This window comes from Streptomyces sp. NPDC048560, from assembly GCF_040650955.1.
Taxonomy (GTDB): domain Bacteria; phylum Actinomycetota; class Actinomycetes; order Streptomycetales; family Streptomycetaceae; genus Streptomyces.
The window spans coordinates 282493-340163 of record NZ_JBEZIJ010000007.1 but is presented as its reverse complement, the minus strand read 5'-3'; the positions used below and the strand labels follow the sequence as shown (position 1 = coordinate 340163).

Annotated in this window: 45 protein-coding genes and 2 pseudogenes (2 of these 47 only partly in view); 21 read left to right on the top strand and 26 right to left on the bottom strand. The window is 71.0% G+C overall.

The window, feature by feature from the left end:
* From AB0C82_RS20755 to AB0C82_RS20745, 3 genes are all read right to left on the bottom strand, one after another.
* Positions 1–1122 carry the 5' portion of a protein kinase gene (locus AB0C82_RS20755; RefSeq protein WP_362843959.1) on the bottom strand. Its footprint begins 423 nt before the window's first position, so the window shows 1122 of its 1545 coding nt (coding positions 1–1122); it begins with the start codon at positions 1120–1122; its stop codon lies off the left edge, out of view.
* Positions 1119–1802, bottom strand: a complete 684-nt coding sequence (locus AB0C82_RS20750) for a hypothetical protein (RefSeq protein WP_362843956.1) — start codon at positions 1800–1802, stop codon at positions 1119–1121. Before AB0C82_RS20750 ends, AB0C82_RS20755 begins: the two co-directional genes overlap by 4 nt.
* Before the next feature lie 98 nt (positions 1803–1900).
* Positions 1901–4210: an N-6 DNA methylase gene (locus AB0C82_RS20745; RefSeq protein ID WP_362843954.1), complete on the bottom strand. Its 2310-nt coding sequence runs from the start codon at positions 4208–4210 to the stop codon at positions 1901–1903.
* 298 nt (positions 4211–4508) lie between these two features.
* On the opposite strand from AB0C82_RS20745, the gene AB0C82_RS20740 reads away from it, so the two are divergent.
* The gene (locus AB0C82_RS20740) at positions 4509–5336 is read left to right on the top strand and encodes a DUF4352 domain-containing protein (RefSeq protein ID WP_362843951.1); all 828 of its coding nucleotides are present in this window, start codon (positions 4509–4511) and stop codon (positions 5334–5336) included.
* A 70-nt stretch (positions 5337–5406) separates the two neighbouring features.
* Positions 5407–6132: a hypothetical protein gene (locus tag AB0C82_RS20735; protein WP_362843949.1), complete on the top strand. Its 726-nt coding sequence runs from the start codon at positions 5407–5409 to the stop codon at positions 6130–6132.
* Positions 6133–6197: 65 nt separating this feature from the next.
* On the opposite strand, the gene AB0C82_RS20730 is transcribed toward AB0C82_RS20735, so the two are convergent.
* Both AB0C82_RS20730 and AB0C82_RS20725 read right to left on the bottom strand, forming a co-directional pair.
* Positions 6198–6944, bottom strand: a complete 747-nt coding sequence (locus AB0C82_RS20730) for an N-acetyltransferase (protein ID WP_362843947.1) — start codon at positions 6942–6944, stop codon at positions 6198–6200.
* Between the two features lie 110 nt (positions 6945–7054).
* A pseudogene (locus AB0C82_RS20725) lies at positions 7055–7477 on the bottom strand (HNH endonuclease family protein); the annotation flags it as partial.
* 122 nt (positions 7478–7599) lie between these two features.
* On the opposite strand from AB0C82_RS20725, the gene AB0C82_RS20720 reads away from it, so the two are divergent.
* From AB0C82_RS20720 to AB0C82_RS20710, 3 genes are all read left to right on the top strand, one after another.
* Positions 7600–8730 carry a tyrosine-type recombinase/integrase gene (locus tag AB0C82_RS20720; protein ID WP_362843944.1) on the top strand — a complete coding sequence of 377 codons (1131 nt, stop codon included), beginning with the start codon at positions 7600–7602 and terminating at the stop codon, positions 8728–8730.
* Positions 8731–9089: 359 nt separating this feature from the next.
* On the top strand, positions 9090–10931 hold the full coding sequence (locus AB0C82_RS20715; RefSeq protein WP_362843941.1) for a site-specific integrase: 1842 nt from the start codon (positions 9090–9092) through the stop codon (positions 10929–10931).
* Entirely contained in the window at positions 10928–11527 is a 600-nt protein-coding gene (locus AB0C82_RS20710) for a DUF6262 family protein (RefSeq protein ID WP_362843938.1), read from the top strand. Before AB0C82_RS20715 ends, AB0C82_RS20710 begins: the two co-directional genes overlap by 4 nt.
* Before the next feature lie 58 nt (positions 11528–11585).
* On the opposite strand, the gene AB0C82_RS20705 is transcribed toward AB0C82_RS20710, so the two are convergent.
* The 4 genes and pseudogenes from AB0C82_RS20705 to AB0C82_RS20690 all read right to left on the bottom strand — a co-directional run bounded on the left by AB0C82_RS20705 (position 11586) and on the right by AB0C82_RS20690 (position 15278).
* A complete protein-coding gene (locus tag AB0C82_RS20705; RefSeq protein WP_362843935.1) occupies positions 11586–12935 on the bottom strand; it encodes a hypothetical protein in 1350 nt (449 codons plus the stop codon).
* A gap of 73 nt (positions 12936–13008) precedes the next feature.
* Positions 13009–13692, bottom strand: coding sequence for an HNH endonuclease family protein (locus AB0C82_RS20700; RefSeq protein ID WP_362844229.1), 684 nt, complete (start codon positions 13690–13692; stop codon positions 13009–13011).
* Between the two features lie 169 nt (positions 13693–13861).
* Positions 13862–14227 (bottom strand): annotated as a pseudogene (locus AB0C82_RS20695) (HNH endonuclease); the annotation flags it as partial.
* A 184-nt stretch (positions 14228–14411) separates the two neighbouring features.
* A complete protein-coding gene (locus AB0C82_RS20690; RefSeq protein ID WP_362843932.1) occupies positions 14412–15278 on the bottom strand; it encodes a hypothetical protein in 867 nt (288 codons plus the stop codon).
* Between the two features lie 123 nt (positions 15279–15401).
* Between AB0C82_RS20690 and AB0C82_RS20685 the strand changes: the two genes are divergently transcribed.
* The gene (locus tag AB0C82_RS20685) at positions 15402–15977 is read left to right on the top strand and encodes a TetR/AcrR family transcriptional regulator (protein ID WP_362843930.1); all 576 of its coding nucleotides are present in this window, start codon (positions 15402–15404) and stop codon (positions 15975–15977) included.
* On the opposite strand, the gene mfd is transcribed toward AB0C82_RS20685, so the two are convergent.
* From mfd to AB0C82_RS20670, 3 genes are all read right to left on the bottom strand, one after another.
* Positions 15955–19485 carry a transcription-repair coupling factor gene (mfd, locus tag AB0C82_RS20680; RefSeq protein WP_362843927.1) on the bottom strand — a complete coding sequence of 1177 codons (3531 nt, stop codon included), beginning with the start codon at positions 19483–19485 and terminating at the stop codon, positions 15955–15957. The two genes, AB0C82_RS20685 and mfd, sit on opposite strands and share 23 nt — an antisense overlap.
* Positions 19486–19809: 324 nt before the next feature.
* Entirely contained in the window at positions 19810–22395 is a 2586-nt protein-coding gene (locus tag AB0C82_RS20675; protein ID WP_362843924.1) for an FtsX-like permease family protein, read from the bottom strand.
* A complete protein-coding gene (locus tag AB0C82_RS20670) occupies positions 22392–23180 on the bottom strand; it encodes an ABC transporter ATP-binding protein (RefSeq protein ID WP_362843921.1) in 789 nt (262 codons plus the stop codon). The genes AB0C82_RS20675 and AB0C82_RS20670 overlap by 4 nt, the downstream gene beginning before the upstream one ends.
* A gap of 515 nt (positions 23181–23695) precedes the next feature.
* Here AB0C82_RS20670 and AB0C82_RS20665 point away from each other — a divergent pair.
* The 3 genes from AB0C82_RS20665 to AB0C82_RS20655 all read left to right on the top strand — a co-directional run bounded on the left by AB0C82_RS20665 (position 23696) and on the right by AB0C82_RS20655 (position 27489).
* Positions 23696–25177, top strand: coding sequence for an MFS transporter (locus AB0C82_RS20665; protein WP_362844226.1), 1482 nt, complete (start codon positions 23696–23698; stop codon positions 25175–25177).
* Between the two features lie 147 nt (positions 25178–25324).
* Positions 25325–25837, top strand: a complete 513-nt coding sequence (locus tag AB0C82_RS20660) for a DUF485 domain-containing protein (protein WP_362843919.1) — start codon at positions 25325–25327, stop codon at positions 25835–25837.
* Complete coding sequence (locus AB0C82_RS20655; protein ID WP_362843917.1) at positions 25834–27489, top strand: cation acetate symporter; 1656 nt, start codon at positions 25834–25836, stop codon at positions 27487–27489. Before AB0C82_RS20660 ends, AB0C82_RS20655 begins: the two co-directional genes overlap by 4 nt.
* Positions 27490–27574: 85 nt before the next feature.
* Here AB0C82_RS20655 and AB0C82_RS20650 read toward each other — a convergent pair whose 3' ends face one another.
* From AB0C82_RS20650 to AB0C82_RS20640, 3 genes are all read right to left on the bottom strand, one after another.
* Positions 27575–28477 carry a cellulose-binding protein gene (locus AB0C82_RS20650; protein WP_362843914.1) on the bottom strand — a complete coding sequence of 301 codons (903 nt, stop codon included), beginning with the start codon at positions 28475–28477 and terminating at the stop codon, positions 27575–27577.
* Between the two features lie 201 nt (positions 28478–28678).
* Positions 28679–31210: an SUKH-4 family immunity protein gene (locus AB0C82_RS20645; RefSeq protein ID WP_362843911.1), complete on the bottom strand. Its 2532-nt coding sequence runs from the start codon at positions 31208–31210 to the stop codon at positions 28679–28681.
* A complete protein-coding gene (locus AB0C82_RS20640) occupies positions 31207–32184 on the bottom strand; it encodes an SMI1/KNR4 family protein (RefSeq protein WP_362843908.1) in 978 nt (325 codons plus the stop codon). The genes AB0C82_RS20645 and AB0C82_RS20640 overlap by 4 nt, the downstream gene beginning before the upstream one ends.
* Positions 32185–32445: 261 nt before the next feature.
* Between AB0C82_RS20640 and AB0C82_RS20635 the strand changes: the two genes are divergently transcribed.
* Positions 32446–32970 carry a YwqJ-related putative deaminase gene (locus AB0C82_RS20635; protein WP_362843905.1) on the top strand — a complete coding sequence of 175 codons (525 nt, stop codon included), beginning with the start codon at positions 32446–32448 and terminating at the stop codon, positions 32968–32970.
* A gap of 10 nt (positions 32971–32980) precedes the next feature.
* Positions 32981–33523 carry an SUKH-3 domain-containing protein gene (locus tag AB0C82_RS20630; protein ID WP_362843902.1) on the top strand — a complete coding sequence of 181 codons (543 nt, stop codon included), beginning with the start codon at positions 32981–32983 and terminating at the stop codon, positions 33521–33523.
* A 39-nt stretch (positions 33524–33562) separates the two neighbouring features.
* Here the strand turns inward: AB0C82_RS20630 and AB0C82_RS20625 are convergent, their stop codons facing one another.
* Positions 33563–34885: a histidine kinase gene (locus AB0C82_RS20625; protein WP_362843901.1), complete on the bottom strand. Its 1323-nt coding sequence runs from the start codon at positions 34883–34885 to the stop codon at positions 33563–33565.
* A 155-nt stretch (positions 34886–35040) separates the two neighbouring features.
* Here AB0C82_RS20625 and AB0C82_RS20620 point away from each other — a divergent pair, with 155 nt between their 5' ends.
* The 6 genes from AB0C82_RS20620 to AB0C82_RS20595 all read left to right on the top strand — a co-directional run bounded on the left by AB0C82_RS20620 (position 35041) and on the right by AB0C82_RS20595 (position 40714).
* Positions 35041–35898 carry a hypothetical protein gene (locus tag AB0C82_RS20620; RefSeq protein ID WP_362843899.1) on the top strand — a complete coding sequence of 286 codons (858 nt, stop codon included), beginning with the start codon at positions 35041–35043 and terminating at the stop codon, positions 35896–35898.
* A 209-nt stretch (positions 35899–36107) separates the two neighbouring features.
* The gene (gene glmU, locus AB0C82_RS20615; protein WP_362843896.1) at positions 36108–37556 is read left to right on the top strand and encodes a bifunctional UDP-N-acetylglucosamine diphosphorylase/glucosamine-1-phosphate N-acetyltransferase GlmU; all 1449 of its coding nucleotides are present in this window, start codon (positions 36108–36110) and stop codon (positions 37554–37556) included.
* Between the two features lie 119 nt (positions 37557–37675).
* Complete coding sequence (locus tag AB0C82_RS20610; protein WP_362843893.1) at positions 37676–38659, top strand: ribose-phosphate diphosphokinase; 984 nt, start codon at positions 37676–37678, stop codon at positions 38657–38659.
* Positions 38660–38858: 199 nt separating this feature from the next.
* The gene (locus AB0C82_RS20605; RefSeq protein WP_362843890.1) at positions 38859–39443 is read left to right on the top strand and encodes a 50S ribosomal protein L25/general stress protein Ctc; all 585 of its coding nucleotides are present in this window, start codon (positions 38859–38861) and stop codon (positions 39441–39443) included.
* Between the two features lie 131 nt (positions 39444–39574).
* Entirely contained in the window at positions 39575–40168 is a 594-nt protein-coding gene (gene pth, locus AB0C82_RS20600; RefSeq protein ID WP_362843887.1) for an aminoacyl-tRNA hydrolase, read from the top strand.
* Positions 40169–40243: 75 nt separating this feature from the next.
* A complete protein-coding gene (locus AB0C82_RS20595; protein WP_362843885.1) occupies positions 40244–40714 on the top strand; it encodes a hypothetical protein in 471 nt (156 codons plus the stop codon).
* A gap of 42 nt (positions 40715–40756) precedes the next feature.
* On the opposite strand, the gene ppc is transcribed toward AB0C82_RS20595, so the two are convergent.
* The gene (ppc, locus tag AB0C82_RS20590) at positions 40757–43486 is read right to left on the bottom strand and encodes a phosphoenolpyruvate carboxylase (RefSeq protein ID WP_362843882.1); all 2730 of its coding nucleotides are present in this window, start codon (positions 43484–43486) and stop codon (positions 40757–40759) included.
* 322 nt (positions 43487–43808) lie between these two features.
* Between ppc and AB0C82_RS20585 the strand changes: the two genes are divergently transcribed.
* Positions 43809–44771: a fatty acid desaturase gene (locus tag AB0C82_RS20585; RefSeq protein ID WP_362843878.1), complete on the top strand. Its 963-nt coding sequence runs from the start codon at positions 43809–43811 to the stop codon at positions 44769–44771.
* A complete protein-coding gene (locus AB0C82_RS20580; RefSeq protein ID WP_362843875.1) occupies positions 44768–45454 on the top strand; it encodes a TetR/AcrR family transcriptional regulator in 687 nt (228 codons plus the stop codon). The genes AB0C82_RS20585 and AB0C82_RS20580 overlap by 4 nt, the downstream gene beginning before the upstream one ends.
* Positions 45455–45523: 69 nt before the next feature.
* Here the strand turns inward: AB0C82_RS20580 and AB0C82_RS20575 are convergent, their stop codons facing one another.
* Positions 45524–46312, bottom strand: a complete 789-nt coding sequence (locus AB0C82_RS20575) for a trans-aconitate 2-methyltransferase (RefSeq protein ID WP_362843872.1) — start codon at positions 46310–46312, stop codon at positions 45524–45526.
* Positions 46313–46401: 89 nt separating this feature from the next.
* Here AB0C82_RS20575 and AB0C82_RS20570 point away from each other — a divergent pair, with 89 nt between their 5' ends.
* Positions 46402–46899: a MarR family transcriptional regulator gene (locus tag AB0C82_RS20570; RefSeq protein ID WP_362843869.1), complete on the top strand. Its 498-nt coding sequence runs from the start codon at positions 46402–46404 to the stop codon at positions 46897–46899.
* Here AB0C82_RS20570 and AB0C82_RS20565 read toward each other — a convergent pair.
* Positions 46858–47667, bottom strand: a complete 810-nt coding sequence (locus tag AB0C82_RS20565; protein ID WP_362843866.1) for a response regulator transcription factor — start codon at positions 47665–47667, stop codon at positions 46858–46860. The genes AB0C82_RS20570 and AB0C82_RS20565 overlap by 42 nt on opposite strands.
* A 229-nt stretch (positions 47668–47896) precedes the next feature.
* Here AB0C82_RS20565 and AB0C82_RS20560 point away from each other — a divergent pair, with 229 nt between their 5' ends.
* Entirely contained in the window at positions 47897–48340 is a 444-nt protein-coding gene (locus tag AB0C82_RS20560) for a GNAT family N-acetyltransferase (protein ID WP_362843863.1), read from the top strand.
* On the opposite strand, the gene galK is transcribed toward AB0C82_RS20560, so the two are convergent.
* The 7 genes from galK to AB0C82_RS20525 all read right to left on the bottom strand — a co-directional run.
* Entirely contained in the window at positions 48337–49521 is a 1185-nt protein-coding gene (galK, locus tag AB0C82_RS20555) for a galactokinase (protein WP_362843860.1), read from the bottom strand. The genes AB0C82_RS20560 and galK overlap by 4 nt on opposite strands.
* Positions 49518–50498, bottom strand: a complete 981-nt coding sequence (gene galE / locus AB0C82_RS20550; protein WP_362843858.1) for a UDP-glucose 4-epimerase GalE — start codon at positions 50496–50498, stop codon at positions 49518–49520. Before galE ends, galK begins: the two co-directional genes overlap by 4 nt.
* Positions 50495–51538, bottom strand: a complete 1044-nt coding sequence (galT, locus tag AB0C82_RS20545; protein WP_362843855.1) for a galactose-1-phosphate uridylyltransferase — start codon at positions 51536–51538, stop codon at positions 50495–50497. Before galT ends, galE begins: the two co-directional genes overlap by 4 nt.
* Before the next feature lie 233 nt (positions 51539–51771).
* Positions 51772–52467 carry a LuxR C-terminal-related transcriptional regulator gene (locus tag AB0C82_RS20540; RefSeq protein WP_362843852.1) on the bottom strand — a complete coding sequence of 232 codons (696 nt, stop codon included), beginning with the start codon at positions 52465–52467 and terminating at the stop codon, positions 51772–51774.
* 231 nt (positions 52468–52698) lie between these two features.
* On the bottom strand, positions 52699–54531 hold the full coding sequence (locus AB0C82_RS20535; protein ID WP_362843849.1) for a PQQ-binding-like beta-propeller repeat protein: 1833 nt from the start codon (positions 54529–54531) through the stop codon (positions 52699–52701).
* Between the two features lie 55 nt (positions 54532–54586).
* Positions 54587–56386 (bottom strand): PQQ-binding-like beta-propeller repeat protein, encoded by a 1800-nt coding sequence (locus AB0C82_RS20530; RefSeq protein ID WP_362843846.1) that lies wholly within the window; start codon positions 56384–56386, stop codon positions 54587–54589.
* A gap of 243 nt (positions 56387–56629) precedes the next feature.
* Positions 56630–57671: the 3' portion of a PQQ-binding-like beta-propeller repeat protein gene (locus AB0C82_RS20525; protein WP_362843842.1), read on the bottom strand. 665 nt of this gene lie beyond the right edge of the window; only the last 1042 of its 1707 coding nucleotides appear in the window; the start codon falls outside the window, past its right edge; its stop codon occupies positions 56630–56632.

Below are 57671 nucleotides of genomic sequence, written 5' to 3'. Positions count from 1 at the left end.
CTTGCGCAGGATGCGGACGACGGATGAGTGCTCCCCGTGTTCCGCCGCGGCGGCCGGGAGGATGCCTCCGAGGATGTCCACTGCCCGGGTGATCCGGCCCTCCACGAGGAGCTGCTTCACCTCGTCGACGGCGCGTGCGATGTCCGGGCGGGCGGGCGCGCCGGGCGCCGGCGCCGGGGGTACGGGCCCGGGGCCCTGCGCGGCGGCCCGGTCCGGCCACGGGGCGTGCGGCCGCAGGAACGGCCGGGTCGGGTCGAGCGGTCCCGCCGGCGCGCCCCGGGCGGGCAGCAGGGGCGCGAGCGTCTCGTACACCTCCTGGGCGGAGGCCGGCCTGGCCTGCGGGTCCTTGGCGAGCAGCCGCAGGACGAGCGCTTCGAGCTGCGCCGGGACCTCGGCCCTGAGGTGGCGGACCGGCAGCGGAGGTTCGTAGAGGTGGCGGTGCAGGACGCCGAGTGCGGTGGAACCCGCGAACGGGACGTCCCCGCTGAGGAGTTCGTGAAGGAGGACGCCGAGGGCGTAGAGGTCGGTGTACGGGCCGACGGCGCCGCCCATCGCCTGCTCGGGGGCCATGTAGGCAGGGGAGCCGATCGGTGAACCGGTGTGCGTGAGCCGGGTCGTGTCGGTGTCCAGGACGGAGGCGACCCCCAGGTCGAGGACGGTGACGGTGCCGTCGGGCCGCACCATGACGTTGCGGGGCTTCAGGTCCCGGTGCACGATCGGCACCGCGTGCACGGCGGACAGCACGGCGCAGAGCTGCGCGGCGACCGCGACGGCCCAGGGCCACGGATACGGGTCGTGTTCGGCGAGGTGGTCGGCGAGGTCGGCGCCCTCGACGTACTGCATGACCAGGTAGAGGTCCTCGCCGTCGTTGCCTGCGTCGTGGACGGTGACCAGGCCGGGGTGGTCGACCTGCGCGGTGACCCTGCACTCGCGTACGAAGCGGCGGCGCAGCTCGCCGGCCGCGTCGCTGCCGGTGGGCCCGGCCACCCGGTCCGGACGCACCAGTTTGACGGCGACGCGGCGGTCGAGCCGCCGGTCGTACGCCGTCCACACCTGGCCCATACCGCCCTGGCCCAGGATGGTCGCCAGCTCGTACCGCGCGGCGATGACGCGTCCGGTCACCGGCCTTCGCCCTCCTTACGGAGGTAGTCGCTCAGCTCGTCGAGCTCGGCCCTGACCTGGTCGAGCCGCTGGGGTGCGGCGGGGGGCGGGGTGTGGGGCGTCGGCTCGGGTACGGCGGGCGCAGGGGTGTGGGCCGTCTGCTGGGGTACGCCGGGCGGGTAGCCGTAGCCGGGGTGCGGGGGCTGCCGGTCGGGCGGCGGGGTGTGCTGCTGAGGGGCGTGCTGCGGCGGCGGGGTGTGCTGCGGCGGTGCGTATCCGCCGTACTGCGCTTGCCCGTAGCCCTGGGGTTGCGGAAGCGGCAGAGGGAGGCGGGGGCCATGGGGTCCCGTCGGGCCGTAGTGGCGGATCTCCGCGTACAGGTAGTAGGCCACCACGCCGATCATCACGCCGAACAGCCAGGAGATGCCGATGAACGCCTCGGCGTCGGTGGTCTTCTCGGGATCGTCCGGCATGGCGATCATGAACGCGAAAAGCCCCGTGTTGAGCCCGAACACGAGGACGAGCAGGCCCCAGTCACGCCCCTTACGGGTCACGATCGCGAGCCGCAGCATCGCTGCCCAGCCCAGGAGTCCGCAGCTCAGCACGGTCAGCGCCACGAAAAGCACGCGCAGGGCCGTCAGCGCTGCCGAGGACGGTCGCCGCTTCGGTGGCTGCTCCGGCGGATAGCCGTAGCCGTGCATGTGACGCTCCAGGAATGCATATGGCGGACGTGTGCAGTGAGCGTATACACCGACACGGACAGCCGGTCCCTGGTTGTGCACAACCGTTGTGCATCACGTCACTTCGGCGCGACCGTACCGTCCGCCAGCCCGTCGTACATCCCCTGCACCAGGAGCCCGCCGAGCCGCCCGGCCGTACGCAGCGCCTCCTCGAACGCGGCGAGCTGCCGGAACTGCTCCCCGTACCGCTGCTGTTCGGCCAGCGGCAGCCGGGGCAGCTGGAGCCGCCGGGCATCGAGCCGGGTGGCGGTGGAGGCGTAACTGCTGGCCTGCCGGTTGTTGGCGGTGCCGCGCAGGAAGCCGGCGAGGAACCACGGGTCGAGGGCGGCCGGGTCGGGCCGCAGCAGCTGGAGGTTGCGGCCGAGGGCGGCGCCCGCGGTGGCCTCGTCGACGACCCTGGCGACCGAGCCGCCTCCGAGCACGGGGACCACGACGTCGCCGGGCTGCAGGAGGAGCGGTTCGTCGGTGGCTGAATCGGGCGCGGCTCCTTCGGCGTGAGCGGCGGCGGGGGCGGTCGGCGGGCCGCTGGGGGGCGTACCGCCGAGGACGTCGTGTTCCGTGAGGACGGGGGCGCCCGCGGTGCCGGAGCCGGCCGTGCCGGAGGCTCCGGTACGCAGCTGGAGGGCGCCCGCGCGGGCCAGTTCACCGACGGTGGTGAGGGGCCAGCGGGCCGGGTCCGAGAGGTCGGCGGGAGGCGGCGTGAGGCGTGCGGTGACGCGCAGGGTGTCGGCCAGCCGCTCCCGTACGCGGCTCAGCTCGGCCGCTCCGCCGCCGGGGGCGGGGCGCGGGAGGTAGCGGGCCGGGGCCAGGTCCACGTCGTCGTCCAGGAGCTCGATGACGGGGACGGCTCGGCTGAGCCCCGGGCGGGCGGTGGGGGCCGTCGCCCCGGCGGGGACGCCGCGGTCCGTGGCGCGGTCCGCGGTGCCGGCCCGGTCCGTGCGGCTGAAGGTCTGCCAGGCGTCGAGTACGGCGTTCCGCACGGCCGGCCAGTCGAGCCGGTCCCGGCCGCCGCCCGCCGGGGCACCCGGACCGGTGGCCGTCTCGGCCGGCTCGGCGGTGTCGACGAGCAGGAGTTCGGGCGCGGGGCGGAGGCCGCCGCCCGGCTTGCGCAGCACCCAGAGGTGGAGCGGGATGCCGTACGGGGGTGCGGCCCCGGCGGGGAGCGCGATGACGGCGCGGAGTGCGCCACGGCGGAGCAGATCGGCGCGGATGCGGCGGCCGGAGCGGCGGGACGCGGCGGCCGGGGGCATCAGCAGGACCGCGGTGCCGCCCTCGCGCAGATGGGCCAGCGCGTGCTGGACCCAGGCGAGTTCGGACTCGGTGCGGGCAGGGAAGCCGTACTCCCAGCGCGGGTCGTAGGCCAGCTCGTCGTGCCCCCAGTTGCGTTCGTTGAACGGCGGGTGGCACAGCACGGCGTCCACGGCCAGCTGCGGGAAGGCATCGGCGCGCAGGGTGTCGCCGGTGAGCACGGTCAGCGCCGGGCGCTCGGCTCCCGAGCCCTCGGCCTGGAGGGCGAGGCGGAGCGCCGTGAGCGCGGCGAGGTCGGGGTCCGCCTCCTGGGCGTACAGGGCTGTGGGCCGGCTGACTGCGCGCAGCAGGGCGCCCGTTCCGGCGGCCGGGTCGAGGACGGTGCGGGCGGGCCCGCCCGGCTGGGTGCCGGTCTCCTTGGAAGGCTCCGCGAGGTCCGCCATGAGTTCGGCGAGGCCGGGTGGAGTGAGCGTGTACTGGCGCGGGTTGGCGTCCAGCTGGCGGCCGGACAGGAACTCGAAGCACTGCCGGGCGCCGGCCTCGGCGGCCAGCTCGACGGCGGCGCGCAGCAGCGGGACGGAGGGGAGGAGGGCAGCGGCGGCGGGCGTGGGAACCGCTCGTCCACCGGGAGCCGGGTGCGCCGGCGCGCGGCCCGCCGGCCACCCCGCGGCAGCGTCCTGCCCGCCGCCCGGTCCGGTGTCCGCGCCGGTGTCGGCTCCCGTGTCCAGTCCGAAGCGCGCGGTGAGGACCTCCTCGATCGCCACCGGCAGCACACCGGCCATCCGCTCGTCCGACACGGCGCTGATCTCCAGCCACGCGGTGGGCCTGTCCCGTACGAGCAGCAGGGCGCAGCCGGTGTGGATCAGCGCGGTCACGGCTCCGGCCGGGTGCCCGGCCAACTGCTGCCAGACACGCTCACGCAGGGGGACCTCGGCGAGCTTGCCCTGGTCGCGCAGCCACCCCTCGACCTCGGCCAGCGCGAAGGAGGGGCTCGTCTCCGTGCCGCCGACCGGCTTGGGGAAGTCGGCGTGGCGGCGGCGCCAGTTGCTGACGGCCGCGCGGCCCACTCCCGCGAGCCGGGCGATCCCGGCCGCGGTCACCTCTGTCGTGTTCTCCGGCACTGACCGACTCCCTGCTCCGCTGCTCTGCCGCTGCCTGTTGCTGTCTGTTGCTGCCCGGTGCTGTCGCCCTGAAGCTGTCCCGCTGTCGCCCCGCTGCCACCCCGCTGCCCCTGGAGCTGTGTCGGCGAGCATACCGACAGACCATTCCCCCAGCACTTCACAGTGTGGATGAAGCCATTCCCCGTGAACCGTGTTGACTCGGTTCACAGGCTCTGGTCTTATTGACACGTCACCGCAGAACAGTGGTGCGCAGAACCGCTCACTCTTCATACCTGCTTCTTCGCCGGAGGGCACACCCATGTCCCAGTTCACACAGCCCCAGCAGCCGTTCACGCCCGCCCAGATGCCCGGCGTCCCGTCCGCCCGCAACGGGGTGGGCACCGCGGCCCTCGTCCTCGGCATCATCGGCTGCGTCTCCGGCCTGATCCCCTTCTTCTTCTGGATGGCGGGCATCCTCGGCCTCATCGCCCTGATCCTGGGCCTCGTCGGACGCGGCCGGGCGAAGCGCGGCGAGGCGACCAACAAGGGCGTCACCACCTTCGGGGCCGTCCTCGGCCTCCTCGCGCTGATCCTGTCGGTGGTCGGTGCGGTCATCACCTTCAAGGCGGTGGACGACGCGGTGGACAAGATCAACGAGTCGGCCCCGGCCGGTTCGGCGCCGAAGGAGCCGGGCGCCGCGAAGGACACCCCGGCACCGGAGAAGACCGAGGAAGCACCCGCGGAAGAGCCCACGGGGGAAGCTCTGGAAGAGCGTGACACCGCCGTGTACGACGACGGCCTGGAGATCACCGTCGGCAACGCCGCCGCGTACACCCCGGACGCGTACGCCGCGGGCCACACCAAGGGCAACCGCGCCTACAAGGTCTCGGTGATCGTCGAGAACAAGACCGAGGAGAAGTTCGACGCGGTCCTCGTCAGCGTCGACGCCCGGGCCGGCGAGGACGGCGTGAGCGCCGAGCAGATCTTCGACGGCAAGGTCGGCGAGGGCTTCACCGGCACGGTCCTGCCGGGCAAGAAGGTCACGGTGCAGTTCGCCTTCGACACCCCGGCCGACGCCAGGAACCTGACCGTCGAGGTCAGCCCGGGCCTCGAATGGGACGCGAGCCAGTGGGAGCTGAAGCTCTGACCGGGCACCCCTCCCCCGCCTCCCCGGCGCCCGAGCCCCGCTTCACCCCTGACACCCCGGAGCCCGCACCATGCATCCCGTAGCCCGCACCGCCGCAGCCGCTCTCTGCACCGTCGCGGCGCTGGGCCTCACCGCCTGCGGCTCGCTCCTCGAAGACTCCGCCTCCAAGGAACCGTTCGCCGGCCTGACGGCTCCGGAGGTCACGAACAAGGCGCTGGCCGCGACCCGGGCCGCCACCTCCGTACGTCTGGCCGTGACGACGGAATCGGCGGACGGCCCGGTCCAGGTGTTCGTCGCGACCGGGGCGCGGGGCGCGTGCACGGGGACGTTCTCCATGGGGTCGGCGGGGACCATGGAGCTGATCCGGGCCGACGGTGTGGTCTACACGAAGTCCGACGAGGCGATGCTGCGGGCCGCCTCGGCGGACAGCTCCGGCGGCGACGCGGAAGCCGACGTCAAGAAGCTCAACAGCCGGTGGGTGAAGGCACGTCCCGACGACCGGCGGACGGCCGAGAGCCTGCGCTACTGCGATCCGCGGAGTGTGCTCGACCGCTTGGCGGCGAAAAGCGGCACCGCGCGCAAGGGCGGACAGTCGTCGGTCGGCGGCCGGCCGACGCTCACCCTGACGGGCGCTCCGGCAGGAACGGCCGGCGGCTCATGGACGGCGAGCGTCGCCACCGAGGGCCTGCCCCATCTCCTGAGGATGCGCGTGACCGAGCGGGGACGCCCACCGCTGACCGTGGAGTTCTCCGAGTTCGGCAAGCCCGTCACGGCGAAGAAGCCCGCCACCTCCTGACCTCGCCCGTCCCCCGCACACACCCGTGTACGGGGGACGGGCCGTCGGCGTCACGAAGGCCCGGTTCACACCCGGTGGCGCACCCACACGTTCGGCTCCGCGTAGACCCCGTACCCGTGCGCGAGGGAACAGTGCACCGGTACCAGCGCACCCGGCACCTCCACCGGTCCCTCCACGTCGAACGGCAGCCCGGTCCAGCTCCGCCACTGCGCGAGCGAACCGCTCACCGTCATCGACACCGGCGCCACCGCCTCGATCACCCCGCCCGCCCGTACGTGGACGCGCAGCCACGGGTCGTACGGCAGACCGTCCTCGTCCCGCGTCCGGCGCGCGTACTCCTCCATCGGCGTGGACGCCTCCAGGTGTTTGGCGTTGGGCCGCACCGGGGCGACGAGTTCCCCGAAGCCGAGCCGTGCGGTGTTCTCCCGCAGCGCCGCCACCATCCGCCCCGATATCCCCCGGCCCAGCTTCCCCTCGGCGACCGTGATCTCGATCGCGCTGACCGTGTCCGGCGTACGCGCGCGGCGCAGGTCCGAGAACGCCCACAGCAGCACCTGGTCCCAGCCGCCCGGAGGCAGCTCCCGGCGCCCGGCCACGTCCAGGGCGAACGGCACGCTGTAGGCGCGGGCCACGACGGTGCCTTCGTCGTCCGTCGCCACGAGCACGTACTCGGGGAACTCGACAGCGATCCGGGGGAAGTTGGCCCAGCCGACCAGGTCCTCAAGGACGAACTGCGGCCACGTGTCGGGCATCTCACCCATGGGACCGGCCAGTTCAGGGCGTTCGGCGAGCGTGGTGATGATCATCTTCATGGGGAACACGCTAGTGAGCGAGCGCCGGACGTCCACCGAATTATCCCGGACCGGGGCGCCGGCCCTCGGCGATACTCGTCCGACACGTCACGGGGGGGGTGGACTGCCCGTCAGCCGCCGCACTGAGCGAGCATCATGTCCTTGTCCGGGGCCGTCACCGGCATCTCGTACTTCCGCGCCACCTGCGCGAACCGCACCGCGTACGCGCAGCGGACTCGCTTGTTCGGCGGGAGCCAGGAGGCGGGGCCGGAGTCGCCCTTGGAGGAGTTGGCGCGACCCTCGACGGGAAGCAGGTTGAGCACGTCGTTGGCGAGCCGCTCGCGCTTGCTCTCCGACCAGCGCGCGGCGCCCATCTGCCAGCTGTAGGAGAGCGGCACGACGTGGTCGATCTGGACCTCGGCGGCCCGCTCCTTGCGCCAGTCGAGCGTCTGGCCTGTGTACGGGTCGTACAGCTTCATCGCGACGACGACGCAGTCCGACCCGCCACGGAACCGGAGCCCCCGGCCGTCACGGTGCAGGAGGTCGTTACGGGTTATCTGCAGCTCCTTCATCGATGCGATGCACGTGAGGCACAGTCGTAACCCATTCCTGTCCCTCGCCGTTATCGGTCATGCCATGAGGCACATGAGCGACATCGGAGACAGGAAGCAGATCCATGATGTTATGCACAGAGAAGGCCGTCTCGCCCACCACCGGCGAGACCACCTGGCTCCTGGTCGACGAGGAGACGTACGCACCTCACCCCGAAGCCCGTGAGTTCTCCCTGTATCTGCGCGGAGCCGGGCGGTCACCGCAGACACAGCGCGCGTACATCCCCAGAATCGGCCGCTTCCTCAATTGGTGCGCAGAGCGGGGCACCGACTGGAGGACCGTCCGGCTCGGGGACATGAGTCTGTTCAAGTTCTACGTCGAGCGGACACCGACCCAGTACGGGCGGCCCCCGTCCGGCAAGACGGTCAACGCTACGCTCACAGCGGTGTGTGAGTTCCTCCGCTTCTGCGCGATTCAGGGACATGTGGCTCACGAAGTCGCCGAGCGTCTCAGCGAGCCGCGCTTCCTCACCCACCCACCGGCCGGCTTCGATCCCGGCGAGGGCGGCCAGCACCTGATGGTCAAAGCCCGCGTCCTTAAGGCGCCGGAGATCGAGCGAGCACCGCAGACGCTCACCGGTGTCCAGACGGAGCAGGTCATCGGCGCCGCTCGCACCGCGCGCGACCGGCTGCTGTTGACAGTCCTGGTGGAAGCGGGCCTCCGCATCGGCGAAGCTCTCGGACTGCGGCGTGAGGACATGCATCTGCTCCCCGACTCCACACACCTGGGCTGCCGAACCGGTGGCGCACACCTGCACGTCAGGCCCCGTCACGACAACGTGAACGGGGCGCGGGCCAAAGCCGGGCGCCCTCGCATGGTCCCACTCACGCCAGAAGTGGTGCACCGCTACCGCGATCATCTCGCCGAGCGTGAACAGGTAATCGGCTCCGCCGACTGTGACTACGTCTTCCTCAACCTCGTCGGCGTCCACGCGGGGCACCCACTCTCCTACTCCAACACCAAGCAAGTGGTCGAACGTATCGGGAAGCGCTGCGGATTCACCGCCCGACCGCACATGATGCGGCACACAGCCGCCACTCGCTGGATCCGTAACGGGGTCGCCCCGGACGTCGTACAGACCTTGCTGGGGCACGCCTCCTCAGCGAGCACCGCCGTCTACGTGCACGCCCAGGACGAGGATCTCCGCGCGGCCGTTGAGGCCGTCGAAAGTCTCGCGCCGGAGCTGCTGCGATGACCGTTGCGCTCCTCCGCTCCCCTGCCCTTCCTGCCGTCCCCGGTTCCCCGGAGTGGCCGTCGTGGCTCGCGGCACGCCTGCCGTCGGGTTGGCGCACGGGTGAGTGGGACCCCGTTCAGGCACTCTTCACTGCCGATCCCGACAACCCTACGACCAGCGTCTTCGTATGCTCCGTCGGCGCCTGTGGCACCCATGTAGCGAGTAACGGATCCCGCTGCGACGCCTGCCGTAAAGCCCGCTATCTTCTGGGCAATCCCGCGGCCTTCGACGCCACGCACATCCCCGACCCGTCCCGCCGCAGGCCCAACGCCTCCGCGAACGGGGCGATGCCGGGCGTCTCTCAGTTCTCACTCGCAGATGTGAGCCCCGCGGTCCGCCAGGAGCTCTTGTACGGGCTCCAGCAGCGCGACGACGCCGGAATCAGCCTGGTCCCCCAGCGGGTACGCCGCATCGTGGCCGGTCTCCCTGCCGGACTCGGCTCGCTCCTCGACCTGGACGCCTCCTTCTCCTCCGGGCTTCCAGCCGCGACGTCCGGCGTCCTGAACGGTGTTCTCCAGCACGTCCGCCGCGCACGCATCGAGTTCGAGGGCACCGATCCGACCTCGGGCGACGTATGGGAATGCGCTCTCATCGGGCTGACGGCAGGGCGCGGTCGCAAGTACACCGCTGTCCACGGCGACATCGACTTCCGTCCGGTACGGCAGCGTTGGCTGCGGGAACTGGTCAAGGAGTACGGCCGCACGGCACGCCCCAACGTCATGGACCTACGGCAGACCGTCTACGCGGCGACCATCGCGTCCTCCGCGCTGGCAGGCCGCCCTCACGGGGATGAGCCGGGGCTCCTCGCCATGGCTGATATGAACGCCGTAGTGGATCTGTTCCGGATCACCAAGCGTCCCGAGGACGGTCACGACTACTCCACCAGTCACCGTAGAGCCCTGCTCCGGCACTGGCGCACATTCCTGGACTACTCCCGTCAGGCCGGAATGATGGATCACGTGCCCGGCGGGTTCGCGCTCAACCCCCGCTTCCACAGCATCGCCGCCGTGGAAGTGACCGAGGACGATCTCGGGCGTGCGATCCCCGAGCACGTCATCGCCCAGCTCGACGTGCACCTCGGTCTGCTGGGCACCTCGACGGGGTACGCGAGCGGCGGCTGGACGTCCGCCGACTTCGCGCGGATGTACCAGGTGGTCTACGCGGTCCTCCGGGACACCGGCCGGCGTCCGGGCGAGGTCACCAGCCTGCGCCGCGACTGCCTGGAGCGGGTCGACGGCAAACCGACGCTGATCTACGACAACCACAAACGGCGACGCCACGGCCGTCGGCTGCCGATCTCGGAGAGCACCGCCCAGCTGATCGAAACCTGGCAGACGGAGCTCGATGCGCTACCGGCCGTACCGGCCTGCGCCCAGTGGCTGTTTCCCTCGCCCGGACAGCGCAACCGTCCGCGCCGTGGGCACCTGAACACTTCGCACTTCTGCAACCGGATCTTCCGGAACTGGATCGACGAACTGATCCCAGACCTTGTGGACGACCGGCTCGACGAGGACGGCGCCCCGCTCGCTTACGACCGGACCCAGATCGTCCCGTACGGCTTCCGCCATGCATACGCCCAGCGCCATGCAGACGCGGGCACTCGCCCCGACGTCCTGCGGGAACTCATGGACCACCGTTCACTGGACGTGACCATGGGCTACTACAAGGTCTCCCTCAGCCGAAAGCAGGAGGCCGTGCGCACGGTCGCGGCACTCGCCGTCGACCGGCACGGAGCAGCCCACGGATTCGGCGATCCCCTCGCCTACGAGGTGGAAAGCGTCGGGGTTCCCTACGGCGGCTGCACCGAGCCGAGCAACGTCAAGGCCGGCGGCGGGCACTGCCGTATCCGCTTCCAGTGTGCCGGATGCGACTTCTACCGCCCCGATCCCTCCTACCTCCCCGCCCTGGAACAGCAGGTCGCGGACCTGCGGGCCGACAAGGAAGCCGCCCTCGCGATGGAAGCCGCCGACTGGGTCGTACGCAATCTCGATGACCAGATTCGCGCCTACTCGAAGTCGGCCGACGAGATGCGGCGGAAACTCGACGCGCTGCCCGCCGAGGAGCGGGCCGCCGTCGAATCCGCCTCACGCGAGCTGCGCAAGGCACGTTCGGCAGCGGCATTCATCCCTCTGCAGGCGCTGACGACACGGAGCTCCGAATGAGAATCCCTGCTGCTTCCGGCGGCAACGACCGGAACGCCCGGGTCGAGCGCCTGCGCGTCAGCCGCGCCAAGGACAGCGAAGACAAGACGAGGCGTGCACTCGACGCTGTGGATGCCCTTCTCCGCTCGGGGCGACGGATCACCGTTGCCCAAGTGGCCCGGGATGCCTCGGTGTCCACGTGGTTCGTCTACAACCGGCCTCAGGTGCACCAGGCCGTTCAGGACGGCATCTCTGCCCAGCGAACGCAAGGTCGTCAGAACTCCCACACTCCAGAAGCGTCCCAGGTATCTCCGGCCGGGTTGCGGACGGACCTCGCACTGGCCCGCGAAGAGATCAAGGACCTCAAGAAGGAGCGCGATCGGCTCCGTAGCCGGGTCAGGCTCTCTCTCGGCGCCGAGTTGGAGGGCGTGAACCAGCACGAGCTGATCGAGCGGGTACAGCAGATCGAGCAACGGAATACCGCGCTGGAGCAAGCGCTGTCAGAGGCCAGGGATCGGATCGCCGCCCTGGAGGGCCAACTGCGTGAGGCGGAGGACGATCTCACTGCCGCGCGGGCCAGTCTGCGCCGTGCCATGCGGGCTGTTCCGTCCCCGTAGCTCGCGTTCCACCACCTGTGGCTGTCCGGCTTGAGTGCCGTCTGCCGGAGAGCCGGAATCAGAATGGGGGATCGTTGAAGAGCGAGCCGGTCCAGGCAGGTGAGACCGGCTCGGAATCGCGCTGCTGAAGGAGTACGACGGCGTCGTTGACGCGTCCCAGGTCAATGAGGTGGCCGGCAAGTTCGTTACTGTTCGCGGAGGCGTGCTGTTCGAGAACGGCAACAGCCTCCTCGGTGCGTCCGGCACCGGCGAGCAGCTCAGCAATGTGCGGCGCCGCGTACGAGGTGGCGCCCTCGGGATGGGAGCGGGCCTGAGCGACCGCTACGTCGACGCCGTCACGGGCGGCGATCAGCGGCAACCGCATCCAGTACAGATCCCAGTCCTCCTCGCACCCCCGGGCGGCGGCGAGGGCATCGAGGTGCGCCAGGCCGTCTTCCGGGCGGCCCTGTTCGAGGCACAGGTTGGACCACATATGCAGAATCCAGTCGTCCCCGTTGTGGGCCTCGGCCAGGACTCGCATCACATCGACCGCTTCGCCCCCTCGGCCATGCCGCGCCAGGAGCTCCGCCAGTCGCACCGTGCCGTGGCACCGGAAATCCTGCGAGTCGCCCGGCCGGCGGTACACGGCGATCGCGCCTTCCACGTCGCCGCGCTGCTCCAGTGCCTCAGCCAGACGCTGCGCGGCGTGACCGAGGTGATCGGTCACCGCGTACGCGCGCAGTTCCTCGATCCGATCATGTCTCGCCAGTAGGTCGGCCAGCTGATCCCGGTTGTTGACCGAGGTGACGTGCCGGGTGCGCAGCAGGGCGATCGCTTCGTCGACGCGGCCCTGGCGTTCGCGGATCGCGGCAAGAAGCCCGATGGCGTTGTCGGGGTCGAGACCGTCGCAGCATGGACTGTCACAGCGGTGTTGGTCCGGGATGCGGGCAGCCAGCAGCGCGGCGACGTCTTCGTCCTTGCCTGCTCCTTCGGCGATGTCGACCAGAGCCGCAGCGAGAAGGCGGTCTTCAATTCCGGCGCTCAGCCGAGTAACCGCCTCGTCCGTACGCCCATGCCGCGCCAGCAGGCGCGCGAAGTACTCCAACGGAGGCCCTCCGGTGCTCGCGTAGGGCACGGCCAGCGCGATCGCTTCCTCCGCCTGACCCCAGCTGTCCAACAGCTCCGCCTGGGCCCGGGCTGCCGGCCACCAGCCAGTGGCAACGTACGGAGAAAGCACCTCCAGCGCCTCGACCTGCCGTTCCTGGTCGCCGAGCAGCTGCGCCCAGGCCCGCGCGCAGAACCATTCCCCGCGGCGGGCTTGGGCCTCTACCTCTTCACTGTGGCCGATCTCAAGAAGTCGGGAGACCAGGAGCGGAGGAATGCAGCCGGACAAGGTCCGGGTCTGACGGTCGAGAGCGGCAGCGTCCATGAGTGCGAACCTTAGCCACCACAGCCGAGAGTGAGCCCGCGCCTCGGGGGCCGGGACAGCCATGGGGGTCCTGTCAGCCCTGGCACTGTTCCAGCATCATGGCTTTGTCCGCCGTTGTCACCGGGAGTTCGTACTTGTCGGCGACCTGCGCGAACCGCACCACGTACGAGCACCGGATCTTCTTGTTCGGCGGCAGCCAGGACGCCGGCCCCGAGTCCCTCTTCGCCGAATTGGCGCGCCCTTCGACAGGAAGCAGATTGAGCACGTCGTTCGCCAGCTGCTTGCGCTTGCTCTCCGGCCAACGGGCGGCACCCATCTGCCAGCTGTAGGACAGCGGGACCACGTGGTCTATCTGCACTTCGGTGGCCTTGGCCTTCTTCCAGGCGATCTCCTTGCCGGTGTACGGGTCGTACAGGTCCATCGCAACGACCACGCAGTCGGAACCTGAACGGAACTGCACGTGTTGCCCATGGAGTTTCAACAAGTCATTCCGCGTGTCACAACCGTTCCTCGCCAGCGGCACCCCATCCGCCGTATCCATCCACGCGTAGCCGAACTTGTCACGCTCGTAGCCCGTCTTCGGCCCACGTCCCTTTGTGGTGAGCCCTTGGATGAGCTTGCGTGCGTCGGTCTTGTCCGCTTCCGACGTGAGCGCGGCGAGCCCCGGCTTCGTCCCGTCGGGGTTCGCCAATGGGCTCACCACGCGGCCGGCAGCGGCATCCGGTCCAGATCCTGTGGCGGTGTCACCTGATTCCAGGTCGTCACAGCCGGTGACAAGCACAGCGGCAACGGCAGCCACAATCACGGCCTTCGTCCCGCCTGTCCGCAGGATCCTGTGACTCACGTGCCTCTGATTACGCATAGCCGACCACACCCTGCATACGCTGCGAGAACAGATCCATTGCGGCACGAAGCATAGAGATAATACGGGTGTCGCAGCCGTTACGGGCGAGGGGGACGCCGTCGGCGGTGTCCATCCAGGCGTAGCCGAACTCGTCCCGTTCGTAACCCGTGCGCGGCCCGCGCCCCTTGGTGGCCACGTCCCCGATGAGCTCGCGGGCCGCGGCCCTGTCGTCCTCGGATGTCAGGGGGGCGAGCCCCGGCTTCGTACCGTCGCGGTTGCTCAGGGGGCTGGCTCCGACGGCCCCGCCCGGCTGCCCCCCGCCGCTCGCCTCGCTGCTCGCGCCCGCGCTCCCGCCGCCCGCCGTCACGGGGTCGCAGCCACTCAGGGACAGCACGACTGCCGCGCTCACGGCGGGCAATACCACTCGGCACACGCGGGGAGATATCACTCGGAACCATCCTGACGGGGAGAAAGCCGAACCCGGGAATCCTACGGACGTCTTCCCCGTCGGGGGCCGTTCAAGGCGGGCGACCGCCCGGACGGGCCCGGATCACGCCCCGATGACCGCGCGGACGGGCCCAGGATCACGCCGAGAAGACCGCCCGGAGTACCCCGTCCGGCCGTCCCCGGGCTCAGACCTTCCCGATCCCGAGCGTCGTCTCCGTCGGCAGCAGCCCGGCTCCGAGAACCGCCACCCACAGCGGCCCCAGCAGCTCCACCAGGCGCGCCCCGCCCTCCTCGCCGAGGGCCGCCCATGGCCCTGCGGCCTCCTCGTCGGTGCGCCGCTCCACCTCCGCGCGCAGCGCCCGGCCCGCCTCCGTGACCAGGCCGTCGGACCGCAACAGCCCGCGCTCCTCAAGCCGTCCGCGTGCGGCCGTCCACTCGTCGGCGCCCCACTCCCTGCTCCCGAAGACCTCGGGGCGGGCCGCGCCGACACCGGCGAAGGAGACCAGCGACTCGGCCGGGTCGAGGTCAGCGGCGACGAGCGCCGCGATGTGCCCGTCGCCGCGGTGCTCGCGCAGGACGGTCGCGGCCTGCCAGAGCACCAGGTGCGGGGCGTCCGGCCAGGGCAGCGCGGCGTTCGCCTCGGCGAGCGGCCGGCCCTTCACGTCCGCCGCCTCCGCCGCGCGTCGGACCAGCGCGGCGATCTCGGCGATCTCCGGGCTGTCGATCCACTCGGCGAGCAGCGCCCGGTACGTACGGTCGACCGCCCGCGTACGGGCCGCCAGGACGTCCTCGGCGGTGGCGACGGACCAGACCGCCGGAACGTACCGCCCGACCATCGCCGGGCTGAAGCTGTGGAAGGTCTCGACGACCCGGCGCTCCCCTGCCGCCCCGAGCGGCGCGGCGCGCCAGGCGAAGTAGCCGGGCCAGCGCTCGTCGACGGCGTATCCGAGCGCGGCGGCCTCCTCGCGGGCCTCGGGGGCGTAGTACAGGACGGCGTGCAGGGGCTCCAGCAGGTGCCACATCTGCCGCACGCGACCCAGCTCTTCGGACATGTCTCCGCCTTCCCGGAACCACCGCGCCAAGGAATCTTGCCAGTGACTAGATCCCCTCCGGATCCCAGAGTGCGCCCCGCCCCACAACTTGTCAATGCCTAGATTCGGCGTACTGTGCTGACCATGAGCACCGAGCGCACCTACCACCACGGCGACCTGCGGCGGGCCGTCCTGGCCGCCGCCCTCGACGTCGTCGCGACGGACGGCCCCGGCGCCCTGAGCCTGCGCGACCTGGCCCGCCGGGCGGGCGTCTCGCACGCCGCCCCCGCCCATCACTTCAAGGACAGGACCGGCCTGCTCACCGCGATCGCCGCCGAGGGCTACACCCTCTTCGCGGACGCCCTGGACGAGGCCGCGACGCTCAACGAGCGGGGCGTGCGGTACGTGCGGTTCGCCAGGGAACACCCCGCCCACTTCCAGGTGATGTTCCGCCCGGAACTCCACCGCCCCGACGACCCGGACCTGCTCACGGCGAAGGCGCGCGCGGGCGAATCCCTGCGCGCGGGCGTCAGCGCCCTCCCCGCCGGGGGCAGGACCGACGCGGGCATCGCCGCCTGGTCCCTGGCCCACGGCTTCGCCACCCTGCTCCTCAGCGGCAATCTGAGCGGACCCGTGGACGGCCGCGACCCCGAGGAGGTCTTCCGCTCGATCGCGGGGCTCCTCTTCGCCGACGGTGTCAGGACCCCAGGATCGTCGTGAGGAACTCCCCTGTCCACGACAGGAGTTCACGGCCGACGACCGGCTTGCCGCCGATCCGGCCCGCCGTGGGTCGGGGAACCAGGATCTGGTGGGCGGTCGGCTTGATGACCGTCTTCGGGTGGAGGCGCTTCAGGCGCAGCTCCTGGGACTCGCGCAGTTCCACCGGCGCGAAACGGATGTTCGAGCCCTGGAGCACGATCTCACCGACCCCGCAGGCACGGGCCAGCATCCGCAGGCCGGCGACGAGCAGGAGGTTCTCGACCGGCTCGGGAAGCTTGCCGTAGCGGTCGGTGAGCTCCTCGCGTACCGCCCGGATGTCGTCCTCCGTGTTGGCGGACGCGATCGAGCGGTAGGCCTGCAGGCGCAGGCGCTCGCCGGGGGCGTAGTCGTGCGGTACGTGGGCGTCGACCGGGAGCTCGATCTTGACCTCCAGCGGCGGCTCCTCCTCGACACCGCCGTCGACAGCGGCCCGGTAGTCGGCCACCGCCTCGCCGACCATGCGGATGTAGAGGTCGAACCCGACACCCGCGATGTGGCCGGACTGCTCGCCGCCGAGCAGGTTTCCGGCGCCGCGGATCTCCAGGTCCTTCATGGCCACGTACATGCCCGCGCCCATCTCCGTGTGCTGGGCGATGGTCGCCAGGCGCTCGTGGGCGGTCTCGGTGAGCGGCTTCTCCGGCGGGTACAGGAAGTAGGAGTACCCCCGGTCCCGGCCCCGGCCGACGCGACCGCGCAGCTGGTGGAGCTGCGAGAGGCCGAAGTTGTCGCCGCGCTCCACGATGAGGGTGTTGGCGTTGGAGATGTCGATGCCGGACTCGACGATCGTCGTGGAGACGAGGACGTCGAACTTCTTCTCCCAGAAGTCCACGACGACCTGCTCCAGGGCGCTCTCGCCCATCTGCCCGTGCGCCGTGGCGATACGGGCCTCCGGCACGATCTCGCGGAGCCGGGCGGCCGCGCGGTCGATGGACTCCACCCGGTTGTGGATGTAGAAGACCTGACCCTCGCGCAGCAGTTCGCGGCGGACGGCGGCACCGATCTGCTTCTCGTCGTACGGCCCGACGAAGGTGAGGACGGGGTGGCGCTCCTCCGGCGGCGTCGTGATCGTCGACATCTCACGGATGCCGGTGACGGCCATTTCGAGCGTACGGGGGATGGGCGTCGCGGACATGGTCAGGACGTCCACGTTGGCGCGGAGCTTCTTCAGCTGCTCCTTGTGCTCGACGCCGAAGCGCTGCTCCTCGTCGACGATGACCAGGCCGAGGTCCTTGAACCTCGTCTCGGAGGAGAAGAGGCGGTGCGTCCCGATGACGAGGTCGACCGAGCCGTCCTTGAGGCCCTCCAGCGTGGACTTCGACTCCGTGTCGGACTGGAAGCGGCTCAGCGCCCGCACGTTCACGGGGAACTGGGCGTACCGCTCGGTGAACGTACCGAAGTGCTGCTGGACGAGGAGCGTGGTCGGTACGAGGACGGCGACCTGCTTGCCGTCCTGGACCGCCTTGAACGCCGCGCGCACGGCGATCTCCGTCTTGCCGTAGCCGACGTCGCCGCAGACCAGCCGGTCCATGGGGACCGTCTTCTCCATGTCCTCCTTCACCTCGGCGATCGTGGACAGCTGGTCGGGCGTCTCCGCGTACGGGAAGGCGTCCTCCAGCTCGCGCTGCCACGGGGTGTCGGGGGCGAAGGCGTGGCCGGGCGCCGCCATCCGCGCGGAGTACAGCTTGATCAGGTCGGCGGCGATCTCCTTGACCGCCTTCTTGGCGCGCTGCTTGGTCTTGGTCCAGTCGGCGCCGCCGAGCCGGTGCAGGGTGGGGGCCTCGCCGCCCACGTACTTGGTGACCTGCTCCAGCTGGTCGGTGGGGATGTAGAGCCGGTCACCGGGCTGGCCGCGCTTGGCGGGGGCGTACTCGACGAGGAGGTACTCACGGGTGGCGTTCTGCACCGTGCGCTGCACCATCTCGACGTAGCGGCCCACACCGTGCTGCTCGTGGACGATGTAGTCGCCCGCCTCCAGCGTCAGCGGGTCGATCGTCTTGCGGCGGCGGGCCGGCATCCGGCCGAGGTCCTTGGTGGCCGTGCGCTGACCGGTCAGGTCCGTCTCGGTCAGCACGGCGAGCCTGAGCTCGGGGTCGACGAAACCCTGGTCGATGGCGCCGCACGACACATGGACGAGCGACGGCGAGATCTCGGCGAGGTCCTGGTCGAGACGGGCGGGGATGCCCTCGCCGCCCAGGACCTCGACGGTGCGGGAGGCCGGCCCCTGGCCTTCGGTGACGTACACCGTGCGCCAGCCGTCCGCGAGCCAGCCCTTGGTGTCGGCGAGAGCGCGGGCGGTGTCGCCCCGGTACGCCTCGGGGGCGCGCATCCGGAGCTTGAGGGTGTCCTCGTCCAGCTCGTCGTCGGCGGCGAACGGGGAGACCGACCACCACATCATGTTCAGTTCACGGGCTCGGTCGCGGACGTCGGCGATGCCGCGCAGGGAGGCCGCGCCGACGTCGATCGGGGCCTCGCCGCCGCCCGCGGTGGCCGCCCAGGACGCCTCCAGGAACTCCTGGCTCGTGGCGACCAGGTCGGTCGCCCGCGTGCGCACACGCTCCGGGTCGCAGACGACCGCCATCGAACCCTTCGGCAGGACGTCGATCAGCAGCTCCATGTCGTCGACCAGCACCGGGGCCAGGGACTCCATGCCCTCGACGGCGATCCCTTCGGCGATCTTGCCGAGCAGCTCACCCAGCTCCGGGTGTGCCTCGGCGAGCGCGGCGGCCCGGCCCCGGACCTCGTCCGTGAGGAGCAGCTCGCGGCAGGGCGGCGCCCACAGCCCGTGCGCGGCGACCTCCAGCGAACGCTGGTCGGCGATCTTGAAGTAGCGGATCTCCTCCACGTCGTCGCCCCAGAACTCCACCCGCAGGGGGTGCTCCTCGGTCGGCGGGAAGACGTCCAGGATCCCACCGCGTACGGCGAACTCGCCGCGCTTCTCGACCAGTTCGACCCGGGAGTACGCGGCGGCGGCGAGCGCCTCGACGACCTCGCCCAGATCAGCGGTCTGCCCATTGACCAACGCCACCGGCTCCAGATCGCCGAGCCCCTTGACCTGCGGCTGGAGCACCGAGCGCACGGGCGCGACGATGACGCTGACCGGACCGGTCTCCGGGTCGTCCTGCCTGGGGTGGGCCAGCCTGCGCAGCACGGCGAGGCGGCGGCCCACGGTGTCCGAGCGCGGCGAGAGCCGCTCATGGGGCAGCGTCTCCCAGGACGGGTACTCGGCGACGGTGTCCGGAGGCAGCAGGGTGCGCAGCGCCGCCGCCAGGTCCTCGGCCTCACGGCCGGTCGCGGTGACGGCCAGCACGGTCCGGCCGGTCTCGCGGGCCAGCGCGGCCACGGCGAAGGGCCGGGCGGCCGACGGGCCCACCAGGTCGACGTGCATCCGGTGGCCGTCCGCCGCGGCCTTCACCGCTTCGGAGAGCGCCGGGTCACGTACGACGACATCCAGCAGACCGTGCAGGCTCATGAAGGGCTTCCGTCCGGGGTACGGGGGTGTACTGACAGCCGGCTGCTGCCAGGGGCGACGCGCCGTCCCGGGCAGGGGGCAACGCGAAGGGCCCGACACGTAGGACGGGCCGGGGTTCCAGACTACGACTCCCCTACGACAGCCGCGCCCGCAACCGCCTCACACCATGGCGGCGAACGGGGCCGCTCGGCCGAGTGCCGGGGCCGGAGCGCCCGGGGCGCCCGGCACGTACGCCCAGTCCACACGGTGGACGCGACGGAGCCGGCCCCGGGACGTTTGGAGGAACGTCCCGGGGCCGGCTCCGTCATCCTATGACGGCCACCGTCACCCGTCGGTGGCGATCGCGTTGAGGACGTTCATCCGGCCCGCCCGGAAAGCGGGAACCAGTGCGGCGAACAGTCCGACGAAGGCCGAGGCGGCGAAGACCGTGAGGATCGTCGGCCACGGGATCTCCAGGACGTTGAGGCCCTCCAGGGCGAGCAGCTTCTGCGCCGAGGTGCCCCAGCCCATGCCCAGGCCGAGGCCGAGCAGGGCGCCGAAGAGGGCGATGACCACCGACTCCAGCCGGATCATCCTGCGCAGCTGACGGCGCGAGAGGCCGATGGCCCGCATCAGGCCGATCTCGCGGGTCCGCTCGACCACCGACAGGGCGAGCGTGTTCACCACACCCAGCACCGCGACGATGATCGCCAGGGCCAGCAGGCCGTACACGATGTTGAGCAACTGGCCGATCTGGTCCTTCAGGTCCTGCTTGAAGTCCGCCTGGTTCTGCACCGAGTACTGCGGGTACTCGGTGAGCGAGGCCTTGAGGGCGGTGTACGCCTCGTCGGCCTTGCCGTCCTCCGCCTTGGCGAACATGAGCATGTTCTGCGGCAGCTTGTCGGCGGGGACGTACTTCTCGGCGGTCCTGGTGTGGGTGTACATCGCCCCCTTGTCGACGTTGGTCTCGTCCGAGGTGATCGCGGCGACCTTCAGCTTCGCCGTCCCACCGCCCTTGAACGCGACCGTCATCACGTCGCCGACCTTGATCTTGTGCTGGGTGGCGTAGTCGTCGCCGACCGACATGGAGTCCTCGCCGTACGCGTCGGCCAGATCTCCCGAGACGGTCTCGCGTCGCAGATCGTCCTTGTACGTCGGGTCGGCCGCGACGACTCCCTCGTCCTCCTTGGAACCGTCGGGGGCGGTCAGGGTCGCGCTGACGACCTTGTAGTTGGTGACGTGTTCGATGCCGGGCGTGCTCTCCAGGGCCTTCGCGGCCTGCGGGACGATCAGCTGGCCGGGGGTGGAGGACTGGACGATGAAGTCCGCGCCGACCGACTTGTCGAGCTCGGTGGTGGCCGAGGCCACCATGGAGGAACCGACGACGGAGAGGCAGGCCACGAGGGCCAGGCCGATCATCAGGGCCGCGCCGGTCGCTCCGGTACGCCGCGGGTTGCGCAGGGCGTTGCGCTCCGCCAGCCGGCCGACCGGGCCGAACATCCGCAGCACGACCACGCTCAGCGCACGCACCACGATCCCGGCGAGCAGCGGGCCGATCACGATGAAGCCGATGAGGGTCAGGACGACGCCGAGCCCCAGGAACAGGGAGCCCTCGCTCGCCTTCCCGGCCTGCGTGGTCGCCCACAGGGCCGCGCCGCCGCCGCCGGTGAGGACCAGGCCGATGCCGGCCCTGATCCAGCCGGACTTGGCGTCCGCCGGGGTTCCGGCGTCGCGCAGGGCGGCCATCGGGGAGACCTTGCCTGCCCGGCGGGCCGGGATGTAGGCGGCGAGGACGGTGACGACGACACCGAGCACGAGCCCGATCACCGGGGTCGTCCAGGCGATGGTGAGGTCCCTGGTGGACAGTTCCATGCCCATGGCGCCCATGAGCTTCATCAGGCCGACGGCGAGGCCGATCCCGGCGCCGACGCCGAGGATCGAACCGACGATCCCGAGGAGCACCGCTTCGACGAGCACGGACCGGTTGACCTGCTTGCGGCTGGAGCCGATGGCCCGCATCAGGCCGATCTCACGGGTCCGCTGGGCGACCAGCATCGAGAAGGTGTTGACGATCAGGAAGATGCCGACGAGGAAGGCGATTCCGGCGAAGCCGAGCATCGCGTACTTCATGACGTCGAGGAAGGAACCCATGGAGTCCTTGTTGGCCGCCGCGGCCTCGTCCTGGGTCTGGAGCTTGTAGGCCCCCGCGTCGCCCAGCGCCGATGCGACGTTCTTCTTCAGCTGCGTGTCCGCCACGCCGTCGTCTGCGGCGACGGAGATGTGCGTGAAGACGTCGGGCGCTCCCAGCAGCTTCTGCTGGGCGGTGGCCGTGTCGAAGAAGACGACGGCCGCACCCGGGTTGGTCACCGTGAAGGCGGCGATGCCGGTGATCTTCGCCTCGATGTCGCCGGTGACGGCGATGGTGCGCAGCTCGTCACCGATCTTCAGACCGTGCTTGTCGGCGGTGTCCGCGTCGACCATCACCTCGGTGGGACCGCGCGGGGCGTGGCCGGAGGCGATCTCCATGGAACGCAGGTCGTTGCGCGTCCAGTTGCCGGCGATCGTGGGGGCTCCCGTCTCTGAGCCCATGTTCTTGTTGTCGCTGTCGACGACCGTGACGGACATGCTGGAGACGCCGCCCTCGGCCTGCTTCACCCCGTCGGCCTTCTCGACCCGGTCGACGACGGAGGCGGGCAGCGCTTCCGGCCTGCCGTTCTCCGGGAGCTCGTCGGCCTCGCCGGCCTTCTTCGGGCTGACGGTGACGTCGGCGGCCGAGGCCGCGAAGAGCTTGTCGAACGTGGTGTTCATGGTGTCGGTGAAGACGAGCGTGCCGCACACGAACGCCACCGAGAGGAGGACGGCGACGGCGGAGAGCGCCATGCGGCCCTTGTGCGCGAGGAAGTTGCGCATCGAGGTCTTGAGGACAGTCACGACGTACGCCCCCGTGCATCGAAGTGCTTCATGCGGTCGAGGACCTGGTCGGCGGTCGGGTTCAGCATCTCGTCGACGATGGAACCGTCCGCGAGATACAGCACCCGGTCCGCGTAGGAGGCCGCCACCGGGTCGTGGGTGACCATGACGATGGTCTGTCCCAGGTCGTCGACGGACCTGCGGAGGAAGGACAGCACCTCGGCGCCTGCCCGCGAGTCCAGGTTTCCGGTGGGCTCGTCCCCGAAGATGATGTCGGGCTGCGAGGCGAGGGCGCGGGCCACCGCGACACGCTGCTGCTGACCGCCGGAGAGCTCGGTCGGCCGGTGCTTCAGCCGGTCGGCCAGGCCGACGGTCTCGACGACCTGGCGCAGCCAGGCGGCGTCGGGCTTGCGGCCCGCGATGTCCATCGGCAGCGTGATGTTCTCCAGCGCGTTGAGCGTCGGGAGCAGGTTGAACGCCTGGAAGATGAAGCCGATCCGGTCCCGGCGGAGCTGGGTGAGCTTCTTGTCCTTGAGCTTGGTGATCTCGGTCTCGTCGAGGTGGATCTCGCCCGAGGTCACCGTGTCGAGACCGGCGAGGCAGTGCATCAGGGTCGACTTGCCCGAACCGGACGGCCCCATGATCGCCGTGAACTGCCCGCGGGCGATGTCGACATCGACATGGTCGAGCGCGACGACCCGGGTCTCCCCGGCCCCGTACGCCTTGACGACCTGCCGCGCTCGCGCAGCGACGGCCGTACGCCCTCCAGTGCCCCCGTGCCTGGGAATGGTTACAGCCGTTGTCACGGTAAGTCTCCTATGTCGGTGGTCGGCGCTACGTTCTTGTGTACGCCCTGAGTCTTGCGGGAGGAGGGGGTCCGGCGCGCTGGTGCCCAGCGCAGTCTTCAGGTGGGGTTTTCCCCACCCCGCCCTCTGCGGTCAGCCGCCCTTGCGGTGTATGACCACGGTAAAGACGAGGGCCCCGCCGTCACGTCCTCCGGCGGGAGGAACGACCCCTGGCCACGGAGACGGAGCAACCCCTAGGGGTTTTCGGGCCGGGGGTGGGCCCTGGGTAGGGGCTCGGCGACCCTCTACCCCCTGTGCGGTGGCGGGTGAGACAGTGTCCCCCGGGAAATACGTGCATAGGGAAAGGAAAATCCGTGGCGGGCAGGGGCAAGGAGGACGGAGACGCCGGCACAGGTGTCGGTACGGACAGGAGCGGCGCGGGGACCTCGGGCGCGGGGCCCCCCGGCGCGGACCACGGTGCCTCCGGAGCGGAGGCGGCCACGCCCCGGGGCCGGCGGCCCGTCGTCGCCGCGCTCATGCTCGGGATGGCGCTCGCCGCCATCGACGGCACGATCGTCTCGACGGCCGTCCCTCAGATCGTCGGTGACCTCGGCGGGTTCGCCGTGTTCTCCTGGCTCTTCTCCGGTTACCTGCTGGCCGTGACCGTCACGCTCCCGGTGTACGGCAAGCTCTCCGACACCTTCGGCCGCAAGCCGGTCCTGGTCGCCGGCGTCATCCTGTTCCTGGTCGGCTCGGTCCTCTGCGCCCTGGCCTGGAACATGGCGGCCCTGATCGCCTTCCGGGTCATCCAGGGCCTCGGCGGCGGCGCGCTCCAGGGCACCGTCCAGACCGTCGCGGCCGACCTCTACCCGCTCAAGGAACGCCCCAGGATCCAGGCCAGGCTGTCGACGGTGTGGGCCACGTCGGCGGTCGCCGGACCGGCGGTCGGCGGGCTGCTCGCGGCGTACGCGGACTGGCGCTGGATCTTCCTGATCAACCTGCCGGTCGGCGCCGTCGCGCTCTGGCTGATCGTGCGCCACTTCCACGAGCCCGCCCGCCCCCGCACCGGCGCCCGGCTCCGCATCGACTGGGCGGGCGCCCTCGCCGTCTTCGCGACCGGCGCCCTCCTGCTGACCGCGCTCGTCCAGGGCGGCGTCGCCTGGCCCTGGCTCTCCGCCCCGTCGCTCGGGCTGCTGGCGGCGAGCGCCGCCCTGGCCGCGCTCACCGTCGTCATCGAGCGGCGCGCCGCCGACCCGATCATCCCGGGCTGGGTCTGGAAGCGGCGCACCATCGCCTCCGTGAACCTCGCGCTCGGCGCGATGGGGCTGCTGATGGTGGCGCCCACCGTCTTCCTGCCCACCTACGCGCAGTCGGTACTGGGTCTCGGCCCGATCGCCGCCGGGTTCGTGCTCTCCGTCATGACACTGAGCTGGCCGGTCTCGGCGGCCTTCTCCAACCGGGTCTACAACCGCATCGGGTTCCGGCTCACCGCCGTCATCGGCATGAGCGCCACCCTGCTGATCCTGCTCGCCTTCCCCCTGCTGCCGTATCCCGGTTCGGCCTGGCAGCCCGCCCTGATCATGCTGCTGCTGGGCGCGGCGCTCGGACTGTTCCAGCTCCCCCTGATCGTGGGCGTCCAGTCGACGGTCGGCTGGTCCGAGCGCGGCACGACGACGGCATCCGTGCTGTTCTGCCGCCAGGTCGGCCAGAGCCTGGGCGCCGCGCTCTTCGGCGCCGTCGCCAACGGGGTGCTCGCCTCCCGGCTGGCCGACGCGCCCGTGACCGGACTGCCCGACGACCTGGACGCGATCTCGCACGCGCTGGCCGATCCCGGATCCCTCTCCGCGGCGGCGACGGACTACCTGCGAAGGGCCGTTGACGCAGCCGTGGACTACGTCTACCTCGGCGCGGCGGGAGCCGCCGCACTCGCCCTGCTCGTGCTCGTCTTCATGGCACCGCGCCGCTTCCCGGTCCTCGACGAGGACTCCGTCAACGCTCCCCAGGCACCCAAGGAGTAGACAACTCCGGAGTTACCGAAGGTAGTTCCGGCACAACCCTGCCCACCCGCCATACCCGCGAGTAACGTACGCGCTCCCAACAGCGCATCCGCGCTCCTGCCTTGCGGTCCGCCCTCGGACCCGAGCCATGCGAGGAGCAGCACCTTGATGTCTCACGAACACCCGCCGCAACGCCCGCCGCGCCCCCCGTACGCGCCGTTCCGGCCGCACCGCCGTCCCCCTCCGCCGCCGCGCTCCCCGGGCGGCGAGTACCTCCTCCCCTGGCAGAGTTCGTCGACACCCCCGCCGCCCCGGTGGACCACCCCGCCCGCCGCACCCGTCCCCGCTCCCGGGCACCACAGCGACCTGCGCCGGCTGCGCGGTGCGTACAAGGTCCTGCGCCGCGCCTCCACCCTCACCGCGCTCGGTTACTTCACCCTCTTCCTGCTGCTCTCCGGCTTCACCCCGGGCCTGATGACCCGTCCCGTAGGCGAGGGCGGTCTCACCGTCGGACTCCTCCTCGGCCTCTGCCAGCTGCCGGTGACCCTGGCCGCCATCGCCGTGTACGAGTGGACGGCCAGGCGGACCGTCGACCCGCTCTCCGCCGGACTCCGCGACCGGGCCCGCGACCCGGACGACAGGGCGGGCACCGATCGCCGCGGAAGAGGGGCGGCCCGATGAACGGCTTCGACGAGTCCGCGCAGACGATGTCGCTGACGGCGTTCATCGCCGTGGCCACCCTGACCCTGCTGCTCTGCGTGATGACCGGCCCCGACCGCGACGACCTCGACACCTTCTACACCGGCTACCGCTCGCTCTCACCGGTACGCAACGGCCTCGCCATGGCCGGTGACTACCTCTCCGCGGCCACCGTCCTCGGCACCACCGGCGTCATCGCCCTCACCGGCCACGACGGGCTCGTACTCGCTCTGAGCACCGTGCTCTCGCTCGTCCTGCTGATGTTCCTGCTCGCCGAACCCCTGCGCAACGCGGGCCGGTTCACCATGGGGGACGTCCTCACCCGCCGCTCCCCCGGCCGGGCCGTCCGCGTCGCCGCCTGCGCGGTCACCCTCGCGGCGCTGGTGCCCCTGATGGTCGTACAACTGGCGGGCAGCGGCAGCCTTCTCGCCTTCATCCTGGGCTTCGACAGCTCCGGATTCCGCACCGGATCCATCATCGCGCTCGGCGCCGTGATGATCGGGTACGCCGCGATCGGCGGCATGAAGGGGACCGCGCTCATCCAGATGATCAAGACCGTGGTGCTGCTCGGCGCCGGTCTGCTCGTCTCCGTGCTGATCATGAACCGCTTCGACTGGGACGCCGGAGCCCTGCTCCGCGCCGCCCAGCAGGGCAGCGGCGCGGGGTCCGCGTACCTGCACTCCGGGCTCCAGTTCGGCGGCGACGACCTCGACATGATCAGCTCCCAACTCACCGTCGTGCTCGGCGCCGCGTGCCTGCCGCACATCACCATGCGGATGGCGAGCGTCCGCAGCGCCCAGGCCGTCCGCCGGTCACTGTCCTGGGCGGTCTGCGTCGTCGTCGGCCTCTGCCTGCTGCTGACCGTCATCGGCTTCGGCGCCGCCGCACTGGTCGGCCATACCCGGATCACCGCCGCCGGAGCACAGGGCAACAGCGCGATCCTGCAGGTCAGCGGGGCCGTCGCGGGCGGCGGCGAGATCGGGGCACTGATCGTCACGACCATGACCACCGCGATCTTCCTGACACTGCTCGCCTCGGTCGCCGGAATGATCCTGGCCTGCGCGAACTCCCTCGCCCACGACCTCTTCGCCCACGGACTGCGCGGCCGGGGCAAAGAACCCCTGTCCGGCCGCACGGAGATGGGTGCGGCGCAGCTCGCCGCGGTCGGGGTGGGCCTCGCCGCCACCGCCCTCGCCGTGTTCGCCCGGCACTGGAACGTCCAGGCGATGGTGACGCTCTCGTTCTGCATCGGCGCCTCGGCCCTGGCCCCGGCGCTGGTCTACAGCCTGTTCTGGCGGCGCTTCACCCGCACCGGACTGCTCTGCACCCTCATCGGCGGCACCCTGTGCGTCCTGGTGCTGATGACCGGCACCAACCTGGTGTCCGGCTCCCCCGGCGCGGTCTTCCCCGACCGCGACATCAACTGGTTCCCCTTCACCACCACCGGGCTCGTCTCCATCCCGTTCGGCTTCCTGGCGGGCTGGCTGGGGACGGTGCTCGGCCGGCGGGGCGCGGCGGAGGAACGGAGACAGTACGAGGCCGTGGAACCGTGGATCCTGGCGGGAGCGGCCCCCGCCCTCCCGGCCCGCCCGGCATCCGAGGACAGGGCGGCGGCCCGGCGCTTCCGTCTCTGAAAGACCGTAAGGCCCTGAGCGCCGTCCCGCGGTACCCGGCGGCCCGCACTACGTGGCGGGCGCGGGAGGAACCACGGGCCGGCCCTCACTCCTCGTCGTCCACCCCGGCAACCGCGCGCCCGGTGAGCGCCGCGAGGGAGTTGCGTACGTGCGTCATGTGCGCCCGCACCTCCTCGCGGCCCTCCTCGTGCTCCCGCAGGATCCGCTCCGTCTCCCGCACCACGCGCTCCTCCCGGACCCGGGCCTCCGCGAGCAGTTCGGCCGCCCGGGCCTCGGCGTCCTCCTGGCCGTGCCTGGCGGCCTCCTCGGCCTCCGCGAGCGCGCGCCTGGCCTCCGCGAGGACCGCCTCCGCCCGCTCCGTCAGCTCCGTCTCGCGCGCGAGCGCCGCCGCGTCCTCGGCGGCCAGCCCGGCCGCCGCCACCTCCGACCGCTCGGTGTGCTCCCGCTCCTGACGGTCCAGCACATCCGTCGTACGCCGCCGGGTCTCCGCCATCGCCTCATCGGCGGCCCCGCGCACCTGGGCGGCCTCCTTACGCGCATCGGCGACCGCTTCGCCGGCCGACGCCCGCGCCGCCGTCAGCACCGCGAGAGCGTGCGCCTCGGCCGCCGCCCGTACCGACTCGGAGTCCTCGCGAGCCGCTTCCCGTGCCGCCCGTCCCGCCGCGTCGGCCGCGTCCCGCAGTCCCTGCCCGTCCTCCTGCGCGGCCCCGCGCGCGGCCTCCGCCTCGCTCCGGGCGAGCTCCAGGATCTGCTGGGCCCGCTCACCGAGTGACGCGTACGTCTGCGGAGCCAGCGAGGCGACGGCCTCGGCCAGCCGGGCCGACTCCGCCGTCAGGTCCCGGGCGAGATCCGTCAGCCGGGAGAGCCGCTCCAGGGCGGCGTCGCGCTCCCCGGACAGGGCGGTGACGGCACGGTCCACCTGCTCCGGACGGTAGCCGCGCCCCCGTACACCGTCGAAGCCGTGCGCGGACACCGGTGCAGCACTCATCCTCGAAGACCCTCTTTTCCGTCACTCCATCGCTCCGGCCACCAGCAATACGTCAAGGATGCGGCAATTGGCAGAGAAGTCGGAATCGATCAGCCGTATTCAGGACGGAAGCGACGGGCATCACAGGGCCTCGACGAAGAGGCGCCCGGCCCCTTTCGGGTACCGGGCGCCTCCGCCACACCACTCACACAACGGGACAGGTCAGAGCAGTCCGTCCCACATCTGCTCCAGCAGGACCGACCACCAGCTCTCCGGGGACGCGAGCGCCGCCGGATCGAGGGCCACCAACTGTGCCTGGAAGTCGACGGTCCAGCGGCCCGCCTGCTCCGGGTTGAGCCCGAAGCGCAGCCGCCACATCCGGCCGAGCAACGCCATCGAGCGGACGAACTCCGGCAGCCCCGTGTTCACGAACTGCGGCGCCACCGACTGCCCGCCCGGCCCCGCCTCGACCGGCACGGCCACGATGTTCGCGGTGCCGTACTGGACACAGATCGCCCGGCCGAAGTCGGACCCCATGACGAGGTACGACCCCGCGTCCGGCGCCGCCTGCACCTGGCGCTGCATGGCCAGCTCGGCGAGCGTCGGTACGACCGGCTGACCCGGCTGCGCCCAGAAGAACGGCCCGAAATCAGCGGGCAGACCGGCCCACACCAGCGTCCGCCCCACGACCTCGGGCACACCCTGCCGGGACACGGCCCGCTGATCGAACCGGAGCACACCCTGCGGCCCGAAGACGTGCGCCAGCTCCTCCGCGAGAGCCTCCGGGGGCACCGGCACGGCGGGCTGCATCTGCGGCAGCGGCGCCCGCACGGGCGCCGGCCGCGCCGGGCCGTCCGCGACCTGGTGCAGCTCTCCCTGATGGGTCAGCAGATGCCGCATCCCCTGCTGACGACTCGCGTGATCCGCCCCGTACGGGGCGACGCTGGTGATCCGGACCTGCGGCCACGTCTCACGGATCATCCGCGCGCAGTAACCACCGGGCAGCTCACACGACTCCAGCTCGGTGTGCAGCTCGATGACCTGCTGCGGCGGCACGTTCATCGCCCGCAGCTCGTGCAGCATCTGCCACTCGGGATGCGGGGTGCCCGGCGCCGAACGGCGGATCAGCTGCTGCTCACTGCCGTCGGGCGCGCGGAAACGCAGCACGGCCTGATAGCCGGGACCGACCGTCGGCACACCGGGCTGCTGCTGCGGATAGCCGTACGCAGGGGGCGGCGGGGTGTGCGCGTTCTGCGGTACGGGTCCGGGGGCACCGCCCGGCGGCATCCCGGGCGCACCCGGCGGACCGGGAGCCGCCGGGGGCCGGGGGCCACCGAGGCTCGCGTCCGCGAACACCGTCGCCGCGTGGTGCACCCCGCCACCGGGCGGCGGCGTCGGACCAGCAGCACCAGGAGCTCCGGGAGCTCCAGGCGCACCGGGAGGCCCGGGAGGCTGAGGCGCACCGGGCACACCAGGAGGTCCGGGCGGCTGCGGGGCGTTGTGCGCACCGGGCACGCCGGGAGGCCCGGGCGGGGCCGGCGGCCGGGGGCCACCGAGGCTCGCGTCCGCGAACATCGTCGCCGCGTGATGCACCCCGCCACCGGGCGGCGGCGTCGGACCAGCAGCACCGGGCGCACCAGGAGGCCCGGGAGGCTGGGGCGCGCCCGGAGCACCGGGAGGACCAGGAGGCTGAGGCGCACCGGGAGGACCGAGCTGCGAGACGAGCTGGGTCGGTACGTAACCACCGGCCGGAGCACCGGGCGCACCCGGCCCCGAAGGCGGCGGCACGGCCCCCGGACGCACACCCGGGGTGCCGGGGGCACCGGGCGGCGGCGGAGTCGTCGAACCCGTCCCGCGCCCCCCGCGCGGAGGCACGACGGCCTTGCTCGTGGCCGCGTCCGCGATGTCGCCGGGACCGGACCCGGGGCCGGGACGCGAGGGAGCGCCGCCGGGCCCGCCGAGCGCCGGGGCGACCGCCGTCCGGGGCAGCTGGCTGCCGCCGGACATCAGCGCGGTGGGTGCCTCGGCGGGCACGACCGGCGGAGGCGTCTCCTCGTCGTCCGCGCCCGAGAGCGCCGGCGCGAACACGGTTGCCGGCAGGCCGACCGCGCCCACGTCGGGGTCCGCGTTGGTGTCGATGCCCGCCCACGGCGTGGCCCCTAGGGGCGCGGCAGGTGAGGACGCGGGCACGCCGTCCGCTGCGGTGGGCTCGTGGTCGTCCTGGCCGCCCGCGGCGGGCCACCGCGTCGCCGAGCCCTCGGACGAGGACGCGCCCCCCGAAGAGGCGGGGGAAGAAGAAGGCACCGAAGGCGCGGAGGGCGGGGCGTCCGCGGGCTCACCGCCACCGGCGCCCGGCTCCGCCCGGCGGTCCGGGATACCCAGCTTGTCGGCGGCGTCCTGAAGCCACTCCGGCGGACTCAGCAGGAAGGACGTCTGGTTCAGATCGATCCGCTGCGGCGGCGCCGGAGCGGCCGGCACCGCGTCGGACGCGCCGTACTCCTCCTCGTACCGCCGGATCACCTCACCCACCGGCAGCCCGGGCCACAGCGTGGCCTCACCGCTGTCGCGGGCGATCACGAGCCGGTGGCGCCCACCGTCCGAGACGGGGCCCTCCGCCCGGTCCTCGGCCCACACCACGAAGCCCAGCTCGAACTCGCGCACCCGCACCTCACGGTGCTGGTACGCGGGCACGTCACCGTTGACCCACTCGTCCGCTCGCTCCTGCGCCTGCGCGAAGGTCACCACCGCGCTCATCCCTCCACCGGGACGGCGCGCGCGAAGCCGCCGTCCACCATCAGGTTCGCCACGGTCTCCAGCTCCGGCGGATTGCCCGCCAGCCGCTGCAGGAAGGCGTCGAAGTCCGCGCCGCAGGGCAGCAGCAGCCGGTCGACGCGGTCCTGCACGCTCCAGCCGTCCTGGTCCCGGGCGTCGTCGTACGCGCAGAACCAGACCGAGCCGGTGTCCTGGCCGCGCACCTTCACCGCGAGGATCCCGCCCTGGACGAACGCGACGCCCAGGTAGTCCTTGGTGAAGTGGTCCCGCAAGCACTTGTTGACGTACACGAGGTCGTTGACCGCCGCCTCTTCACGCACCGTGAAGAAGGGCTGGTCGACCAGGAGGCCGAGCTCCGCGTCCAGAGCCGCACCCACCGGCGCCGAACCGCCCGCGGCCTTGAGGAACGAACGGTACGCACCCGGCAGCCGGTACCCGAGATCCTCCTCGATCCCCAGCACCTGCTGCTCGCTCACCGCCACCGAGCCCTTGGGCAGCCGGAAGTGCGGAGGCCGCGTCTCCTGGAGCGGCCGCGTGCCGCGCCGGTTGTGGTCGACCGGAGTCGTCGCCATGCCGCCGTGATGACGCAGCAGCGCCTTCACCTCGACCGGCACGAGCTCCATCCGGCGGCCGCCCGGCACGTGGTGCCAGGTCCAGCCGTGCGGGGTCGCCACCGGGGCGATCGTGTCCCACAGGGCATGGCCGCTCGCCGCCAGCGCGGCGTTCGCCGACACGTAGTCCGTGAGCCGCAGCTCGTCGATGCCGAAGCCCGGGGGCGGATCGGCGATCTCGGCGGCGGCGCGCGCATACGGCGTGAGTTCCGGATGGCCGTTCCCGTCCATGCGCACACCCCTGGGGTGGCGGGACGCCCGGACCGGGTCCGGGAAATGCACGACCTGCCCGGCGTAGGCCGCGTTCGGTGGCGCGGCTTGCTGCCCGAGCCGACCTGTCGTCATGGCGGTTGCCCCCTGCTGCGTCCGGTGATTCCCCCCAGCCTATGCGGTGGGGCAACAGGGGGACCCGCCCCTCCACCTCGGTCACCAACCGTCACAGCCAGGTGACGGACGGGCGACGGTACTGCCACTTCCGGCGACACGCAGACACGTTTCCCCGACCCAGCTTCCGTAGCCCCCAGCACATTTGGCAGGCTGTCACCGCAACTCGGGGGCGTGCACACCTGCAGCTACCGCTGCCGGCACGGGAGGGATGCAAGCACCATGAACGCAGCACCGCCAGTCACATCCGGGGATCCACGGCTCAGCTGGAGCAGCACCGAGGCCGGCCGCACACCGCGACTGCACCACCGCCGCGACGGCATCCTGCCGGCCGTGGCCGCCGCCCTGTCCGTCCGCGGCGAGACCCTGACGTGCACCGCGGGCAAGGGCGACCGGCCGCCGGTACTGCACCCGCTCGTGCAGGACTTCCTCGACACCCTCACCAGCGGACAGCGCGAACGCTTCACCGGCCGCTGCCCCGAAGCGATACTGCTGTCGCGGCAGCTCACCGCCACCGACGACGGCCGGTCCAAACGGGCCCAGCGCAAGCCGCTGACCAACGGCGAGGCCCGCCGCGCGCTGAAGCACTCCCGGATCACCGCCCGGCGCATCCGCGAGGACGGCGACCCCCTGCACGGCAGCTACGCCGCACCCTGCCGCTCCTGCGCGGCGATGCTCGCGCACTTCGGCGTACGTCCCGTCGACCTCACCACCACCGGGGCGGCCACCACCGCCGAGAAGGGCTGACGGCACCCCGATGCAGGAGCGAACCGGGCACTCGGCCCCCCTCGACACCCCGCCCGGAACCCCACTCGACCGGCACGCCGGCACCCGCTTCCCCGCCGCCGTCGACGCCGCACTCCGCCAGGCGGGCTGGCAGCCGGGGCGCTGGGACATCCGGCAGGCCGAGGAATGGGCCGACGCTCTGCGGTCCCACGCCTCACCGGCCGGCCACCAGCACGCCGTGTTCCCGGCGGCCGTCGAGGCCTGGGCCGAATTCGGCGCCCTGAACATCACGGCGGCCGCACCCGGGCGGCAGATCGCCCCCGCCGCCGTACGCATCGACCCGCTGAGCGGCCTGCACCTGGCACGCACACTGGGCGACCTGGGGCGGGCCCTGGAGACCGAGATCAGCCCGCTGGGCGAGGAGGGCGACGGCCAGGCGGTCCTGGCGATCGACATCGAAGGCCGCGTCTACAGCATCGACCACACCGGCGACTGGTATCTCGGCGCGGACATCGACCAGGCGCTGGCCACCCTGGTCACGGGCGCCCAGCCGGACCGCCTGACCTCGGGCTGACGCACCGGGGCGGGCGGGCGGCCCGGAAGCCCCGGACGCCTACGCGGAGGGTTCGGCCGGCAGAACGGCCGACACCCGGAAGCCGCCCGCGTCCGTCGGCCCCGACACGAAGACACCGCCGAGACCGAGCACGCGTTCCCTCATCCCCACCAGGCCGTTCCCACCGCTGGGCAGCCCGGCGTCGGCCGCGCCGGCGTCCGAGGGACCGTTCTCCACCTGCATGGCGACCTCGGCGCCGCGATGCGCGAGCCTCACCCACGTCTTCGCACCCGCCGCGTGCTTGTGCACGTTCGTCAGGGCCTCCTGCACCACCCGGTACGCGGTCTGCTCGACCTGGGACGCGTACGGGCGCAGTTCCCCCTCCACGGACAGCTCGACCGTCATCCCGGCCTCCCGGGACTGCGCGACGAGCGACTCCACCTCGTCCAGCCGGGGCCCGTCCTCCACCGCCGCCGCAGCAGCCGCGGCGGCCGCCCGGCCCACCGACGCGAGGGGGACCCGGCCCGGGGGCGCGGGCGGGGCCGGGACCGTGTCCCCGCTGCGCAGCACCCCCAGCATCTCGCGCAGTTCCGTCAGTGCCTGGCGTCCCATGTCGCCCACCAGCGCCGCGTTGCGCACGGCCTTCGCCGGGTCCTTCGGGGCGACGGCCTGAAGCGCCGCCGCGTGCACGACCATCAGACTCACCCGGTGCGCGACCACGTCGTGCATCTCACGGGCGATCCGGGTCCGCTCCTCCGTACGCGCCCACTCGGCCCGTTCCTCGGCCCGGTCGGCCAGGAGCGACAGCTCCCTCTCCAGCGAGTCGGCACGCTCCCGCAGACTCTCCATGAGCCGTCTTCGCGCCCCTATATAGAGGCCGAACAGCAGGGGCGGCGCGGCCAGCCCCAGGGACATGAAGAGGGACACCAGCGGCACGTACCAGTCACCCGGGCCGAAATCGGCTCCCTCGGTGACGCTCTGACGCAGCCGGACGTACGTGACGATGAACGTGCCGACCAGCGACATCCCGGTCAGCACGCAGGTGATCTTTCGCGGCACGTCGGACGCGGCCAGCGTGTACAGCCCGACGACGGCCATCAGGAAGCCCATCTCGGCCGGCGTCGTCGCGATCGACACCAGCACCACGGCGATCGGCCACCGCCTTCGCACCAGCAGCACCGACCCCGCCACCAGCCCGAACAGCACGCCGACAGGCACCGGCAACCCGGTGTCGCCGGCGAACACCACCCCTTCCAGCGCACACTCCAGCGCCGAAGCCGACGCAAGTCCCACGTCCAGGGCGACACTGCGCCGCCGCCTCCACCACCAGTAGCCGCGGGTGGTCGGTCCCGCCGCTTCCCGGTCTGCCCCCGTTGCGGTCATGACGTCCAGCCTACGGGCGGGCGCATCTCCTTTTCGGGCGACTCGGGCAGCACGTACCGCAGTCGAACGACGAGCGAACAGGTATTGATCGCCGGAATTGGTGAATCGACCGGGCATTCGACCCGGCCATCCGGATTTCGGACAACGCTTGCCACATGACGGAAATCACCAGCAAGTACGCCGATTTCGAAGGGCTCCGCGAACAGGCTGTCGCCCTCCGCAGAGAAGGGCTCAGCCTCAGGCAGATCCGGGAGCGCTTGCAGGTCTTCAACAACGACATCCTGAACCGCCTCGTCCAGGGTGAGCCCGCTCCGGAGTGGACGAAACGACCAAACGCAAAGGACGGCCTGCGAGACAAGGCCCGGGAGCTACGACTCCAGGGCATGACCTACGACCAGATCCAGGTAGAGCTCGGCTGCTCGAAGAGTTCAATCTCCCTATGGGTCCGGGACCTCCCGAAGCCGGAGCCGCGCTATACGGACGAGGAACGCCACACACTCATGAACGCCGGGCTGGCGCGGCTGCGCGCAGCTCAAGAAGAGGATCGGCACGAGACAAAGGACCGTGCACGCGATGCCGTCGGCCAGCTGTCGGACCGCGAACTTTTCATCGCTGGAGTCACTCTCTACTGGGCCGAAGGGACCAAGGACAAGACCTATAGCCGTCGAGAAAGCCTCCAGTTCATCAACAGCGACCCGAACGTGATCACGATGTATTTGCGCTGGCTCGAACTGTTCGACGTCCCGCGCGAGCGCATGCGCTTCCGGGTCAGCATCCATGAATCGGCGGACGTCGCCGGGGCTGAGCAGTTCTGGGCCGAGCTGGCAGGCGTACCCGCCTCCGCGTTCCAGAGAGCGAGCCTGAAGAAGCACACCCCCAAGACCACACGAAAGAACACCACCGAGGCATACCGAGGCTGCCTGGTCATCTACGTGACGAAGAGCGCCGACCTCTATCGTCGCGTAGAAGGCACTTGGTACGGCATAGTGTTGGGTGCTGGCCCAACAGCCTGACGAAATGTCTGGTTCGGGCTAGTTTCATCCCCCATGGTGTAATCAGGCAGCACTACGGTTTTTGGTACCGTCTGTTCAGGTTCAAATCCTGATGGGGGAGCCCTTGCACACGGGCCCCGACCTTCACGGTCGGGGCCCGCACTCGTTTCCGGTGTGCGCACCCCCGGTATCCTGCGGATGTCCACCACCCGAAGCCGAAGGGCACATCCGTGAGCGCCACCAGCCCGGCAGCCGTAGTCGTCCTCGCAGCGGGTGAGGGCACCCGCATGAAGTCGAAGACTCCCAAGGTCCTGCACGAGATCTCCGGGCGCTCGCTCGTAGGACATGTCGTCGCCGCGTCCCGTGAGCTCGATCCCGAGCACCTCGTCGTGGTCGTCGGCCACGCCGCCGAGCGGGTGACCGCTCATCTCTCCTCGGGCGACGCTCCCGTGCGCACCGCGTTCCAGGCCGAGCAGAACGGCACCGGGCACGCCGTCCGGATGGGCCTCGAAGAGCTCGGCGGGACCGTCGAGGGCACCGTGATCGTCGTCTGCGGCGACACCCCGCTGCTCTCCGGCGAGACCCTCGCCGCACTCGCCGCGACGCACGACGCGGACGCCAACGCCGTCACCGTGCTGACCGCCGAGGTCCCGGACTCGACCGGCTACGGCCGCATCGTCAGGGACGCGGCCACCGGCGCGGTCACCGAGATCGTCGAACACAAGGACGCCACCGCCGCCCAGCGGGCCATCCTGGAGATCAACTCCGGGGTGTTCGCCTTCGACGGGCGGCTGCTCGCGGACGCGCTCGGCAAGGTCCGCACGGACAACAGCCAGGGCGAGGAGTACCTCACCGACGTGCTGTCCATCCTGCGCGAGGCCGGACACCGCGTGGGCGCCTCGGTCGCCGCCGACCACCGCGAGATCCTCGGCATCAACAACCGGGTCCAGCTGGCCGAGGCCCGGCGCCTGCTCAACGAACGCCTCCTGGACCGCGCCATGATGGCCGGCGTCACGATCGTCGACCCCGCGTCGACGCTGATCGACGCCACCGTGACGTACGAGCCGGACGCGATCGTGCACCCCGGAACCCAGCTGTTCGGTACGACGCACCTGGCCGAGGACGCCGAAGTCGGCCCGAACTCCCGGCTGAAGGACACGATCGTCCACGCGGGCGCCCGCGTGGACAACACCGTCTCGGACGGGGCGGAGGTCGGCCCCGGCGCGACGGTCGGCCCGTTCGCCTACCTGCGGCCCGGTACGCGGCTCGGAGCGAAGGCCAAGGCCGGTACGTACGTGGAGATGAAGAACGCCACGATCGGCGAGGGCACGAAGGTTCCGCACCTGAGTTACGTCGGTGACGCGACCATCGGCGACCACACCAACATCGGTGCCGCCAGCGTCTTCGTGAACTACGACGGCGTCGCCAAGCACCACACCACCATCGGCTCCCACTGCCGCACCGGCTCCGACAATATGTTTGTGGCGCCTGTCACGGTCGGGGACGGCGTCTACACCGCGGCGGGCTCGGTCATCACCAAGGACGTACCGGCCGGCTCGCTGGCTGTCGCCCGGGGCCAGCAGCGGAATATCGAGGGTTGGGTGGCCCGGAAGCGTCCGGGGAGTGCCGCCGCGCAGGCCGCTCAGGCCGCAGCCCAGGACACCGACGGCGAAAGCTGACCGGAAACAGGTGCGCCGGTGACGGCGTACCGTGATAGATGCTCACCCATTTCGGCTGGCTCGTTGCACATCGGGACCTATGCGTGCAGCGCCAGATACACGTCTGAGGAGACTGTGCTGTGACCGGGATCAAGACGACCGGCGAGAAGAAACTGATGTTCTTCTCCGGCCGCGCCCACCCCGAGCTGGCCGAGGAGGTCGCACACCAGCTGGGTGTCGGCCTCGTGCCGACGAAGGCTTTCGATTTCGCCAACGGTGAGATCTACGTGCGCTTCCAGGAATCCGCCCGCGGCGCCGACTGCTTCCTGATCCAGAGCCACACGGCTCCGATCAACAAGTGGATCATGGAGCAGCTGATCATGCTGGACGCGCTGAAGCGCGCCTCGGCCCGTTCGATCACGGTGATCGTGCCGTTCTACGGCTACGCCCGCCAGGACAAGAAGCACCGCGGCCGCGAGCCGATCTCGGCCCGCCTGGTCGCCGACCTGATGAAGACGGCGGGTGCCGACCGCATCCTGACCGTGGATCTGCACACCGACCAGATCCAGGGCTTCTTCGACGGCCCGGTGGACCACCTCTTCGCGCTGCCGATCCTCGCCGACTACGTCGGTGCCAAGGTCGACCGCTCGAAGCTGACGATCGTCTCCCCGGACGCCGGCCGCGTGCGCGTCGCCGACCGCTGGTGCGACCGTCTGGACGCCCCGCTGGCGATCGTCCACAAGCGCCGCGACAAGGACGTGCCGAACCAGGTCAGCGTCCACGAGGTCGTCGGTAACGTGAAGGGCCGGGTCTGTGTCCTGGTCGACGACATGATCGACACGGGTGGCACGATCTGCGCCGCCGCCGACGCGCTCTTCGCGCACGGTGCCGAGGACGTCATAGTGACCGCGACGCACGGTGTGCTGTCCGGTCCCGCCGCGGACCGTCTGAAGAACTCGAAGGTCAGCGAGTTCGTCTTCACGGACACCCTGCCGACCCCGGGCGAGCTGGAGCTCGACAAGATCACCGTGCTGTCGATCGCGCCGACGATCGCGCGCGCGGTCCGCGAGGTGTTCGAGGACGGTTCGGTCACGAGCCTCTTCGAGGAGCAGGAAAACCACTAGCGGAAGCGCGGTACCGACGAGGTATCGAAGATCCACTTTGGGTGCGGCCTCCCCGCCGGGTAGACTCAGCGAGTTGCTCGGCGAGGGAGGCCGTACCTGTTGGTACGGCGATCCGTTATCGACGCGCTCTTCGTAGCAGGCGGCCTGTCGTACCGGGCCGGGTGACGTCCGACTTTCGTCATCTCACGAGGAGTGCATCATGGCCGAGATCAAGCTCGCCGCTCAGGTCCGTACCGAGTTCGGCAAGGGCGCCGCCCGCCGTACCCGCCGTGCCAACCTGGTTCCCGCGGTCATCTACGGCCACGGCGCCGAGTCCGTCCACGTCACGCTGCCGGCCCACGAGCTGCAGCTCGCGCTCCGCACCGCCAACGTCCTCATCGGTCTCGAGATCGACGGCAAGGACGCCCTGGTCATCCCGAAGGCCGTGCAGCGCAACGCCCTCAAGGGCAACATCGAGCACGTCGACCTCCTGACCGTGAAGCGCGGCGAGAAGGTCAACGTCGAGATCGCCGTGCACGTCGAGGGCGAGCTGGCCCCGGGCGGCAACCTCCTGGAGTACGTGCAGAACACCCTGCTCGTCGAGGCCGAGGCCACCCACATCCCCGAGTCGGTCACGGTCTCGATCGCCGGCCTGGACGCCGGTGACTCGATCCTCGCCAAGGACATCCCGCTGCCCAAGGGTTCCGTGCTGGCCGGTGACGAGGACGCCATCGTGCTCCAGGTCGTCGCCGCGCAGGCCGAGGAGCCGGCCGCCGAGGGCGCCGAGGCCACCACCGAGGCCTAGTCCCACCCGGCGCGCTCCAGCGCCACTGCTTCACTGCTTCACTTACGGGGCGGCGGACCCTTACGGGCCCGCCGCCCCGTTCGCCTGTAACCGGCGCGATCAGCCGACGTACGCGAGGAGACCGAGCGCAGATGTCCGATGCCACCGACCCCTGGCTCATCGTGGGCCTGGGCAATCCCGGTCCCGAGTACGCCGCGAACCGGCACAACGTCGGCTTCATGGTCGCCGACCTGCTCGCCGAGCGGATCGGCGGGAAGTTCAAGCGGGCGCAGAAGGCCCAGGCGCAGGTCGTGGAGGGCCGGTTGGGGCCGCCCGGACCCGCGAGCCGCCGGGTGATCCTGGCGAAGCCCATGTCGTACATGAACCTGTCGGGCGGGCCCGTCACCGCGCTGCGGGACTTCTACAAGGTGCCGACGGATCACATCGTGGCCGTGCACGACGAACTGGACATCGACTTCGGCATGTTGCGGCTGAAGCTGGGCGGCGGTGACAACGGGCACAACGGGCTGAAGTCGATGACGAAGGCGATGGGCCCCGACTACCACCGCATCAGGTTCGGGATCGGGCGGCCGCCGGGCCGGATGCAGGTGGCCGACTTCGTGCTGAAGGACTTCTCGTCCACGGAGCGCAAGGAACTCGCCTACGAGGTGGACCGGGCGGCGGACGCGGTGGAGTCGCTGCTGGCCGATGGGCTTGAGCGGGCGCAGTCCACGTACAACTCCTGACATTGGCGCCGATCCCGGGAGCATTTCCGGCCCCAGGTTGACCGGGGGCACAGGTCTGGCCAAGGATCTGCCCCCATGAAGCGGAGCTCCTCCCACCGCCTGATGTCCCACGGCCGTGTCGCAGCCGCGGGGTGCATCGTGCTGCTGATGCTCGTCGCGGGCGTGTGGTCGTCGTGGAACACCGCGCACCACGTCGTCCTGTCCAAGGGCCGTGAACACGGCACCATGACGGTGACCGGGTGCGACGAGTCGGCGTGCACGGGATCGTACGTGCCGGACGAGGATTCGCCGCCGCGTGCCCGGGTGACGATCGTGAAGTCCGTCGCGGCGGAGAAGGGCGACCGGTTCCCGGTCGTCGTGAAGCCCGGGACCGGCGAGGTCGTCCGCACCGGGGCACCGGGCCTGCTGCACGCCTGGGTGCCGTTCGGTGGTGCGCTGCTGCTGTCCGCCCTCCTGATCGGAGGCGGTCTGCGGCTGCCCCGGGTCGCGTGGGGAGCCGCGATCGCGGGCGCGGCCCTGCTGATGGCGACGTTCATCGCCCTCTGAGCAGGACCGCACCCGCTACCGGAGCGGATCGGCCGGAGCGGATCAGCCGGTGTTGCGCAGACCCGCGGCGACGCCGTTCACGGTGAGCAGCAGGGCACGGGCGAGCAGCGGGTCGGCCGCTTCGCCGCGCTCGGCCGCCTGGCGCTGGCGGGCCAGCAGCGAGACCTGGAGGTAGGAGATCGGGTCCAGGTAGGCGTCACGGATGGCGAAGGTCTGCTGGAGCACGGGGCTCGTGCTGAGCAGTTCGGTGCCGCCGGTGACCTTCAGGACCTCGCTCACGGTCAGCGCGTGCTCGGCCTCGATGTAGGCGAAGACGTGCTTGAGCTCGTCGGGAACGAGGGTGTCGACGTAGTGCCGGGCGATCCGCAGGTCCGTCTTGGCGAGTGTCATCTCGACGTTGGAGATGAAGTTCTGGAAGAAGTGCCACTGACCGTGCATCTCTTCCAGGACGGTGCCCAGACCTGCCTCGCGCAGCGCCTTGAGCCCGGAGCCGACTCCGAACCAGCCGGGCACGATCTGCCGTGACTGGGTCCAGCCGAAGACCCACGGGATGGCGCGCAGGCCGTCGAGCGAGACGCCCGAGCCGGGGCGGCGGGAGGGCCGCGAGCCCAGGTGCAGGTCGGCGAGCTGGTCGACCGGCGTGGAGGCGAGGAAGTACGTCGGCAGGTCGGGGTCCTCGACCAGCTTGCGGTAGGCCGCGTGGGCGGCGTCCGAGACCGTGTCCATGGCCGCGTCCCAGCGGGCCAGTGCCTCGTCGGACTGGCGGGGCGAGGTGTGCAGCGCGGAGGCCTGGAGGGTGGCCGCGACGGTCAGTTCCAAGTTCTCCCGGGCGAGCGCGGGGATGAGGTACTTGTCGGAGATGACCTCGCCCTGCTCGGTCACCTTGATCTCGCCCTCCAGCGTGCCCCAGGGCTGCGCGAGGATCGCGTCGTGCGAGGGGCCGCCACCGCGGCCGACGGTGCCGCCGCGGCCGTGGAAGAGGCGCAGCCGTACGCCGTAGCGGTGGGCGACGTCACGCAGCCGGCGCTGGGCGCGGTGGATCTCCCACTGCGAGGTGGTGATGCCGCCGAACTTCGAGGAGTCGCTGTAGCCGAGCATGACCTCCTGGACGTCCCCGCGGAGCGAGACCAGCCGGCGGTACGAGGGGTCGGCGAGCATCTCGTCGAGGATGACGTCGGCGGCACGCAGCTCGTCGGTGGTCTCCAGGAGCGGGACGATGCCGATCTTGGCCCAGCCGCCGTGCAGGTCGAGCAGACCGGCCTCGCGGGCCAGGACCGCGGCTGCGAAGACGTCGTCGGCGCCCTGGCACATCGAGATGATGTAGGACTCGATGACCTCGGGGCCGAAGCGCTCGAAGGCTTCCTTGATGGTGTGGAACACGCCGAGGGTCTTCTCGCCCGCGGCGTCCAGCGGTGCCGGCGTCGGGGCGAGGGGGCGCCGGGAGCGCAGTTCCTTCGCGAGGAGCTTCTGCCGGTAGTCGCGCGGCATGTCGGCGTAGCGCCAGGACTCCTCGCCGAGCCGGTCGAAGAGCTGGCCGAGCGCGTGGTGGTGGGCGTCGGCGTGCTCGCGTACGTCCATCGTGGCGAGCTGCAGCCCGAACGCGGACAGGGTGCGGATGGTGCGGTCCATCCGGCCGTCCGCGAAGAGGCCGCCCTTGTGCTCGCGCAGCGAGGTCTGGATGAGGGCCAGGTCGGTGATGAGCTCGGCGGTACCGAGGTAGTCGCAGCCGGGGCGGTGCGGGGTGCCGGTGGCGAGGCGCTCGCGGGTGTTGACGAGCTTCTGCCGGATGCAGGTCGCCTTGAGGCGGTAGGGCTCCTCGGCGTTCAGCCGCTTGTAGCGCGGGCTGATCTCGGGGAGGCGTTCCAGGTCGGCCTGGAGCGAGTCCAGCAGCTCGTCGGTGGCGCCGGTGTAGCGGATGGAGTTGGAGAGCAGGCCGCGCAGGTAGTCGATGAGTTCGAGTGCGTCGGTGATGCCGTGCTCGTGCTGGAGGATCAGCACCTCCCAGGTGACGGCGGGCGTCACGTTGGGGTTGCCGTCGCGGTCGCCGCCGATCCAGGTGCCGAAGGTGAGCGGGCGGGTGCCTGCGGGGAGCTCGACGCCGACGCGCTCCAGTTCGGCGGCCAGGTCTTCCAGGACGTCGCCGACGGCGTTGGCGTGCAGTTCGTCGAGGTAGTAGATCGCGTTGCGCGCCTCGTCGGCGGGCTCCGGGCGGACGACGCGCAGTTCGTCGGTCTGCCAGATGAGGTCGATGTTCTCGGCGAGGCGCAGGTCGTGGCGGCGCCGGTCGGCCTCGATGACGGGGGTTTCGAGCAGTTCCGCGATGCGGCGGAGCTTGTTCAGCACGGAGCGCCGTGCGGCCTCTGTGGGGTGCGCGGTGAAGACGGGGCGCACGTTGAGGTTCTTGACGGTCTCGCGCAGGTGCTGCGGGTCGGCGTCCTTGAGCATGTCGGCCGTACGGGCGAGGAGCCCGCCCTCGGCGGCCCGGCGGTCGCGCATCTCGTGGGCGCGGTGGACCTGCTCGGTGACGTTGGCGAGGTGGAAGTAGGTGGAGAAGGCGCGCACGAGCTGCGCGGCGGTGTACAGGTCCGTGTCGCCCAGCAGCTCGGCGGCGGCCTCTCCGTCGGTACGGGTCAGGGCACGTACCCGCTCGACGAGGTCGAGGAGCTCCTGCCCCTCCTGCCGTACGAGCGTCTCGCCCAGCAGATCACCGAGGCGGCGGATGTCGGCACGCAGCTCGGGGCTGGCGGCGGGGGTCTGGTCGGCACTGCTCACAGGTGCGGCTCCTTGCAGTGGTTGAGCACGTCTGTCAGGGGGTCCGGGGGTGCAGCGGTGCGTCGCCACCCCGGGAATGCAGAGTGCGGACCGCGCTGTCCGACTCTCCCAGGATAGGTGTCCGGGTCGGCGGCGTGCCGCGCAGCCCTTACGGGTGTCCTCATGATGTCCGCACGGTTGTCCGCGCAGGGGTCCGCGAAACGACAACGGCCCGCGACTCTCGTACTGAGGGCCTCCTCGCTGCAATACTTACCAGGCCGTAGGTTACGGATGCGTAGCCTGCACAATCCACCGCACTTCTCACCTCACAGGGGACTCCCCAATGCCCACCAGCCCCAATGTGATCGACGATCCTGTCCTTCCCCCCGCCACGCTCGGCGGCGACAAGAAGCGGTCCGTCGAGCAGATCGCCCTGCTCCTGTTCATCGTGGTGCCGTTCGTGGCCCTGCTGGCGGCGGTGCCGCTGGCCTGGGGCCGCGGCGTCAGCTGGCTCGACCTGGGCCTGCTGGTCGCGATGTACTACATCGGCTGCCACGGCATCACGATCGGCTTCCACCGCTACTTCACGCACGGCTCCTTCAAGGCGAAGCGTCCGCTCCGTATCGCCCTGGCCGTCGCGGGTTCGCTGGCGGTCGAAGGTCCGCTGGTGCGCTGGGTGGCCGACCACCGCAAGCATCACCGTTTCTCCGACGCCGAGGGCGACCCCCACTCGCCGTGGCGCTTCGGCGAGACGCTGCCTGCCCTGATGAAGGGGCTGTGGTGGGCGCACATCGGCTGGATGTTCGACGAGGAGCGGACGTCGCAGCAGAAGTACGCGCCGGACCTGATCAAGGACCCCGCGATCCGCGGCATCTCCCGCCACTTCCTCACCTTCACCATCGTCTCGCTGGCCATCCCGCCGGTCGTCGGCGGTCTGGTGACGATGTCCTGGTGGGGCGCCGCGACCGCGTTCTTCTGGGGCTCACTGGTACGGGTCGCTCTGCTGCACCACGTCACGTGGTCGATCAACTCGATCTGCCACGCGGTCGGCAAGCGTCCCTTCAAGTCGCGTGACCGGTCAGGAAACGTGTGGTGGCTGGCCGTCCTGTCGTGCGGCGAGTCCTGGCACAACCTGCACCACGCGGACCCGACGAGCGCGCGCCACGGAGTGATGAAGGGCCAGATCGACTCGAGTGCCCGCCTGATCCGCTGGTTCGAGCAGCTGGGCTGGGCGTCCGACGTCCGCTGGCCCGATGCGGACCGTATCGACGCCCGCCGCAACCCCGCGCCCGCCGACGCGGCATGATTGACGACGTGGCGACCGACGGCAACACAGGCAGCGAGAAGAGCAGACCCTCCCCCGTCCGCCGGACCCGACGGGTCCGGATGACCGGCAAGGAGCGTCGCGAACAGCTGCTGGACATCGGCCGCACCCTCTTCGCCGACAAGGGTTTCGAAGGCACGTCCGTGGAGGAGATCGCGGCCCGCGCCGGGGTCTCCAAGCCGGTCGTCTACGAACACTTCGGCGGCAAGGAGGGCCTGTACGCCGTCGTGGTCGACCGCGAGATGCGTCAGCTGCTGGACATGGTGACGAGCGCCCTGACCGCGGGCCATCCGCGCGAACTCCTCGAGCAGGCGGCGTTCGCGCTGCTGGACTACATCGAGACGTACACGGACGGCTTCCGCATCCTGGTCCGGGACTCCCCCGTCGCGCAGTCCACCGGTACGTTCGCGTCGCTGATCAGTGACATCGCCACGCAGGTCGAGGACATCCTGGGACTGGAGTTCAAGGCACGCGGCTTCGATCCGAAGCTGGCGCCGCTCTACGCGCAGGCCCTGGTCGGCATGGTCGCGCTGACCGGCCAGTGGTGGCTGGACGTCCGCAAGCCGAAGAAGGCGGAGGTCGCGGCGCATCTCGTGAATCTCTGCTGGCACGGGCTGGAGAACCTCGAAGCCAAGCCCCGCCTGATAGGTCACCGCAAGAACTGACACGCCGGCCTCCTGCGACGACGGGCCGCGCACCCTGGACGACGGGGGGCGCGGCCCCTCGTCGTCGGCTCACGCGCGCCGCGCCACCGCGAAGATACGGCGGAACGGGAACACCGTGCCGTGCGGGCCCAGCGGGTAGGCGGTGCGCAGGAGGTCGCGGTATTCGGTGAGGAAGGCGTCGCGGGCTTCCGGGTCGTCGGCGAGGGCCGTGAGGACCGGGCGCAGGGCGGTGCCCTTGACCCAGTCGAGGACCGGGTCCTGCCCCTGGAGGATCTGGAGGTAGGTCGTCTCCCATACGTCCGCCTCGCAGCCGAGGGTGCGCAGGCGGGTCAGGTAGTCCGTGGGGGCGAGGACCGCCGCGGTGCGGTCGCCCGCGTCGTGCAGACGGGAGCGCCAGCGGGGGGATTCGCGCAGTGCGGCCAGCAGGGTGTGGCTGGGGGCGGTGAAGTTGCCGGGCACCTGGAAGGCGAAGGTGCCGCCGGGGGCGAGTGCGTCCAGCCAGACGGGGAAGCGGTCGGCGTGGCCGGGTACCCACTGGAGCAGGGCGTTGGAGACGATCAGGCCGTACGGCTCCGCGGGCTCCCAGGCCGCCGCGTCGGCCCGGACGAAGTCCAGCCCCGGCCGCGTGTGGGAGGCGGCGCGGGCCAGCATCTCCGGGGAGTTGTCGTAGCCGGTGATCCGGGCCTGCGGCCAGCGGTCGGCGAGCAGGGCCGTGACGTTGCCCGCCCCGCAGCCGAGGTCCGCGATGCGGGGGCGGCCCGGCAGGTCACCGACGCGTGCCAGGAGATCATGGAAGGGGCGGGTGCGGTGGTCCGCGTGGCGCAGGTACTGCTGCGGATCCCAGAGGGGTGCGGTCATGGGAGCCAGGATGTTGCCGAAAGTATCTTGATGTCAAGAGACTCGAATTCAAGAGACTCTATGTCGACAGACCCTCTACACTGATCCACATGGAGGACGAGGTCGACCGACTGGTCGCTGCATGGCGCCGCGAGCGCCCCGACCTCGACGTGGAACCACTCGAGGTCCTGAGCCGCGTCTCCCGCCTGGCGCGCCACCTCGACCGGGCCCGCAGGATCGCCTTCGCCGAGCACAATCTGGAGCCCTGGGAGTTCGACGTCCTGACGTCGCTGCGGCGCGCGGGCGCCCCGTACCAGCTCTCCCCCGGCCAGCTCCTGACCCAGACCCTGGTCACCTCCGGCACGATGACCAACCGCATCGACCGGCTGACGAAGAAGAACCTCGTCGAGCGCCTGCCCGATCCGAGCGACCGCCGCGGCGTGCTCGTGCGGCTGACCGCCGAGGGCCAGGACAAGGCCGACCAGTCACTGGCCGGCCTCCTCGACCAGGAGCGCGCCATCCTCGGCCGGCTCTCCCGTCAGCAGCGCGGCGAACTGGCCGGTCTGCTACGCCAGTTGACTGCTCCGTTCGACAACGTTCCCGGCTAGGACACCACCGGACAGCGGGCCGCCCGACAGGTCGGCCGGTCCGACACCCGCCCTCCGCGCCAGCGCCACCGCGGCCAGCGTGGAGTGCACGCCCAGCTTCCCCAGCACGTTCTGCATGTGCGTACGCACCGTGTGCGGGGACAGGAACAGCCGCTCGGCGACCGCCTTGCGGCCCAGCCCCGCCACCATGCACCGCAGCACCTCGCACTCGCGCGGGGTCAGCGACTCGATGAGCCGTTCACTCTCCGTACGGTGCTTGCGCGTCGCCGTCAGCTCCCGCAGGACACCGGTCAGCAACGCGGGCGGCAGATGGGTCTCGTCGCGCAGGACGCCCCGGATGACCGCGAGCAGCCGTTGGAGCGAGCAGTCCTTGGCCACCCAGCCGGATGCGCCGGCCTGCAGCGCCGCCGCCGCGCGGCGCGGATCGTCGCGCTCGGCGAGCACCACCGACCGCACGGACGGCCGTCCGGCGCTGACTCCGGCGACCAGCGAGATGCCGTCGACCAGGCCGCTGTCCCCGGTGTCCGGTGCGGGGACGGCACGGGCACCGCCCCCCGCCAGGATGCCCAGCTCGGCGTCGATGAGCAGCACGTCGTACGGCCGGCCCTCGTTGGCCGCGCGCTCCAGACAGCGCAGCGCGGCCGGGCCGCTGCCCGCCGCCGCCACGTCCACGTCCGGCTCGGCCGCGAGGGCCGCCGCCAGCGACTCGGCGAAGATGCGATGGTCGTCGACCACCAGAACCCGGATACGAGCCACAGAAACCCCCATCGTGGGGACCGACAGCTACGGGTACGACGCCCGGAACGTCCCGGTGGTCCCCGGCACACGGCCGCCGCCGCACACCGGCTGCCACCCGTCCCGGGCGCCGCACCCGACTGTCTCGCTCCCCTGAATCGGCACCGGCCCCCACCGGTGCTGAGCATCAGCGTACGGGTGGGGGCCGGGAGCGGAAGCGAATTCGCGGAACTGGTTGCCCGGGGTGTTTAGGGTGTGTTTCATGTTCCGTCTTGAGACAGAAGTAGACAAAGAACGTCGCATTCTGCTGAGCGGTCGACTGCGTGATGACAACAGAGCGGCGTCACCCGAGCTCCGCTCCCTGCTCTCCACCCCCGCCGAGCACGAAGTGCCCCTGGAAGTCTGGGTGCTGGACGAGGAAGGCGGCATCGTCGGCGGCCTGACCGGACGGACCTGGGCGTACTGGCTCCATGTGGAGCTGCTCTGGGTGGAGGAGAGCCACCGCGGGCTCGGCCTCGGTTCACGCCTGCTGACCGAGGCCGAGGAAGTGGCCCGCAACGAGCGGCTCTGCACCAACTCCCGCCTGGAGACCTGGGACTTCCAGGCCCCCTCCTTCTACCGCGGGCACGGGTACGAGGTGGCCGGACAGGTCGACGACTACCCGCCCGGCGTCACCGAGTTCATCCTCGTCAAGCGGCTCACCTAAGGGCTGTCGAGCCTGCGCGCCCCTGCGGACGGCACGGCGGGGAAGACACCCGGCGACGCGTAGCCCGCCGAAGTGAACGCCTCCCGCACGGACTTGGTGACCGTCTCCGCGTCCGCCTCCTCCACCAGCACGATCGCCGAACCGCCGAAGCCGCCGCCGGTCATCCGGGCGCCGAGCGCCCCGGCCGCGTTCGCCGTGGCGACCACCAGGTCCAGCTCGGGGCAGGAGACGCGCAGATCGTCGCGGAGCGAGACGTGGCCCTCGTTGAGGACCGGGCCCGCCGCACGCACCTCGCCCGCGTCGAGCAGGGCGATGACCTGCTCGACCCGGTGGTTGTCGCCGACCACATGGCGCACGTACCGCACGACGGACTCGTCGGCGCCGGCGGCGGCCAGCGTGCCGAGCGCGGCGCCGAGGCCCTCGTACGGGAGCTCGCGCAACGTGCGTATGCCGAGCAGCCGGGCACCCTCCTCGCAGCCGGCGCGCCGTTCCGCGTACGCCCCGTCGCCCAGGGCGTGCTTGACCCGGGTGTCGACGACCAGCAGCCGCAGACCGTGCGAGGCCAGGTCGAAGGGGACCTGGCGCTGGGTCAGGTCGCGGGTGTCGAGGTACAGGGCATGGCCGTCGGTGCAGCACGCCGAGGCCATCTGGTCCATGACGCCGCAGGGGACGCCGACGAACGCGTTCTCCGCGCGCTGGCCGAGCACGGCCAGTTCGGCGGGGCCGAGACCCAGGTCGAACAGGTCGTTCAGGGCGAGCGCGGTGACCACTTCGAGGGCGGCGGACGAGGAGAGTCCGGCGCCGGTCGGGACCGTGGAGGTGATCTGGATGTCGGCGCCGGTCACCGCGTGACCGGCCTCGCGCAGGGCCCAGACGACACCGGCCGGGTAGGCCGCCCAGCCGTGGCCGTCGTGGGGGGCCAGCTCGTCGGCCCGGAGCCGGACGACACCCCCCGGGACGTCCGTGGAGTGCAGCCGGAGTTCGCCGTCATCACGGCGGGCGACGGCGGCGATCGCGGTGTGCGGGAGGGCGAGCGGCATCACGAAGCCGTCGTTGAAGTCGGTGTACTCACCGATCAGGTTCACCCGTCCGGGCGCGGCCCAGACCCCGTCGGGAGCCTTCCCGTAGAGCTCGGTGAAGGCGGCCTCGACGGCAGCGGTCGCAGCGGATTCGTTGGTCATGGGGAGCTGGTCTCCTCTCGGCGGGCGAAGGCCCAGGCGTCGGCGACGATGCCGGCCAGGTCGGCGCGGGACGGCTGCCAGCCGAGGCGCTCCCTGGCGGTGGCTGCGGAGGCCACCAGCACGGCCGGGTCACCGGCGCGGCGGGGGGCGGGGGTCTCGGGGACGGGGTGGCCGGTCACCTGCCGGACGGTCTCGATGACCTCGCGGACCGAGAAGCCGTTCCCGTTGCCCAGGTTGCAGATCAGGTGCTCGCCCGGGGCGGCGGCGCCCAGGGCGAGGAGGTGGGCGTCGGCGAGGTCGGCGACGTGGATGTAGTCGCGCACGCAGGTGCCGTCGGGGGTCGGGTAGTCGTCCCCGTAGACGGAGATCGTTTCGCGCTGTCCCAGGGCGACCTGGAGGACGAGCGGGATGAGGTGCGACTCGGGGTGGTGGCGCTCGCCCGAGGCGCCGTACGCGCCCGCCACGTTGAAGTAGCGCAGCGAGACGGCGGCCAGGCCGTGCGCGGCGGCCTCGCCCGTGATCATGTGGTCGACGGCGAGCTTGCTCGCGCCGTACGGGTTCGTCGGCGCGGTCGGGAATGCCTCGGTGATGGGGCTGGAGGCCGGCTCGCCGTACGTCGCCGCCGTGGAGGAGAACACCAGGGTCCGCACCCCGGCGTCGCGCATGGCAGCGAGCAGGGAGGTGGTGCCGCCGACGTTGTTCACCCAGTACTTCTCCGGGTCGACGACGGACTCGCCGACCTGGGAGTACGCGGCGAAGTGCAGGACTCCGTCGTAGGAGGCGTCGAGCCACTTGGCGGCGTCCTGGACGCGGCCCTCGACGAACTCGGCCCCCGCCGGGACACCCTCCCGGAATCCGGTCGAGAGGTCGTCCAGCACGGTCACCGCGTGACCGGCCTCCAGCAGATGCGCGGCGACCACACCGCCGACGTATCCCGCCCCGCCGGTCACCAGGTACTTCTTCCGGGCGTTACTCACTCGCTCGCTACCTCTCGCAGTCGCTGGGCCGCGGCCTCCGGCGGCACGTCATTGATGAAAGCGCTCATACCGGATTCGGAGCCCGCGAGAAACTTCAGCTTGCCCGAGGTCCGCCGAATGGTGAAAAGCTCCAGGTGGAGCGCGAAGTCCTCACGTCCCGGCACCCGGAACGGCGCCTGGTGCCAGGCCGAGATGTACGGGGTCGGCGGCTCGGCGGGGCCGAAGATCCGGTCGAATCTCCTCAAGAGTTCCAGATAGATCTGTGGGAACTCTGTGCGGGCGGCCTCGTCGAGGTCCCGCAGGTCGAGGGCCCGGCGGCGCGGGTACAGGTGCACCTCGTACGGCCAGTGCGCCGCGTACGGCACGAAGGCCACCCAGTGTTCGCCGTCCAGGACCACGCGGTCGCCGTCGGCGAGCTCGCGGGCGACCACGTCATCGAAGAGGTTGCGGCCGGTCTCCTCACGGTGCTCGCGCGCCGAGCGCAGCATCAGCCCGGTGCGCGGGGTGACGAAGGGGTAGCCGTAGATCTGCCCGTGCGGGTGGCCGAGGGTGACGCCGATCTCGGCACCCCGGTTCTCGAAGCAGAACACCTGGGTGACCTGGTCGAGTTCGGCGAGTTCCGCGGTGCGGTCGGTCCACGCCTCCAGCACCAGGGCCGTCCGCTCCTCGGTGAGGTCGGCGAACGAGGCGTCGTGGTCGGAGGTGAAGCAGACGACCTCGCAGCGGCCCGCGTCACCGGCGAGGGACGGGAAGCGGTTCTCGAAGACGGCCACGTCGTAGTGGCTGTCCGGGATCTCGCTCAGCCGGTCGCCCTGGGAGGGGCAGAGCGGGCACTCGTCGGCAGGCGGGTGGTAGGTGCGCCCCTGCCGGTGCGAGGCGATGGCGACGCTGTCGCCGAGCAGCGCGTCCCGGCGGACCTCGGACGAGGTCGAGACGGCGTCGAGCGGCCTGCGGTCGGTGGCGTCGCGGACGATGTCGTCCGCGGTGTCGTAATAGATCAGCTCACGGCCGTCGGCGAGGCTCGTAACCGTCTTCTTCACCAGGTTCCTCCAAACATAACCGCACACAATGAATCACAACCCAACAGGCGCGTCAACGAGCCCGCGAAAATGGGCACACGGGTGCCTCGCGTGGCGGTGCGTGGGTGAATGACGGGCGGACGGCGCGGCTCGGGGAGAGCCGGCGCGTGGCGGACGGCGCGGCTACCGGGAAACGGCGCGCGGTGAGGGCGCGGCTACCGGGGAGAGAGCGCGCGGGACGTGGTTCGAGCCGCTCAGGCGGGGAGGTCCGGCCCCTGCCGCGCGTCGAGGGCCGCCCGGTCCAGCAGGCCGGTGCGGGCGGCGAGCGCCGCCGCCTCCAGGCGGGAGCCGACGCCCAGCTTCATCAGGACCCGCTGAACATGCGTACGCGCGGTGCTCGACGCGATCCCCATGCCGAGCGCGATCAGCCGGGTGTCCTCACCCTCCGCGACCCGCACCAGCACCTCGACCTCGCGCGGGGTGAGCATCCGCAGCAGGAGCTGCCCCTCGTCGTCGGGCTGCACCACCGGGTTGAGCAGCTCCGCGAACGCCGCCCTCAGCAGCTGCGGCGCGACGGCCGCCTCGCCGGCCCTGGCCTTGATGATGGCGCGTTCGACGCCCTCGATCCGCTCGTCGTGACGGACGTACCCGACGGCCCCGGCCGCGAACGCCGCCGCGATCCCACGCGGGCTCGGAACCGGGCCGAGGACCACGACCGCCACCTGGGGGCGCTCCCGCCCGATCCGGGCGATGGGGTCGAACGTGCCCGGCTCCGCTGGCGTGGCCGTACCGAAGAGGCAGACCTCCGGCGCGCGGCTGACCACCAGATCGGCGGACCCTGATGTGGGCGCGGCCGCGGCGAGCACCCGGTGCCCGCGCAGTTTCAGCGCCGAGGCAAGTGCCTCGGCGAGCAGTCGGTGATCGTCGACCACCATGAGCCGCACGCTCATCGAGCAAACCCCCATGTACCCCTGTACGCCCCCGGCCCCCCGGCCGTGATCCGGCAAGCTACACGCTTGTTCGACCCGGCGCGCCCCCTAGCCCCCAGAAGCATCCGAGAATGCCGAATTCTGGTTGATCGGGAGCCACTTGACGGGCAGAAAACGATCGGCCCTGCCGGTCGGTTGATCGACAGGCAGGGCCGTGTGCGCCATCCGCTGGGTCAGCCGGGGCGGGAGGATTCAGCTGGTGCGGAAGGAGACGACGAGGTACTCCTTGTCGTCCAGCGAGCTCTCGCGCGGCTCACTGATCATCGTCTCGGACATGAACAGCTGCCCCTTGGAGTAGAGGACCTCGGCGTAGTCCCCGGAGAAGGTGCTCTCCGCGTCACGGACCGCCTCGTCGCTCGGGTTCTCCATCAGCAGCGTCTCCTTGAAGGTGTCACCGTCGATGGAGACGATCTGGCCGCCCTTGTCGTACGGGGGCTCCTTGTACGCGATGACATCGGTGCCGTCCATACGCAGCGGCTTGAGCGTGTAGCGGTCGCCCGCGTCCGCCTTGCCGCCGACGAGCTTGCCGGTCGTCAGGTCGAAGGCAACGATCTCGTTGGTGTCGCCGTACTCGCCACCGCCCTCGTGCTCCTCGGTCGGCACGTACAGCCGGTTGTTGCCGACGGCCACGCCCTGGCACGTCTCGACGTCGGTGGAGCCGCAACGGGCCGCGTACTTGTCGGCGTCGGCCGAGATCCGGACGAGCAGTTTGCCGGTGGCGGCGTCGATCGAGAAGAAGTCCGAGATGCCACTGCCGTCACCGGCGGTGTCACCGACGTCGGCGGCGACGACGAGCGGCTTGGTGGAGACAATGCTCGCGTACTCGACGCCGGCCGGCATCTTGTACGAGGAGATCGGCGCGCCCGTGGTCGGGTTCAGCGCCTGGACGGTCAGCTGCGGGTCGTCGTACGTACCGCACTTGCGGACCGTGGCCAGCGCCTCGCCGCCGCCGTAGCCCATGTCGTAGCAGCCGTCGGCGTCTGCCGTCGGCTTCCACAGCTCGGCGCCGGTCTCCAGGTTGAACGCGGCCCCGCCGCTGGTGCCGCCCGCGGCCACCGTGGAGCCGCTGAGCGTGACCTCGTCGTACTGCAGCGGTTCGTCACCCCCGGTGGAGGCCGTGACCTGCTTGCTCCACTTCAGCGTGCCGGTGTTGAGGTCGAGCACGCCGACCTGGCTGCAGCCCTGGTACTTCGTCGCCTTGGTCCGCTTGCCGGGCTCGAAGGCGATGGCCGTCTTGAAGTCCTTGGTCATGTGCTTGGTGGCGGCGCAGACCTGGCCGGGCAGCGCGATCGACCAGAGCTCGGTGCCCTTCACGGGGTCGTAGCCGACGACCTCGTGGATGCCGGTCTTCACGTACGCCTTGTCGGTGATCCAGGAGCCGGCAACCGTCGTGACGTCGGTGACCTTGGGATGCGGGAGCTGGAAGCCGACCGCCGACTTGGTGTTCGCCGGTGCCTTCTCCTCGCCGCCCGCCAGGCCGCCGCCGCCCTCGCCGCCCTTGTTCTCGCCACCGGTCGTACCGGCCGAGGACGCCTCGGTCTTCTTGCCGGTCTCCTCCTCACCGCTGGTGGCCGAGTAGACGACTCCGGCGCCGATGATCAGGACCACGGCCGCGGCCGCCGCGACGATGATCTGCATCTGGGTGGAGAACTTCTTGGCGTTACCGGCCGGCGCGCCCGGGTACTGCGGCTGCATGGGCGCGGTCGGGTAGCCGTACTGCTGCGGGGGCATACCCGGCTGTCCGGGCGGCGGTCCCTGCGGGAAGCCGTAGCCGGCCTGCGCCGGCGGCGCCTGCGGGTAGCCGTAGCCCGGGTTCTGCGGGGGCATGGCGGGCGGGGGCGTCTGCGGGGTTCCGTAGCCGCCCTGGGCGGGGGCGGGCGGGGTCGGCGGCGCGGGCGGCTGCTGCTTGGCGAAGCCGTCCGGGGGCGGCGTGGCCGGTGCGCCGAACCCACCGGGCGGGGGGTCCTGCGGGGCACCGAATCCGCCCTGGGGCGGCTCGTTGGACGGCTGGGGCGGCTGCGTCATGGGGTACTTACCTCTGAGGGAAGGGGACTGTGGGGTCGGGTGCCGTCGTGAACCGTCACTTGCCGAAGACCATCATCGTCTTCTGCTGCTTCTCCTCCTCGTCGCTGCTCGCGCTGATGCGACCGCTCAGGATGAAGCTGCGGCCGCCCGCGTAGGCGATCTTCGAGGAGTAGAAGGTGCTCTCGATGTCCGTCGTCGACCCGGGGTGCTGGAGCACCACGGTGGGGGCGCCGCCGGCCGGAGCGAGCGTGGCGATGGCCCCGCCCTTGTCGTAGGAGGCCTCCAGGTAGAGCAGCACGTTGCCGCCCTCCATCCGCAGCGGCGTCATGACGCGCCCGGCGGGGGCCGCGGCCTTCCACTTGGGCTTGCCGGTGTTCAGGTTGAAGGCGACGACCTTGTTCGTACGGCTGGTGCCGCTGGTGTCGTCCTCCGTCGCCATGTAGAAGGTGTTGGCGTCGGCGGCGACGCCGGTGCACCCTTCGAGCTGGTCACCGAAGATGGAGAAGCCGCCGCCGCAGTCGGGCGAGAACTTGTCCTCGGCGTCACCGGCCAGCTGGGAACGGAGCGTGCCGTTCTCCTTGATGGCGAGGATGGACCACTTGGTCTGCTTCCCGTCCTTCTTCTGGGTCAGCGAGACGATGAGCGGACTCACCGAGTAGACCTTGTCGATCTCCCAGCCGCGCGCGGGCTTGTACGTCCACTTGGCCTTGCCGGTTGCGGGGTCGAACTCCTGGATCTGGTGCTGCGGGTTCTCGATGTCGTCGGTACGGCAGCTGCTCGCGGCGATCAGCTTGGGACCGCCCGCGAACGCGAAGGGCTGGCAGTTGCCCGCCGGCTTGCCGAACAGCTCCTTCCCGTCGCTGACTCGGTAGCCGTTGGAGTTGCCGGTGCGTCCGACGGTGAGGGTGTCGCCGCTGATGGCCAGGCCGATGTCGGACATCAGGTCCCAGGTGCCGGACTTCTTGACGGTCTTCTTCCAGCCCGCCTTACCGGTGTTGAGGTCGATCATCTGGAGCAGCGCGCAGTCGGCGCCGTCCTTGGTGCTGTCCTTCACACCGATGACGAGCTTGCCGTCGGCGGTGGGCTGCGGCGGCGCCGCGCACATGTCGGCGGGCAGCGGCAGGGTCCACTTCTGCTTGCCGTCGGCGACGGAGTAGCCGGAGACCGTGCGGTACATGCCCTTGACGACGGTGTCGCCGACGATCCAGGGGCCGTACACGTCGGCGCCGTTGCGGGGCAGGTCGACGCCGTTCGTCTGGAGCCAGAGGACCTTCGCCTCGCCCGCCTTGCGACCGGCGTTCAGGTCGTCGTCGACCTCACGGCCGTCGCCGTTGCCGTCACCCTCGTCGACCGTGGGGGACACGCTCGGCGCGGCGTCGGTGGTCTTCTTGGCGACGGGCTTCTTGTCGTCGTCGCCGCCGGCCGTCGCGAACACGACGCCGCCGATGACGAGCAGCGCGGCGACCGCCGCGGCGACGATCATCGCCGGCTTGCCCTTGAACGGGCTTCGTCCACCGGGTCCCATCGGGCCGCCGGGGACGGGCGCTCCGGGGTACTGCTGCTGCGGATAGCCGTAACCGGGCTGCGTCGGCTGGCCGTAGGGGCCGGGCTGCTGGCCGTAGGGACCGGGCTGCTGCCCGTAGGGTCCCGGCTGCTGCCCGTACGGGCCGGGCTGCTGGGCGTACGGTCCCGGGGCCTGCGGGTAGCCGTAGCCGGGCTCGCCCGGCGGCTGCTGCGGGGGGCCGGCCGGCATCTGCGGCGGCTGTGCGGGCGGTGGGGTCTGCGGGGGCTGCCCGTAGGGCGGCGGCGGCTGAGGAGTTCCCTGCGGCGGTTGCTGGCTGGGCGGCTGGGTCATCAGCACGTCCCCCTTCGTGCGGTGCGGACCGGTGCCCGTTTCGGTCTCCCCCGCGTTTCCGCCGGGTTGGATTCCCTCGGAAAGGAGCGAAACGGGCATGGCTTCCGCGGTGTTACGACAGTCGAGCGGGGCTTCTTTTTACCACCCGCACCGCTTCGAACACGGGGTCGGTCCACCCCCTGTTCCCAAGGGAGAACCGCCCCGTGATGCCTCCGTTATGCCCCGGCCGGACCTGAGAGCCTGTCAGTCACCGAAGACGATCATCGTCCGCAGTGCCACCTCTTCCTCATCGGTGACCCCGGTGACGTACGCGTGCATCAGCAGGGAGCGCCCGTTGGTGTAGACGACCCGGGGGTCGAAGAAGCCGCGCTCCACGGCGGCCCCCGCCGACGGATGCCGCAGAACGGTCCGCGAGGCGCCGTCGGCGGGCGCGAGCGAGACGATCCCGCCGCCCTCGGCCTTGTGGTCGCCCTCTCCCGGTGAGAGGTGGGTCAGCACCTCGCCGCCCTCCGCCCGTATGGGCATCAGGGTCTGGCCGGCGGGCGAGGGCGTCTTCCAGATGGCCTTGCCGGTGTCCAGGTCGAAGGCCACCACCGCGTTGCTCGACGCGGTTTCGGCGAACACCGGCTTCGTCGCCAGGTAGACGGCGTCGGCATCGGCCGTGACGCCCAGGCAGTTGTCGATGTTCTTGCCCCGGGTGAGGAGGTCGCTGCTGCACCGCGTCGCGTAGTCGCCGGAGCCGCCGACGAGCTGGGAGCGGTACGTGCCGTCGTCGTTGAGGATGACGACGGCCCACCCGTCCGTCTTCCGCAGGGAGACGACGATCGGGCTGACCGAGTAGAACTGGTCGACCTTCCAGCCCTTCTTGACCTTGTACGTCCACGCGACCTTGCCGGTCGCCGGGTCGATCCGCTGCACCAGCTGCTCGGCGTGGTCGTCCGCCGCGGTCTGACAGCTGGCGGCCGCGACCGGTACCGCTCCACTGGCGAAGGCGAACGGCTGGCAGTTCGTGGGCAGTTTGTCCCACAGCTGCTTTCCGTCACTGATCCGGAAGGCGTTGGTCCTGCTGGTGCGCCCCACCGTCACGGTGGGGCCGTTGATCGCCATCTGGACGTCGGAGAGCTCGTCCCAGACACCCGAGCGCACGTAGGACCTGTGCCAGCCCGCCTTCCCGGTGGTGAGGTCGACCATCTGGAGGTCCTGGCAGAACGCCTTGCTCCCGATGCCGTCCTCGATCCCGAGCACGAGCTTGCCGTCGGTGGACGCCTGGGTGGGCGCCGCGCAG

Coding starts and splice junctions, on each gene's coding strand:
- AB0C82_RS20660 (WP_362843919.1), top strand. CDS start 25,325: ATGTCTCACGAACACCCGCCGCAACGCCCGCCGCGCCCCCCGTACGCG.
- galK (WP_362843860.1), bottom strand. CDS start 49,521: ATGACCAACGAATCCGCTGCGACCGCTGCCGTCGAGGCCGCCTTCACC.
- AB0C82_RS20685 (WP_362843930.1), top strand. CDS start 15,402: ATGAGCACCGAGCGCACCTACCACCACGGCGACCTGCGGCGGGCCGTC.
- AB0C82_RS20630 (WP_362843902.1), top strand. CDS start 32,981: ATGCAGGAGCGAACCGGGCACTCGGCCCCCCTCGACACCCCGCCCGGA.
- AB0C82_RS20720 (WP_362843944.1), top strand. CDS start 7,600: ATGATGTTATGCACAGAGAAGGCCGTCTCGCCCACCACCGGCGAGACC.
- AB0C82_RS20580 (WP_362843875.1), top strand. CDS start 44,768: ATGATTGACGACGTGGCGACCGACGGCAACACAGGCAGCGAGAAGAGC.
- AB0C82_RS20750 (WP_362843956.1), bottom strand. CDS start 1,802: ATGCACGGCTACGGCTATCCGCCGGAGCAGCCACCGAAGCGGCGACCG.
- AB0C82_RS20535 (WP_362843849.1), bottom strand. CDS start 54,531: ATGACGCAGCCGCCCCAGCCGTCCAACGAGCCGCCCCAGGGCGGATTC.
- AB0C82_RS20730 (WP_362843947.1), bottom strand. CDS start 6,944: ATGAAGATGATCATCACCACGCTCGCCGAACGCCCTGAACTGGCCGGT.
- AB0C82_RS20540 (WP_362843852.1), bottom strand. CDS start 52,467: ATGAGCGTGCGGCTCATGGTGGTCGACGATCACCGACTGCTCGCCGAG.
- AB0C82_RS20740 (WP_362843951.1), top strand. CDS start 4,509: ATGTCCCAGTTCACACAGCCCCAGCAGCCGTTCACGCCCGCCCAGATG.
- AB0C82_RS20655 (WP_362843917.1), top strand. CDS start 25,834: ATGAACGGCTTCGACGAGTCCGCGCAGACGATGTCGCTGACGGCGTTC.
- AB0C82_RS20645 (WP_362843911.1), bottom strand. CDS start 31,210: ATGAGCGCGGTGGTGACCTTCGCGCAGGCGCAGGAGCGAGCGGACGAG.
- AB0C82_RS20605 (WP_362843890.1), top strand. CDS start 38,859: ATGGCCGAGATCAAGCTCGCCGCTCAGGTCCGTACCGAGTTCGGCAAG.
- AB0C82_RS20595 (WP_362843885.1), top strand. CDS start 40,244: ATGAAGCGGAGCTCCTCCCACCGCCTGATGTCCCACGGCCGTGTCGCA.
- AB0C82_RS20635 (WP_362843905.1), top strand. CDS start 32,446: ATGAACGCAGCACCGCCAGTCACATCCGGGGATCCACGGCTCAGCTGG.
- AB0C82_RS20570 (WP_362843869.1), top strand. CDS start 46,402: ATGGAGGACGAGGTCGACCGACTGGTCGCTGCATGGCGCCGCGAGCGC.
- AB0C82_RS20665 (WP_362844226.1), top strand. CDS start 23,696: ATGCTCGGGATGGCGCTCGCCGCCATCGACGGCACGATCGTCTCGACG.
- AB0C82_RS20710 (WP_362843938.1), top strand. CDS start 10,928: ATGAGAATCCCTGCTGCTTCCGGCGGCAACGACCGGAACGCCCGGGTC.
- AB0C82_RS20690 (WP_362843932.1), bottom strand. CDS start 15,278: ATGTCCGAAGAGCTGGGTCGCGTGCGGCAGATGTGGCACCTGCTGGAG.
- AB0C82_RS20565 (WP_362843866.1), bottom strand. CDS start 47,667: ATGGGGGTTTCTGTGGCTCGTATCCGGGTTCTGGTGGTCGACGACCAT.
- AB0C82_RS20625 (WP_362843901.1), bottom strand. CDS start 34,885: ATGACCGCAACGGGGGCAGACCGGGAAGCGGCGGGACCGACCACCCGC.
- AB0C82_RS20640 (WP_362843908.1), bottom strand. CDS start 32,184: ATGACGACAGGTCGGCTCGGGCAGCAAGCCGCGCCACCGAACGCGGCC.
- AB0C82_RS20560 (WP_362843863.1), top strand. CDS start 47,897: ATGTTCCGTCTTGAGACAGAAGTAGACAAAGAACGTCGCATTCTGCTG.
- AB0C82_RS20705 (WP_362843935.1), bottom strand. CDS start 12,935: ATGGACGCTGCCGCTCTCGACCGTCAGACCCGGACCTTGTCCGGCTGC.
- AB0C82_RS20650 (WP_362843914.1), bottom strand. CDS start 28,477: ATGAGTGCTGCACCGGTGTCCGCGCACGGCTTCGACGGTGTACGGGGG.
- AB0C82_RS20735 (WP_362843949.1), top strand. CDS start 5,407: ATGCATCCCGTAGCCCGCACCGCCGCAGCCGCTCTCTGCACCGTCGCG.
- AB0C82_RS20530 (WP_362843846.1), bottom strand. CDS start 56,386: ATGACCCAGCCGCCCAGCCAGCAACCGCCGCAGGGAACTCCTCAGCCG.
- mfd (WP_362843927.1), bottom strand. CDS start 19,485: ATGAGCCTGCACGGTCTGCTGGATGTCGTCGTACGTGACCCGGCGCTC.
- AB0C82_RS20575 (WP_362843872.1), bottom strand. CDS start 46,312: ATGACCGCACCCCTCTGGGATCCGCAGCAGTACCTGCGCCACGCGGAC.
- AB0C82_RS20585 (WP_362843878.1), top strand. CDS start 43,809: ATGCCCACCAGCCCCAATGTGATCGACGATCCTGTCCTTCCCCCCGCC.
- pth (WP_362843887.1), top strand. CDS start 39,575: ATGTCCGATGCCACCGACCCCTGGCTCATCGTGGGCCTGGGCAATCCC.
- AB0C82_RS20620 (WP_362843899.1), top strand. CDS start 35,041: ATGACGGAAATCACCAGCAAGTACGCCGATTTCGAAGGGCTCCGCGAA.